Genomic DNA, 57,671 nt, shown 5'->3' on the forward strand with positions numbered 1-57,671 from the left:
TTAAATGATATCTACTACAACACCAACAATTGAAGGAAAGAAAATAGTTGAGTATAAGGAAATAGTATTTGGAGAAGTTATCTCTGGAATGGATTTTATAAAGGACTTTGCAGCAGGACTTACAAATTTCTTTGGTGGACGTTCTAAATCTTATGAAGGTGAAATGATTAAAGCACGAGAAGAAGCAATTTTGGAAATGGAAAAAAGAGCTTTAAGCTTAGGAGCAAATGCAGTAGTAGGAGTAGATATAGACTATGAGGTATTAGGTCAAAATGGAAATATGCTAATGGTTACAGCATCCGGTACAGCTGTTATCATTGAATAATTTGATACATTTTTGATAATTAGGGTATAAGTTTATCAAATGATAAATAGGAGGTTTTTAAATGACATTTAAAGTAAATAATAAAGTAACTTGGGTAGGTAAAAGAGATTGGGAACTTACAAGATTTCATGGAGATGAATATTCAACAAATAGAGGGACTTCATATAATTCTTATCTAATAAGAGATGAAAAAACTGTTTTAATAGATACAGTATGGAGACCATTTGCTAAAGAATATGTGGAAAACTTAAAGAAAGAAATTGATTTAAATGAGATAGATTATATAATAGCAAATCATGGAGAAGTAGACCATAGTGGTTCTCTACCTGAACTTATGAGAGAAATTCCTGATACTCCAATATACTGCACTGCTGCAGCTATAAAATCTTTAAAGGGACACTACCATGAAGATTGGAATTTCATTGAAGTAAAAACTGGCGATGAGCTTGAAATTGGAGAAAATAAATTAATATTTGTAGAAGCAAAAATGCTTCATTGGCCTGATAGTATGTTTACTTATATGACTAATGATAATATATTATTTAGTAATGATGCATTTGGTCAACATTATGTAGCTGATCCTATGTTTAATGATCTAGTAGATAATGATGAATTATATCAAGAAGCAACAAAATATTATGCGAATATATTAACACCATTTTCTCCTATGGTGAAAAGAAAAATAAAAGAAGTATTAGATTTTAATCTTCCAGTAGATATAATAGCTCCAGCACATGGTATAATATGGAGAGATAATCCTACTCAAATAATTGAAAAATATATGGAGTGGGCTGATAATTATCAGGAAAATCAAATAACTATAATATATGATAGTATGTGGCATTGTACTAGAAGGATGGCTGAATCTATAGCTGAAGGAATAAAAGAAAATGATGATGCTAAAATAAAAATATTTAATGCAGCTAGAGCAGATAAAAATGATTTAATAACAGAAATTTTTAAATCTAAAGCTGTTTTAATAGGTTCATCTACTATTAATAATGGAATACTACATTCTATATCAGGGCTTCTTGAAATGATGAAAGGCATGAAATTTAAGAATAAGAAATATGCTGCATTTGGTTCATATGGATGGAGTGGAGAATCTGTTAAGATTATAAATGAAGAATTAAAGAGTGCTAAATATGAAGTAGTTAATGATGGAATAAAAGAACTTTGGAATCCAGATGATGAACAATTACAAAGATGTAGAGAATTTGGAGCTAAATTTGGTAAAGAAATTAAATAAATGATAAAAAAAGTTAGGGTTTAGATAAAACCCTAACTTTTTTTTTGTGTAACTTTAATAAGAACTAGTCATAATATATATTAGAATTTATATTGTATATCTTGGGTATATAAGGTTAAGAAGGGAGAATTAGAATGGATAATAATTATAAAGAAGTAAGTAAAACTTTATGGATAATATTATTTGCAAATTTTTTAGTTGCAATTGTTAAAATACTTGTAGGAAATATAGTAATGAGTGCAAGCCTTATTGCAGATGGATTTCATTCTTTTGCAGATGGTTCATCAAATATAGCAGGTTTAATTGGAATTAAATTTGCATCAAAACCTACAGATAAGGAGCATCCTTATGGCTATGAAAAATTTGAACTTCTTTCATCATTATTTATATCAGGAATGTTATTTTTCATATCAGGAAATATTGTCATGGATGCATTTAAAAAGTTGTTTAATCCAACAGAATTAAATATAAGTTCATATAGTATTATAGCAATAATTCTAACACTTATAATAAATATCATAGTAGCATCATTAGAATATAAAAAGGGCAAGAAATTAAATAGTAATATATTGATATCAGATTCTATGCATACTAAAAGTGATATATTTGTATCTTTAGGTGTTCTTTTTACATTGATATCTATAAGCCTAGGTCTGCCAAATATAATAGATCCAATAGCATCTTTTATTGTAGCAGGCTTTATAATCAAAGCAGCAATAGAAATATTTATATCAAGTAGTAGGGTTTTGGTAGATAAAAAAGCCCTAGATACAAGAAAGGTAAGAAAAGTATTAGATGAATATTTAGAAATAAAAGGAGTCCATAATATACGTAGCAGGAGTACAGGCAAAAAAATATTCTTAGATCTTCATATGCTTTTAGCACCTGATATGACCATAAAAACCTCTCATGATTTAATTCATAAAATAGAAGAGGATATGAAAGAAAATATTGATGATAAAATACAAATAATAGCACATTTTGAACCTTATTATAAAGACAAGAAATAATGGAGGAAGAGGATGAGGAAATTAAATCTAAAGAAAATAGGAAAGGCTCCAGGAACTTTAACTTATACTGGAGAAGAAAAAGAAACTAAATCAATATTGGAACTTATAACATATGATGAAAATCATTTTGAGAAAAATATAATCAACAGTTTAGATGTAATAACTAATATGTCTGAAAGTGTAAAGTGGCTTAACATATATGGTATAAATGATATAGAAACAATAGATGAAATTGGAGAGAAATTTAATATAAGTGATCTTTTACTTGAAGACATATTAAGTGTAGGCCAAAGACCTAAAATTGAATATGAAGATGATTATATATTTATAGTAATGAAAATGTTATATTTTAACGAAGATAGAACAAGAATAGAAGAGGAACAGATATCTTTTATCTTAAAAGAAAACTTTTTATTAACATTTCAAGAAAAAGAAGGAGATGTATTTGATTTAATCAGAAAAAGCTTATCTAATTCAAACTCTGATGATATAAAATATGGAGAAGATTATTTGTTGTATTTATTACTTGATACCATTGTAGATAAAAACTACCTACTTTTAAAAGAATTAGAATATAGTATAGATAAGGTTGAAGTTTCTGTTATGGAAGAGGAATACAATGATTTAGTAAAAGATATACATGTACTTAGAAGAGAATTAGTTGTAATAAAAACTGCAATATCACCTATGAATCAAATTGTTTATGAACTTATGAATAAAGCTCCCATAATAAGTAAAGAGGTTAGAAATTATTTGAAAGATGTAAATGATCATATAGTTCAAATCATGGATTTTATATCTATTTATAGAGAAACAGTAAACAGTTTATTTGATACGAAAATGTCTGATATGAGCAATAGGATGAATAAAATAATGACTACACTCACCCTTTATTCTACTATATTTATACCACTATCATTTTTAACTGGTGTATATGGAATGAATTTTAAATATATGCCTGAATTAGATGATAGGATAAGCTATCCTTTATTTTGGGTAATAGCTATATCACTTGCCATAGGTATGATATTATTTTTTAAGAAAAAGAAATGGCTGTAGATTTTAAGAAAAGAGATGAGAAAGATGATATATTTTGTAACTATTATTATATTGATTTTTATAATAATTATATTTTTATATATAGAAAACAATTTATTAACTACTACAAATATAAGTTTAAATATAAAAAAGGATTTAGGATCCTTTAATAATTATAAAATAGTTCATTTATCTGATTTACATAATAAATCTTTTGGTAAAAATCAAATTAATATTACTAAAAAAATCAAAGAAATGAATCCGGATCTAATATTTTTTACGGGGGACTTAATTGATAGCAGACGCAATGGAATAAAAAATGGAATAAAATTACTAGAAGAATGTTCTAATATAGCCCCTACTTATTATATAACAGGTAACCATGAAGAAAGAGCAGAGAAGTTTATCCCCTTATATAGCGAATTAAATAAGTTAAATATAGTATTATTAGAAGACAATAAAACTATTATTAGTAAAGATAAGTATAATTTAAACATATTAGGCTTAAGAGATAGAACAATTCAAAAAGGGAAAAAAGAAATAATGAATACTTTGGAAAATATGAATATAGATGATAAAAATATAAATATTTTATTAGCCCATAGACCAAATATGATTGATTCATATAATAAATATCCTATTGATATAGTTTTTTCAGGCCATGCCCATGGTGGACAGATAAGAATCCCTATCATAGGAGGACTATATGGACCAGATCAAGGTAAGTTTCCTAAATATGATTCAGGCTTTTTTAGTGTAGCAAATACTAAACTAGTAGTTAGTAGAGGACTTGGAAATAGCATATTTCCTCAAAGATTATTTAATCATCCAGAAATAATCTTAGTTAAATTGATTAATATTAAATAATTTACTTTAGATGCTTTAAAATGGGTATAATAATTTTAAATACGATTATAAGGGGAGTCTATGTTGATTGATCTAGAAAGTATTATAGATGAAGAAAAGATAAGTTATAGTTTATATGTGGAGGATTTAAAAACAAACAATGTCATCTTTGACATCAATTCAGATAAAGAAGTTTCGTCTGCAAGTATGATAAAAATATTTATAATGGCAGAGGCATATAATCAAATTAATAAAGATAAGTTTATGGAACAAAAGATAGTTAATATATGTGATGAAAATATTGTAGGTGGTAGTCTTATAAAAAACTTATCTGTTTATGGATATTCTATAAAAGATTTACTTTTTTTAATGATGAATCTAAGTGATAATACAGCTACAAATCAAATTATTGATATTTTAAAAATGGAAAATATAAATAATTTCATAACTATGCAAGGATTAAAAAATACAGTTATAAATAGAAAAATGATGGATTTTGAAAAAAAGAAACAAGGTTTTGATAATATAACTTCAGTAAGGGATATTGCTAATATATTAAAGAAGATCTATTATAAGGATTTAATAAGTAAAAAGGCATCTAATGAAATGTTAAATATAATGAAAAAACAAATGGATAATAGAATGATTACAAGAAATATTGATGAATCTAAAGCTAAAATATATCATAAAACAGGAAATCTTCCATTTATAAACCATGATGGAGCAATAGTATCTTTAAAAAATGCTGATTATATATTTGTTATGTTTACATGGGATGGATTTGATAATATATATGGAAGGAAAATCATAGGAGAAGTATCAGAAAAAATATATAATGATTTTTCAAAAAACTATCCACAATAGTGTTGTTTTGGATAGTTTTTATTAATTCATATTTTATTTTAGTAATTTAAAATATGTTATACTATATGTATATATACTATATTAATTAGAGGTGAATAAATTGAAGAATTTAAACATACATGAGTTAATGGAAGATATGCACTATTTAAAATTATTAGGTGAAGAGTATCCATCTATTCCTTCAGTTTCATCAGAGATAATTAATTTAAATGCCATATTAAATCTTCCTAAAGGAACAGAACATTTTCTAACAGATATTCATGGTGAATATGAGGCATTTTCTTATGTGCTCAGGAATGCATCTGGAGTTTTAAAATTTAAAATTGATGATTTATTTGATAATGAACTTACTAGTGATGAAAAAAAGAAACTGGCAACACTTTTATATTATCCAGAAGAAAAATTAGATTTAATAAAAAAAGAAATAAAAGATATGAATTGTTGGTATAAAGATACCCTTATACATTTAATAAAAATATGTAGGGTAGTTTCTTCAAAATATACAAGGTCTAGAGTAAGAAAAATGTTGCCTAAAGATTTTGCATATATTATAGAGGAATTATTACATGAAGAGGAAGGTATGCTAAATAAGCATGATTATTTTCACAATATAATTCATACAATAATTGATATTGATAGAGCAGATGAATTTATAATAGCTATAGCTAATTTAATACAAAGGCTTGCAATAGATAGACTTCATATAATAGGAGATGTTTATGACAGGGGACCATCCTCTCATAAAATATTAGATGATTTAATACTTAGAAGAACATTTACAGATGTACAATGGGGGAATCATGATATTTTATGGATGGGAGCTGCAGGAGGTTCTTTAGCATGTATTACAAATGTTATAAGAATAGCTCTTAGATATGCTAACTTAGCGACCTTAGAGGAAGGTTATGGTATAAACTTACTTCCACTTGCTACATTTGCGCTAGATAAATACAAAGATGATGATTGTAAGCAATTTATTCCAAAAAAGCTTATAGAAAATTATTATCAAGAAAAAGATTTAGAATTAATTTCAAAGATGCACAAGGCAATAACTATTATTCAATTTAAAATAGAAGGACAAATAATAAAAGAAAGTCCTAATTATAATATGGAAGATAGATTATTGTTAGATAAAATAAATTATGATGATTATACTATAAATATAAATGGAAAAACATACAATTTAAATAATCAATTTTTCCCAACAATAGATATAAACAACCCTTATAAGTTAACAGAAGAAGAAACTAGAGTATTAAATAGGATGAAAGAATGCTTTTTAGAAAGTGATAAATTAGAACAACATATCAAGTTTTTATATTCTAATGGCAGTATGTATTTAAACTATAATTCTAATCTTTTATATCATAGTTGTATACCTTTAAATGAAAAAGGTGAGTTTAGAAAAGTTAATTTAGGTAAAGAATCTTTACATGGAAAAGAATTATTTGATAAATTTGATTTTTTAGCAAGGATGTATTATTTTAATAATGATGAAATAGATGAAAAATTATACGGAAAAGATTTAATGTGGTATTTATGGTGTAATGGAAATTCCCCTGTTTTTGGCAAAAATAAGATGACAACTTTTGAGAGATATTTTATAGATGATAAATCTACACATCTAGAGAAAAAGGACCCATATTATAAGTTTAGAGAAGATGAAGATGTAATTAATAACATTCTAATAGAATTTGGACTTGATCCAGCTAATTCTCATATTATAAATGGACATGTACCAGTAAAAGCATCCCGTGGGGAAAGCCCAATAAAGGCAAATGGGAAATTACTTGTTATTGATGGAGGATTTTCCAAGTCATATCAACCAAAAACTGGTCTTGCAGGGTATACTTTAATATATAACTCATATGGTATTAGACTTGCATCACATGAGCCATTTGAATCTAAAATGAAAGCAATAAAAGAAGAAAAAGATATATTATCTACCTTGGAGCTACTTGAAGAGATGGATAATAGAAAACATATATATGATACAGATAAGGGAAAAGAATTAAAAGATAGAGTAGAGTATCTCAAAAAGTTACTCTCAGCTTATAGACTAGGCCTAATAAATGAGAATATAAAATAAACTTATGTTTAATGAAATTTATTAGGGGTAATATCAGTATTGGAAAGACATAATAAAAGTAGGAGGGATTGTTGTATGAAAGATTATCATGAGCCAATGGAATTATTAGATGATCACACAAGAAATTGTGTAAGAGCATTAAACAGTTTAAGAGAAGAGGTAGAGGCGGTAGATTGGTACCATCAAAGAGTTGCTGCTACTAATGATAAGGAATTAAAAGCAGTTATGGCACATAATAGAGATGAAGAAATTGAACATGTTGCTATGACACTTGAGTGGTTAAGAAGAAATATGGATGGTTGGGATGAAGAATTACGTACTTATTTATTTACAGATGCACCAATTGTAGAAGTTGAAGAAATAGCTGAAGCTGGAGAAGACAGTGGTAGCTCTTCTAAAGGTAATGATTTAGGAATAGGAAAATTAAAATAATATTTAATTTTCATATAAATTATTGAAAGGAGTTTTTATATGTTAAAAAGAAATTTAGCACCTATATCTGAAGCAATGTGGGAAGAAATTGATGATAGAGCAAAAGAAGTACTTTCAAATTATTTATCTGCAAGAAAAGTAGTTAATGTAAGTGGACCTAAAGGACTAGAATATAACGCAATATCTGAAGGCCGTTTAGAAACAATAGAAGGTGAAGAAGATGTATGCGCAGGTATATATAAAGTAAAGCCTCTTATAGAATCCAGAGTAGAATTTGAGTTAAATAGATGGGAAATGGATAATTTAGAAAGAGGAGCAAAAGATATTGAGTTAGATAATCTTGAAGAAGCAGCTAAAAAAATAGCATTATTTGAAGATAAGGCTATATATAATGGTTTTAGAAATGGCATGATTGAAGGTCTTACAGAGGCTTCAGGACAAGAAAAAATGAGTTTTGGAAATAGTGGAGATGATATAATTAAGTCGGTATCTAAGGCTATAATAAAACTTAATAGATCTTTTACAAGCAAGCCTTATGCACTTGTAGTAGGTGAAGAAGCTTATGAGAGAATAAATGCAAATTGCATGGGATATCCATTAATTAAGAGATTAGAAGATTTATTAGGAATGGAAGTTATATATTCTCACGTAGTAAAGGGAGCATTTTTAGTTCCATTTGATCATGAAGATTTAGAAATGACTATAGGAAAAGATTTATCTATAGGTTATCAAAGTAGTGATAATGAAAAGGTTAGATTCTTTATGACTGAATCATTTACTTTTAGAGTATTAGATCCAGACATAATTATAGAATTTACAGTATAATATATCTAGATTAAATATAAAAAGACTCCCTAGGGAGTCTTTTTAATATGCAGGAACTACACCACCATCATAATTTTCTTTTATAAATTCCTTTATTTCTTCAGATTGAAGAGCACTGGCTAAAGCTTTTAAGTTTTCATTATCTTTATCTTCACTTCTTATAGCTATTACATTTGCATAAGGAGAATCTTTTCCTTCTATTAATATAGCATCTTCTGTAGGGGTTAAATCAGCTTCTAGGGCATAATTACCGTTTATAATAGCCAAATCAACATCATCAAGTGATCTTGGTATTTGAGCTGCTTCAAGAGCTTTAAAGTCTAATTCCATAGGATTATCCACTATATCCTTTTCTGTTGCAAGTAGTCCAGCATCTTTGTCTATTTTTATTATGCCTTCATTTTCTAAAAGTAAAAGAGCACGACCCCCATTGGTAGGATCATTTGGGATAGCTATACTACTACCTTTTTCTATTGTTTTAACATCTTTATATTTATTTGAATATAGGCCTAATGGTTCTACATGAATTTTTGCAAGTGATATTAGATCTGCATCATTTTATATCATTGAAGTCTTCTAAATAAGGACTATGTTGAAAAAAGTTTGCATCTAATTCTTCATCATTAAGGGCTAAATTAGGCTTAACATAATCAGTAAATTCAACTATTTCTAAAGTTATTCCATCATCAGCAAGTTTTTCTTTTACTTGCTTTAATAATTCTGAATGTGGTATGGGAGTTGCTCCTACCTTTAAAATGTTCTTATCAGAACTTTCTTCTGAATCATTACCACAACCTACAAATATTAGTGCTACTAGAGATAATACGATTAACAATTTTTTCATTTTAACACACTCCTAACGATTTTCTAATAATTTAAATGCTATTTTGTTACCTAAAGATTGAACTACTTGAACCAATATTATAATGGCTATAACAGCAATAAACATCACTTGTAGGTCAAAACCATAATAACCATATCTTATTGCTAAATATCCAAGACCTCCAGCTCCTATTGCTCCTGCTATAGCTGAGTATCCTATTAAATTTATAATAGTTAAAGTCATACCAAGAACTAATGATGGCAGCGCTTCTGGTATTAAAACCTTAAATATTATTTGCATGGTAGTTGCCCCCATTGATAGAGATGCTTCAATCACGCCATAATTTACTTCTTTCAAAGCAGATTCTACAATCCTAGCTACAAAGGGTGCTGCTGCAATTGATAATGGAACAATTGTTGCAGTGTTACCTATAGACGTACCTACAATAAGTTTGGATAATGGAGATAATATCAACATCAATATTATAAAGGGAAATGATCTACCAATATTGACTAGAAAATCTAATATATTATTTATTTTCAAACTTTCTAAAAGTCCATTCTTGCCGGTAATAAATAATATTATTCCAATTGGAAATCCAAGTATAAAACCAAATATAGTAGATAAAGACACCATAAATAAAGTTTCTAAAATTGGATCATAAATAAGATCAATTATTTCTTTCATTTCTTATCACCTCTGCTTTCACATTATTATTATTTAAAAAATCTATACTTTTATTAATTTCATCTAAATCACCAGTAATTTGAATGCTTAGATTACCAACATTTGTACTTATTAATTTATCTATATTACCTGATAAAATATTAATATCTATATTATAGTTTTTAATAAGTGTTGATATAATAGGTTTTTTAGAAGAATCTCCTATAAATGTAAGTTTTAATAATTTGCTATTTTCTGTATTTATAATATCTAATTCAGAAATATCATCATTATGCATAGATTCTATAAAACTTTTTGTAGTATTGGATTTGGGATTTAAAAAAACTTCATCAACATTACCTTTTTCTACAATTTCTCCATTTTCCATAACAGCCACTTTATCACAAGTTCTTTTTACTACTTCCATTTCATGAGTTATCATTATAATTGTAAGATTTAATGTTTTTTGTAATTTTTTTAAAAGTTCCAGGATTGATTTAGTAGTTTCTGGATCTAGTGCTGATGTAGCTTCATCTGATAATAAAAGATTTGGTTTATTTGCAAGAGCACGTGCTATAGCTACTCTTTGTTTTTGTCCACCACTTAATTGAGATGGATAAGCAAGCTTTTTATCACTAAGACCTACAAGTTCTAATAAATCATCTACTCTTTTAGAGATCTGATCTTTATTCATTTTGGAAATTTGGAGAGGAAAGGCTATATTATTAAAGACATTTTTTGAGTTCAATAAATCGAAATGTTGAAAAATCATTCCAATATTCTTTCTTGTATTTAATAAATTCTTTTTATCTAATGTAGTTATGTCTACATTATCAATATAAATATTTCCACTATCAACATTTTCTAGCCTGTTTATAGTTCTTATAAGTGTTGATTTTCCTGCACCACTTAAGCCAATAACTCCATAGATCTCTCCACTTTCTATATTTAAACTCACATTTTTAAGTGCTAATACATTTTTATTTTTAGATTTATATTCTTTATATAAATTTCTTATTTTTATCATTTTTAGACCCCATTTCAATTCTAACAATTATTTTTTTGTAATAAAAAAAATCCTCTTAGAAAGAGGATTTTTTTCCTCCCTCATCTTTCAGCATATATATGCTGCTGGAATTAGCACCTTATGCATCATGCATTGGTTGCTGGGTTTCATCGGGCCAGTCCCTCCACCTCTCTTGATAAGAGTTTCGATATTCATATTGTTTTAAATTATATATCTATATTTATCATATGTCAATAGTGAATTTTCTTTTTTTTCTAATAACCTTGTGTCATAATAGAATTAAGATAGAAGAGGAGTTGATTACATGCCTAAAATAACAGATATTAAAGATGCTATAAAAAATAATGAGAGAGTTCATATTTATATAGATGGAGAATACTTTAAAACCACATTAAAAGAAATTAGTTTTGGACTTAATTTATATCCTGGAAAGACAATAGAAAAATCTATATTAGATGAAATGATAGTAAAAGAAGATATTATAAAATGTAAAAACAAAGCATTTCAAATAATAAATGGAGCACCACAAAGCGAAAAAAATTTAAGATATAAATTAAGCAAATATGATTTTGATGATAATATTATTGAAAAGGTATTGGTTGATTTAAGTGAATATAATTTGATAAATGATGAAAAATTAGCTGAAAGTATAATAAAGGATAAAAGAAATTTAAAACATTTTGGAAGCAAGAAAATATATTATGATTTATTAAAAAAGGGGATAGATAAAGAAGTTGCTAAAGAAGAATTAAACAAATTAGAAGATAGGGATTTAGAATTAGAAAATGCAATAAAATTAGCACAAAAAAAGATAAGGCTCATAAAAGATGAAGACAAAAGAAAAGTATATGGAAAACTTGCAAATCATTTATCATATAAAGGTTTTGAATATGATATTGTAAAAAAAGCTATAGATAAAGTAATGAAATAAATCATAATGAGGTGAAATAAATTTGAAAGAATTAAAATTATTATGGAAATTTATGAAGGGGAGTAAATTATTATACTTAGCTGCGATTGTTAGTATAGGGCTTGCTACATTTGCATCTATTATAAATCCATTAGTATTAAAGTTTTCTATTGACTCTGTAATTGGAGATAAAGATATAGAGGCACCTGATATTATAAAGAATATTATAGAAAACATTGGTGGTATAGAAGTATTTGAGAATAACTTATGGATATTAGCATTAATACTTATAATTCTTACAATAATTCAAGGTATATTTTTATATACAAAAGGAAAGTGGTCAAATACTGCCGCTGAATCTATTTCCAAAAATATAAGAGAAAAGTTATATGACCATATTCAAAACTTACCATATACTTATCATGTAAGGGCTGAAACTGGAGACCTTATTCAAAGATCTACATCTGATATAGATACAATTAGAAAATTTCTAGCCATACAATTTGTAGAAATTGGAAGAGCTGTATTTATGATTTTGTTTATTTCTATAATAATGTTCTCATTAAATATTAAGATGGCTCTTGTATCTATGGCTGTTGTACCAATTATATTTGCATTTTCAGTAGTGTTCTTTTTAAAGGTTAAAAAAATATTTAGATTATCTGATGAATCTGAAGCAGAATTATCTACAGTTTTACAGGAAAATTTAAATGGTGTTAGGGTTGTAAGAGCTTTTTCTAAAGAAAAGTTTGAGATTGATAAATTTGAAGAAAAAAATGAAAGATATAGATATTTAACTTATAAACTTATAAAACTTTTAGCAGGATATTGGGCCTTATCTGATTTATTAAGTTTAATTCAAATTGGATTAGTCTTAGTTTTAGGAGTTTATTGGACTGTTTTAGGAGATATAAGTCTTGGTACCTTAGTTGTATTTACTACATATGAAGGTATGCTTTTATGGCCAGTTAGACAATTAGGTAGGATATTAACTGATTTAGGTAAATCATTAGTTTCCTTAGAGAGAATAGGTGAAGTACTAGATAATCCAATCGAAAAAGAAGAAGAAGGAGAATTAACACCTGAAATAGAAGGGAATATCGAATTTAAAAATGTATCATTTAGCTATGAAGATGGAGAAAAAATATTAAAAAATATATCTTTTGAAGTTAAAAGAGGAGAAACTGTAGCTATAATGGGTAAAACTGGCTCTGGTAAATCTTCTTTAGTTCATTTGCTTGCCAGATTATATGATTATGATTCAGGTTCTATAAAGATAGACGGTATTGAACTTAAAAACATAAAAAAAAGATGGATGAGAAAAAATGTAGGATTAGTACTACAAGAACCTTTTTTATTTTCAAGAAGTATAAAGGAAAATATAGGTATATCAAATTTAAAGGCTAAAGATAATGATATAAGAGAATCTGCTAGAATTGCAGCTATTCACAATGTTATATTAGGATTTAACAAAGGCTATGACACAACAGTAGGTGAAAAGGGTGTTACTTTATCAGGTGGACAAAAGCAAAGAATCGCTATAGCAAGAACTATTATAAACAATAGTCCAATACTAGTATTTGATGATTCCTTAAGTGCAGTAGATACAGAAACTGATCTAGCAATAAGAAGAGCTTTAATTTCAAGGAAAAAAAACATTACTACATTTATAATATCACATAGAATTACTACAGTATCTGAAGCTGATAAGATTATAATATTAGAAGATGGAAAAATAGTGGAATCAGGTACACATTTGGAATTATTAGAAAGAGAAGGTTTATATAAAAGAGTATTTAATATTCAAAGTGGAATAAATACAAAACAAAAATAATAAAAGAATTGGGGTGCTAATATGACAGGATTTACAGAGAAAGAATATAGCAAAAACTTAAATTTAGGAATTTGGAAAAGAATTTTTAAATATATGAAAAATTATAAAAAAAACTTATATATATTGATTTTAATAATGTTAAGTGTAGCAGCAATTGATATAATATTCCCTCTCATGACAAGAATTGCTATAGATGATTATGTGGTACCAGGAAATACTGATGGCCTAATTAGATTTTCATTTATATACTTAATATTGATAGTAATACAAGTCTTAAATGTATGGGCATTTATTGCTATAGCTGGGAAAGTTGAAATGGGCATACAATATGATATAAGGAAATTAGGATTTAAAAAACTTCAAGAGCTATCTTTTACATATTATGATAAAACACCAATAGGATGGATAATGGCTAGAATGACATCTGATGTTAGAAGACTTGGAGAAACTATAAGTTGGGGAATTGTAGATTCAGCTTGGGGTCTTACATTTATGATAGGTGTAGCTATAGTTTTGTTTTTTTTGAATTTCAAATTAGCACTTATTACTTTATCAGTGGTTCCAATACTTGCTCTTTTAAGTATATATTTTCAAAAAAAGATATTAAATTCTTATAGAGATGTAAGAAAAATAAATTCTCAGATTACTGGAGCATTTAGTGAAGGAATATCTGGTGCTAAAACCACAAAATCATTAGTTAGAGAAAATGAAAATTTAAAAGAATTTACAAATCTAACTATAAACATGAGATTTGTTTCTATAAGAGCAGCTATATTTTCATCTTTATTCTTACCTATAGTTTTAACTCTTGGGAGTATTGGAACTGGTCTTGCGCTTTGGTTTGGTGGAAAGGGAGTAATGATAGGAAATATAAGCTATGGAACCTTTGTAGCCTTTTTATCATATACAACTTTATTTTTTGAGCCAGTAAGAGAACTTGCAAGAGTTTTTTCTGAATTACAATCAGCTCAAGCTTCAGCTGAAAGAATATTATCTTTAGTAGAAATGGAGCCTGATATAAGAGATAGTGAAGAAGTGATTTTAAAATATGGGGATATATTAAATCCTCGATATGAAAATTGGGAAGAGATTAAAGGTGATATTGAATTTCAAAATGTTTCATTTCAATATCAAAGTGGAGAAAAGGTATTAGAAAAGTTTAATTTAAAGATAGATTCTGGAGAAACTATAGCATTAGTAGGAGAAACAGGATCAGGTAAGAGCACAATTGTTAATTTAGTTTGTAGGTTTTATGAACCAACTGAAGGTAGTATATTAATAGATGGTATAGATTATAAAGAAAGATCATTATCATGGCTACATTCAAATATAGGATACGTCCTTCAAAGTCCACATTTATTTAGTGGTACTATATTAGAAAATATAAAATATGGATCTAAAAATGCTAGTGATGATGAGGCAATAAGTGCATCTAAAAAAGTAAATGCACATGAATTTATAAAGGGATTAGAGAATGGATATAATACACAAGTAGGCGAAGGTGGAGGAAAGTTATCAACTGGTCAAAAACAACTTATATCATTTGCAAGAGCTATAGTTTCAAACCCCTCATTATTTGTTTTAGATGAAGCTACTTCTTCTATTGACACTGAAACTGAAAAGAAAATACAAGATGCTATAGAAAAAGTGCTTAAAAATAGAACAAGTTTTATAATAGCCCACAGATTATCTACAATAATAAATGCAGATAAAATACTTGTAATTAAAAAGGGTGAGATTTCAGAATATGGCAATCACTTTGAATTATTAGATAAAAAGGGTTACTACTATAGACTTTATAATAATCAATTTAAAAAACAAAGTTCTACTAATTCATGGGATTAAAGTTTATATATTATAAAATAAGGTAAATATAAAATATTAAGTGAGGTGATAATTTTGAAATTAGATATATTTGATTATATTTTTATAATTATAAGTATATTATGGTTGCTTGAATTTGTCATATATCCTTCCAGATATAAAAAAGATGAAATAAAGAAGGATACCTTTTATATGATATTGGTAACAATTATTTTAGTGGCTGTAATGAATGGTATAATGACTTATTTTGATATAGGTTTATTTAATATTAAATGGATAAGAATAATAGCTTTGTTCGTTTATTCCTTTGGTTTACTATTAAGATATTGGTCTCTTTTTGTATTAGGTAGAAATTTTTCGAGATTTGTTCATGCTGAGGAAGATCAAGATTTAATTAGCAAGGGGCCTTATAGATATTTAAGACATCCGCTATATTTAGGACTTTTTTTATTAACCATATCAATACCCTTATATACAGAAAATTTTTTGGTCTTTATATTTTCTGCTTTTATAATGTTTAAAATACTCAAAATGAGAATGGATGAAGAAGAAAAGATGATGGAAAAAATCATAGGTCCAAGATACATAAAATGGAAAGAAAAAAGGTATAAATTCATACCCTTTATTTATTAGGAGGTAAGTATATGAGAAATAAAAAAGTCGTAATAGTAGGTTCTGGTCTTGGAGGTATTTCTTCTGCTATATCCTTAGCTACACAAGGCTATGATGTAGAAGTTTTTGAAAAGAATGATAAGATAGGTGGCAAATTAAATGTATTAGAAAGAGATGGCTTTAAATTTGATTTAGGTCCTTCTATTTTCACCATGCCTCATATATTTAATGAGTTATTTGAAAATGCCGGAAAGAATATGGAGGATTATTTTACTTTAGTAGCAGTAAAACCTCATTGGAGAAATTTCTTTGAAGATGGTAAAATAATAGATCTTATTCCTGTAGATATTAAGAATAAGTTTAGAGCTACAAATGTATCTGAAAGGGATAATAGAGATTTAGAAGAATTTCTTACATATTCAAAGAAATTATATGACTTAGTGGATGAAGGTTATTTTGCTAAAGGTCTAGATACCTTTAAGGATAATATAAAAGAATATGGCTTTATAAAATTATTAAAAGATTTAGATGGATTATCTACAATGGATTCACAGGTGAGAAAATATATAGATAATGAATATTTAATAGATATAATAAATTTTTTCATAAAATATGTAGGCTCATCCCCTTATAATGCCCCAGCACTTTTTAATTTGCTCCCATATATACAATATCAATTTGGACTTTGGTATGTGGAAGGTGGCATGTATAATTTAGCAGAAGGTTTTTTAAAGCTCATGGAAGAATTAGAAGTTAAAATAAATTTAAACAGTGAAGTTGTAGAGATATTAAAAGAAAATGAAAAAGTATCTGCTATAAGGCTTAAAAATGGAAAAGTAATAAAAGCTGACATAATAGTTTCAAATATGGAGGTAATTCCAGCATATGAAAATCTTTTAAAAGAAGATAGAGAATTTTTAAAGAAATATGATAAATTTGAGCCAACTTGTTCAGGTCTTGTTATTCATTTAGGTCTAAAGAAGGAATATAAAAATTTAGCACATCATAATTTCTTTTTTTCTAAAGACCCAAAAGAACATTTTGCTACAGTATTTAATAAAAAGAAATTACCATCTGATCCTACAATTTATCTCGTAGCACCTACTAGGACTGATAAATCTCAGGCACCTGAAGGATACGACAATATAAAAATACTACCACATATTCCATATATTCAAGATGATATAAAACTTTCAGATTATATGGAATTAAAAGAGAGAATATATGACAAACTAGAAAGCATGGGTCTTGATGATTTAAGGGAAAATATATTATTTGAAGAAATTTTAACTCCATTTGATATAAAGAAAATGTATAATTCAAATAAGGGTTCTATCTATGGAGTTGTTTCAGATGTGAAAAAGAATCTAGGATTAAAGGCGTCTAAAAGAAGTGAAAAATATGACAATCTTTATTTTGTAGGAGGAAGTGTAAATCCAGGAGGCGGGATGCCTATGGTTACATTATCAGGTTTAAATTTAAAAGATTTAATTTTAGAAACCAAAAAAAATTAAAAAGTAGTATAATGATAATGGGGGTGATATTTTGCCATTTAAAGATATAAATTTAGATTATAATATTATGGCTGAAAACAATATACCATTATTAGTAAATAATGCTGAATGGAAAAAAATATTTGGAAATTCAGATGACAAGTATATTCAAATTGCAAAAAAAGAACTATTAGAAAAATTAAAGCATGAAAGAGAAACTAAAAACAAACTAAAAAACTTACAAAGTAAAAAGAGAAAAGAAATGGTTAATATAGTTAATTTATCTCATATGGTAAATAATGATGATAAAAAAGCTATAAAAAGGCTAGAAAATTCAAGAGCTGAAATAATAAAGATGAATGAAGAAACAGAAGATTTAAAGTTTGAATTAGACATGATACCTAGTCAAATAAGAAAAGCTAATTTTGAACTTTTAAATATAACTGTAACTATAGCTTATGAAGATTTAAAGCTAAAAGAAAAAAAGTTATTTCCTATAAATGATGAAATTTCAGACTTAAGAATAAAACTAAAAAAACTTATAGAAGATAAAAATGATTATGAAGAATCAATAAATGATACCTACACATTTCTTCATAATATTATAGGAAAAAAGGAAATTGAAAAACTAGATAAGAATTTTTTTGAATAAGAAAAGGGGAGAAAATTTGACTTTTGATTTAATATTACTTTTCATATTGATTATAAGTGGAATAGAAATTTTCACTGGCACTTTTACTAGTAAAATATATAAAAAAGAAGATAAAAACAATAAAAAGGAACCTAGAATCTATACTATTTTAAAATTGATTTTTATAATATTGTTTTTATTAACTACTATATATTTTTTATATAAGGCAGTATATGTTTTAGGTATGTTATTAGGTATACCTTTAGATAAAAATATACTAGACATAATTAGAGATCTTACAAAATAAGATTTATTAACTTAGCAGTGGTATATTAGCTTTAATATAGGGTATAAATATATTGAATTTATAATATAAATTATTTAGGAGGTTATTTTATGAAAGCAAAAGATATAATGACTACAGAAGTTATGAAAGTAAAAGTAGATGATAAAGTAGAAGATGTTACAAGGTTACTTATAACAAATAAAATTAGTGGTGTACCTGTAGTAAATGATGAAAATGAAGTAGTTGGTATTGTAACAGAAACAGATCTTATATTTAGAGATAAGGATGTTAATATGCCATCTTATGTACCATTATTAGGAGGATTTATATTACTTGATTCAGTTAAAAAGTTTGAAAAAGAATTAAGAAAGGCTGCAGCATATAAGGTTGAAGATTTAATGAGTACACCAGTTATAAAAGTATATGAAGATGATGACTTAAGACAAGTAGTAAATATTATGCTAGAAAAAAGAATAAACAGAGTACCAGTAATAGATAAAGAAGATAAGTTAAAAGGTATAATAGCTAGATCTGATATATTATCACATATTTAATAATGGGGTGTAAATAATTGAAAAAAATATTTGTTGTGATTGTTTTAATATCTTTACTAACAATAGCTTGTAAAGATAAAAATCCAACAGATGAAGAATTATTTAATGAACTTCAGAAAACCATAAATAACATAGAAAATTACTCTTGTGATGTATCAATGATCATACATGGTAATAAAAAGCCTGAAAAGTACTTGGCTAAGTATTTCTTTTTAAAGCCTAACAAATATAAAGTTCAGTATATGGATGGAAAACAAGATATATATTTTGATGGCAAAAAAACCTTTTTCATATATCCTGATATAGATAAGGTAAAGATTATTCAAAATAAAAAAGAAACAAAGGAAAATACTAGTTTCTTTTTAGGATATTTTCTAGAAAGAATTCAGACCTCTGAAGAAATGCAAATAACAAGTGAAGATGATTATTTAATTATTAAAATAAATTTACCAGGAAATAATACATCACGAAAAGAACAAAAAATATGGTTTTCAAAAGAAAATTTTAAACCTTTAAAAATGATAATAATTGATAGTGAGGGCAAAGAAACCATAGAAATAAAATATACTAATTTAAATTATGACATAAAACTCACAGAAAAAAATCTATTTGAATCATTATAAAAAGGAGGCAAAATGTTGGAATCAAAAAACATAAGGCCGGCATGGGCAGAGATAAACTTAGATAATCTAGCACATAATATAAAAGAAACTAAAAAACTAATTAAAAAACATACCTTGTTTACAGCAGTAGTAAAAGCAAATGCGTATGGTCATGATTCTGTTGAAGTTTCAAAACTTTTTTTGGATAATGGAGCTGATAGACTTGCTGTTGCTACATTATCTGAAGCTATAGAACTAAGAAATAGTGGCATAAAAGATACTCCTATCATGATACTTGGTTATACTCCTGATGCACAAAGAAAACAACTACTTAAGTACAATATAATAAGTACCATATATTCTTTTTCACAGGCAAAATTACTTTCTGATACTGCTTTAGAGCAAAACAAAACTTTTAAAATACATATAAAGATAGATACAGGAATGAGAAGACTAGGATTTCAAGATGATCAGGAAGCTATAGATGAAATATTAAAGATATCACAGCTTCCTAAAGTAGAAATTGAAGGGATTTTCAGTCATTTTGCTAAATCTGATGAAAAGGATAAAAGATTTACAAGATTACAATTTGAAAGATTTTCTAAAATGATTAGTATTTTAGAAAGTAAAGGCATTCATATACCTATAAAACATATATCTAATAGTGCTGCAATAATAGATTTACCTGAATATAACCTTGACATGGTTAGAGCAGGTATAATGTTATATGGGTTATATCCTTCAGAAGATGTAAATAAAAAAAGAATAAAGTTAAAAGCAGTGATGAGTCTTAAAACCAAAATATCATATATTAAAACTATAGATAAAGACCAAGGTATTAGTTATGGTCATACCTATACGACAAGTAAAGAAACTAAAATAGGGACTATACCTATTGGTTATGCCGATGGTTTTAGACGAAATTTAAGTAATAATATAAGTTTAACTATAAAAAATAAAAAAGTTGATCTAGTAGGTACAATCTGTATGGATCAAGCAATGATTGATTTATCAGCAATAAGTGATGTAAATATAGGAGATCTAGTAACTATTTTTGATGGGAATAAAAAAAATACTAATACTGTAGATGATATTGCTCAAAAATTGGGTACAATTAATTATGAGGTAGTTTCAATGGTAGGTAGTAGGGTTCCAAGGTTATTTATAAAAGAGGATAAGATTGTTAAGGTAAAAGATTATAATTTACATAATAGTTAGTATATAAGTTTAGGTCTAATGGCTTATTTGAAAATTTTAGTATACTAATATATAATCAAGTATATACTTAGCTATAAGAGAATATAATAATAGTAGGTATATATATGGAATTATAATATCTTAATAAATTTATCCGGGGGTGCACCAATGGCCGAATCCAAAAAAATAGTTGTGAGTATGCCAAAAACTTTACTAAACGAAATTGATGGAATAGTATCCATTGAAAAGAAAAACAGAACTGAATTTATAAGAGAAGCTATGAAGCTTTATATTAGAGAAAGGAAAAAAATTCAAATCAAAGAGCATATGAAAATTGGATACAGAGAAATGGCTAGTATTAATTTGGCTATTTCAGAAATGGGGATAGAACAATATGATTATGAGCTCTGTGATTATGAAGCTAAGCTGACAGGATGTGATTAATATTGATTAAAAGAGGAGATATATTTTATGCTGATTTAAGTCCTGTTATAGGTTCTGAACAGGGCGGTGTTAGACCGGTTTTAGTCATACAAAATGATGTTGGAAACAAATATAGCCCTACCATTATAATAGCTGCTATTACCTCTCAGATTAATAAAGCAAAACTACCTACACATATCGAAATAAATGCTAGTGAACACGGACTTACTAAAGATTCTGTAGTATTATTAGAACAAATCAGAACAATAGATAAAAAAAGATTAAGAGAAAAAATTGGTCATTTTGATGAAGAAAAGATGAAAAATGTAGATGAATGTATAAGAATAAGCACAGGTCTTTCAGAAATTTAAATTAAAATATTACATAAAAATTAGAAATTATATAATTTCTAATTTTTTTATGTGATATTTTAATTGATTCATAATTTTCATGTAATTATAATACTATTTAATGAGTATTTTTTTAAATGGGGGGATTATGTGAAAAAAAAATGGTATATTTTTATTGCTTTAGCTGTACTTATTTTTAGTGTTTTTTTAATTTATAAAATCGTGAGTAATAAAGGAGATGAAAAGGTGGCTTTTGATATTGTTAAAGAAGATAAGATACCTAAAAAAATAGAAGAAATATTACCTAAGTATCAAAAAGAAGAAAGAGCTCTAGCTTGTAAAATAGACGATAAAATATATATTATAGTAACAAGGGGAGAAAAGAATACAGATGGATATGATGTCAACATACAGACAATAGAAAAAAAGAAAAACAATGATAAACTCAACCTGACAGTTTATGCTGAATATAAGGATCCAAAGGTGGACGAAATAGTACCTCAAGTTATCACTTATCCTACTGCAGTAGTTTTGACAAAATTAGAAGATTTGCCAGAAAAAATTGATTTAAAGACAAATTATATAGAATAATCATCAGAAATTCATTTCTGTTGATTATTCTTCTTAATAGCGTAAATATGTATTAAACACTTTAATCAGGAAGTATATAATTGGGAAGGTATAATAGGTCAAAAAAGAGCAATAGAATCTCCTGAATTTGGACCTTCTATAGAAACTGTAGAAGAAGGAATTGAAATATTAACAGGAATAAAAGGTGGAAGCCCAAATAATCAACTTTTGTATATATGACTAAAAAACAAAAGAAAGACTGTATGAATTGTCAATAGAAAAAAACCTTAGCTTGATATAATATTAAACTATAGAAAAAAACAAAGTAACTTAGGAGGTAATTATGGCTGGTTTAACTTTTAAAAATTTAGAAAAAATTTATCCGGGTGATGTAAAAGCTGTAGAGAATTTTAATTTAGAGATAAAAGATAAAGAATTTGTAGTACTTGTAGGACCATCAGGGTGTGGTAAATCTACAACACTTAGAATGGTTGCAGGACTTGAAGAAATATCTGGTGGAGAATTATATATAGGAGATAAATTAGTTAATGATATACCACCTAAAAATAGAGATATAGCTATGGTATTTCAAAATTATGCATTATATCCTCATATGACCGTATATGATAATATGGCATTTGGTTTAAAATTAAGAAAAACACCAAAAAATGAAATAGATGAAAAAGTGAAAGAAGCAGCAAAGATATTAGGAATTGAAGTTCTTTTAGATAGAAAGCCTAAGGCACTATCTGGAGGACAAAGACAAAGAGTTGCTCTTGGAAGAGCCATAGTAAGAAATCCAAAGGTGTTTTTAATGGATGAACCTTTATCAAATCTAGATGCAAAATTAAGGGTTCAAACTAGAACCGAAATTTCTAAACTTCATAAGAAATTACAAACTACTTTTATATATGTAACTCATGATCAAACTGAAGCAATGACTATGGGTGATAGAATTGTTATTATGAAAGATGGCTTTATTCAACAAGCAGATACACCACAACAGGTATATGAAAACCCTGCAAATGCATTTGTAGCAGGATTTATAGGAAGTCCACAGATGAATTTCTTTGATGGAAGTATTGAGGGAGTGGATGTAAATAGCTGTTACCTATTATTAGATAATAGTGATGTAAAAGTGAAAATACCAGAAGGTAGAGCAAAAATACTAAAAGAAGCAAATTACTTTGGTAAAAAAGTGTCTATGGGTATAAGACCTGAAGATATTCATGATGAAAAAGCATTTATTGATGCATCAGAAGATAGCGCATTTAAAGCCAAAGTAGAAGTAACTGAAATGATGGGATCTGAAACTTATTTATATCTAAACATATTTGGAAACAATGCAATAGCTAGAGTGGATGCAAGAAATAAAGCTAAAGCAGGAGATGAGGTAAATTTAGCATTTGATACAAATAGAATTCACTTATTTGATAAAGAAACAGAAAAAACAATTTTTTAATTTCCATATAATTTAAAATGAAAAAGAAAACAAGATTTTAAAAATCCTGTTTTCTTTTTTTTATTTGTGTTATAGTAGAGCTTGTGATATTATTTTAGAGGTAATTTCAAAATAATTATTACATTTACATTACTTTTAACAAGAAATATGATAGAATATTACTATAAGATTACAAATTGTTTTTAGATTACTCTTTAAAAAAACTTAGAAGTTTATTATAATATTAATCAGGTGATTTTATGTCAATTAAAGATAATATAAAAAAACAGTTAAGAGATATTAATTTATCAACTTCATACAATCTCCATTTAGATAGTAATCAATATAAAGAAGATTTTTTAATCTATAATTATATAGATAATGGAGAAGAATATTATATATATAGTAAAAATGAAATATCTCAAGATGAAATAAAATTATTAAAAATTTTATTTTCACAAATTCTTTACGATAATGAATATAATACCCACTATAATAAATTAATAAACAATATATTAAAAAAAGATTTAAATAATTTTGAAATAGAAAAAAACTTAAATAGCTTAAATATAGATAAAGAAGATAATATGATTATTATTTCATTAAAAATCAAAGGGGAATATAGGCTAATAGAAGCTTTTGAAATACTTATAAATATAGAAGATGTTAATTTAGTTACAATATTTAATGGAAAACTAATAATATTATTAATAAATAAAAAGCAAAATGAAGCTTTGGAATTATCTAAACTTATTGTAGAATTGATAGAAATAGAAATATTAGAAAATATAAAAATAGGAATTAGTAGTTTAGAACCAGCTATAAATATTAAAAAACTTTATGATGAAAGTATTGACTCTATAAAACTTTCAGATGAATTTAAGTTAGAAGGTAATATTTATAGATACAATGAATTGTTTATTTATAAAACAATATCTTTAATAGATGATGATAATATAACTTATATTTCTAGATACATCGATAAATATAATATGAAAAATTTAAATAAGGATGAAATTAAAACTGCAAGAAAATTTTTAGATTATAGTTTGAATATATCAGAAGCTGCAAAAAACCTATATATTCATAGAAATACATTAATATATAGATTAGATAAAATAAAGAAAATTACTGGAATGGATTTAAGAAATTTTGATGATAGTCTTAAATTTAAAATTTTACTAATAATCCATAATCATATAAACTATACTTTGAGAAAATAGAACATTAGACAGGAGTGATATTGTGATACGTCTAGAAAATGTTACAAAACAATATAAAAACGGCGTTAAGGCATTAGAAAATGTTAATATAGATATAGAAAAAGGCGACTTTGTATTTTTAGTAGGTTCAAGTGGTGCTGGGAAATCTACACTTGTAAAATTAATAACTAAAGAAGTTGATCCTGAAGAAGGTAAAATATTTTTAAATAACAAAGATATAACAAAGGTAAGTAATAGGAAAATACCAGATATAAGAAGAAATATAGGTATGATTTTTCAAGATTTTAAATTACTAGAGAATAAAACAGTATATGAAAATGTAGCTTTTGCTATGGAAATATTAGGTTATTCATCTAAAGAAATTAAAAAGAGAGTTCCTATTGTATTAGATATGGTAGGTCTTGCTAAAAAGACTAGTAGCTATCCAAATCAACTCTCTGGAGGAGAACAACAAAGGGTATCCATAGCACGTGCAATCATAAACAAACCTACTGTAGTGATAGCAGACGAGCCTACAGGGAACTTAGATCCAGACACTGCATGGGATATAATGAATGTATTAAAAGATATAAACAAGCGTGGAACTACAATACTTATGGCAACACATGCAAAAGATATTGTGGATATAATGAAAAAAAGAGTAATAGCTTTATCAGATGGTAAAGTAACTAAAGATGATAAAAGAGGTGTGTATGATTATGAATCTTAGATCTATTGGATACACTCTAAAACAAGGATTTCAAGGAATATGGCGTAATAGGATGATGAGTCTTGCATCAATTGGATCAGTAACATCCACTTTAATTATATTAGGTATTATTTTAATTTTAGTCTTGAATGTAAACAATCTTTCTGTTATGCTAAAACAAGAATTTGATGAAATAGAAGTTTTTATATCTCAAGAAGCAACAGATGAAGAAAAAACTCAATTAGAAAATGATTTGAAAAATACAGATGGTATTTCTAATGTAAAATATAAATCCAAAGAAGAAGCTTTAAATTCTATGCAAAAACAATGGAAAGATAACTCTTATCTTTTAGACGATTTAGAGGAAAATCCATTTCCAGATTCATTCATATTAAGGATAGACAACCTTGAAAATTCAGAGAAAATAGTAAATAGCATAAAAAACAAAGAAGGTATAGAAGATATAAAGTATTATAGAGATATTATAGAAAGAACTGTTACTATAGCAAATATAGTAAGAACTGGTGGCTTAATTGTAATAGCCATACTTATATTAATATCAATATTTATAATTTCAAATACTATTAAGATAACCGTAGCAGCAAGACAAAAAGAAATAAACATAATGAAATATGTAGGAGCTACAAATGGTTTTATTAGAGGACCATTTATAGTAGAAGGTATACTACTTGGAATTTTTGGTTCTATCGTTTCAATAGCCCTTATAGGTTATGGATATAAATATTTATTTGACATGGCTAGTCAAAAATTGTATGTTTTTGCAACTGTATATATGATACCTTATTATCAAATATTAAATGATATAATAATAATGTTTGTATCTATTGGGGTTGGAATCGGCGTTATTGGCAGTGTTATATCACTTAGAAGATTTTTAAAGGTTTAAGGAGGAAATTATTTTGAAAAAAGGGAAGTTGTTATCTTTTTTGCTTGCAAGTATAATTTTTCTGAATGTAGGATTTGCTTATGCAGGGGATGTAGATGAACTAAAAGAAAAACAAAAAGAAGTAGAAACTAAATTAAAAGATACAAAAGAAAAAATGAAAGAAAAAGAAAGTGAAATGTCTGAGGTTGAAAAAGAAATTAAGAAGCTTGATAATGAAATAAATAAAGCAGCTGAAGAAATCAAAAAAGTAGAAGATAGAATTTTAGGTGTAGAGGAAGATATAGTTACAACTGAAAGTGAATTAGAAGAAGCACAAGGTAAGATTGATGAAAAAAATGAAGTATTAAGTGCAAGACTTAGAACTATGTACAAAAATGGAAATGTAAGCTACTTAGAAGTGATTTTGGGAGCTGAAGACTTTACAGATTTTATCAGTAGATTAGATTTAGTTCAAAAGATTGCAGATCAAGATGTTTCTTTACTTAAATTTATGCAAGATCAAAGGGAAATAATAGAAGATAAGAAAAAAGAATTAGAAACTAAGAAAAGATTATTAGCTCATCAAAAGCAACAAGTCAACAAACAAAGAGAAAAACTTTCCTTAGCTAATAGATCAAAAACAGAAGAAATGAAAAAGTTAGAAAAAGATCATAAAAGCTTAGAAAAATTAGAAGATGATATAAATAAGGAAGCAGATAAGACAACAAATGAAATACAAAAGTTACAAAGTCCTAATGCTGTTTATGTAGGAGGAGAGTATACTTGGCCAGTGCCTGGAAAGTATAAAGTAACTTCACCTTTTGGATACAGAACACATCCTATAAGTGGGTCTAAAAAGTTACATACTGGTATAGATATTGGTTATGGTGGACAATATGGTACTACAGTAGTAGCAGCTAATAGTGGAAAGGTAATATTTGCAGGTGGAAAAGGTGGATATGGTAATTCAATTATGATTGACCATGGTGGTAAGATTGTAACTTTATATGCTCACAACCAATCTTTACTTGTAAGTGTAGGACAAAATGTAAAAAAAGGTCAACCGATTGCACGTGGCGGTAGCTCAGGAAACTCTACAGGACCACATCTTCATTTTGAGGTAAGAGTTAATGGGCAGTATGTAAATCCTTTATCATATTTAAAATAAGAATAAGACAGAGTCAATCATTATTATATTATATGATACTCTGTCTTTTATTTATGAAAACGAATAGTTAAATTGAAATGGTAAAAGCTAAATGGTATAATATGATAGTGATTTTAATAAACTTTATAGTATGATGATTAAGTGGAGGTGAGTCGAATGATTTCAAAGAAAAAAGCTATGATTATTGGTGTGATATTAATTTTATTAACAGCTACAGGTACTCTTATATTAGATAATGTAGTTCAACTTACTATAGGTTCGAAAATAATAATGCCTAAAAGTCAATTGGATAGTTCTAGTAAAATAGCATATATGAAAAATTATATAGATGAGAATTATTTAAATGAAGTAACAAGTGAAGAGCTTACTGATGGTCAGTTAAAAGGTTTGTTTGAGGGGCTAGAAGATCCATATTCTGTCTATATGAATAAAGAAGAATTTTCTGATTTCATGGATCAAACAGAAGGTAGTTATGGAGGAGTAGGAATAATAGTTACACCAGGAGAAGATGGTTTTATAACTGTTGTATCACCTATAGAAGATACACCAGGAGAAAAAGCTGGTATAAAACCAGGAGATAAAATAATTAAAGTAGATAACAAGGAATTCACAGCAGACACAATGGATAAAGCAGTGGATATTATGAAAGGTGAACCTGGAACAGATGTCACTCTTACAATTTTAAGAACAAAGGAAGATGAAAGTTCAGAGGAAATTGAAGTTAAATTAACTAGAAAAGAAATAAGACTTAAAAGTGTGAAATCAGAAATGTTAGAAGATAAGATTGGTTATATTAGAATAATACAATTTGATGAATTAGTATATGATGATTTTAAAAAGCATTTAGATAGTTTAAAAGAAAAAGGGATGGAATCTTTAATTATAGATTTGAGAAATAATCCTGGTGGACTGCTTAAACAAACAGCTGATATAGCAGATTTACTTATAGGAAAATCAAATATAGTTTATACTGAAACTAAAAATGGAGAAAAAGAATATTTTAAATCTGATGAAGAAAAATTAGACCTTCCATTAACTGTTTTAGTAAATGAAGGAAGTGCTTCGGCTTCTGAGATATTATCTGGAGCTATAAAAGATACTAAAACAGGTACTCTTATAGGAACTAAAACATTTGGAAAAGGTATAGTACAAAGAATTGAGCAATTAAGTGATGGATCAGGATTTAAACTCACTGTTTCTGAATACTTTACTCCAAATGGAACAAATATACACGGAAAAGGTATAGAGCCTAATATTGAAATAAAATTACCAGAAGATGTTCAAGGTGGTATAGAAAATTTAGAAAAAGACATACAATTAAAAAAAGCAATAGAAGTATTAAAAGAAAAGATGTAGGCTATTAGCCTATATCTTTTTTAAAGTTTTATATTCTTTATAATGGGGCATAAATAGTAATAGATGTATTGACTTAATTTGAAAAAAGCAATATAATAACAACGAACAATTGTTCCTTAAAATACTTGAGGTGATAAATAAAATGAATAAATTTAAAATAAGTTCTGAATTTGAGCCTAGAGGCGATCAACCTAAGGCTATAGATAAATTAACAAAAGGATTAAAGGATGGCAAAAAATTTCAAACCTTACTCGGAGTTACAGGTTCAGGTAAAACATTTACTATGGCAAACATTATAGAAAATGTTCAAAAACCTACACTTGTAATAGCACACAATAAAACACTTGCAGCTCAACTTGCATCTGAATTTGGAGAGTTTTTTCCTGATAGTGCAGTAGAATATTTTGTAAGTTTTTATGATTATTATCAACCAGAAGCCTATGTGCCAGGCAGTGATACTTATATTCAAAAAGATGCTTCTATAAATGATGAAATAAATAAACTTAGACATTCTGCTACAGCTAGTTTATTTGAGAGAAAAGATGTAATAATAGTTGCATCAGTATCTTGTATATATGGATTAGGAGATCCTATTGATTATGAAAAATTATCACTTTCATTGCGTCCTGGAATGATGAAGGATAGGGAAGAAGTTATAAAAAAATTAGTTGATATACAATATGAAAGAAATGATATAAATTTTGTTAGGGGTACATTTAGAGTACGTGGAGATATTATTGAGATATTTCCAGCTTCTTCTACGGAAAATGCTATAAGGGTAGAGTTTTTTGGAGATGAAATAGATAGGATAACAGAAGTAAATTCATTAACTGGAGAAATAATAGGAAGAAGAAATCATATTTCAATATTTCCTGCATCTCACTTTGCCACTTCACAAGATAAAATTGATAAAGCTATCGTTGGGATAGAAAAGGAATTAGAAGAAAGATTAAAGGAACTTAGAAATGAAGATAAATTGTTAGAAGCACAAAGATTAGAGCAAAGAACTATGTATGATATAGAAATGCTCAGAGAAATGGGATATTGTAATGGAATAGAAAACTATTCTAGACATCTAAGTGATAGAGCACCTGGAAGTAAACCTTATACTTTGATAGATTATTTTCCAGATGATTTTTTAATGGTAGTAGATGAATCCCATGTTAGTATACCTCAAATTAGAGGAATGTATGCAGGTGATAGATCAAGGAAGCAAACTTTGGTAGATCATGGTTTTAGATTACCTTCTGCACTTGATAATAGACCCCTAAATTTTGAAGAATTTGAAAGTCATATAAATCAAATGGTCTTTGTAAGTGCTACACCAAGTCAATATGAAGCAGAGCATTCGGAGCAAATAGTAGAACAAATCATAAGACCTACAGGACTTCTTGACCCATTAATAGAAATAAGGCCTACAGAAAATCAAATAGATAATTTAATAAAAGAAATAAATATAAGAATAGAAAGAAATGAAAGAGTACTAATAACAACGCTCACCAAAAAAATGAGTGAAGATTTAACAGATTATTTAAAAGAAATAGGAATAAAGGTCACATACCTTCATTCTGATATCAAAACCATAGAAAGAATGGGTATAATACGTGATTTAAGACTTGGAAAATTTGATGTATTGATAGGTATAAACTTACTTAGGGAAGGCTTGGACCTACCAGAAGTTTCACTTATAGCTATTTTAGATGCAGATAAGGAAGGTTTTTTAAGATCAGAAACAGCTATGATACAAACAGTAGGAAGAGCTGCAAGAAATTCAGATGGAAGAGTTATAATGTATGCTGATAAAATAACTAATTCTATGAATAGAACAATATCTGAAACTAATAGAAGAAGAAGCATACAAACTAAATACAATGAAGAACATGATATTACACCTACAACAATTAAGAAATCTATAAGGGATGTAATAGAAGCTACAAAAGTTTCAGAAGATGAAGATGGATATAATGCAAATAAAATGAGCAAAGAAGAAATAGAAAATATGATTATATCTATAGAAGCAGAAATGATGGAAGCAGCAGAAAACTTACAGTTTGAAAGAGCAGCAGAGCTAAGAGATAAAATAACAGAACTTAATAAAAAATTAGATGAATAATTAAGTTTTGTCCTTAATAGAAAGAGGGATAATAGATGCAAAAAGATAAATTGATAGTAAAAGGAGCAAAAGAACATAATTTAAAAAATATAGATATAGAATTACCTCGTGATAAGTTTATAGTATTAACAGGATTATCTGGTTCAGGTAAGTCATCACTTGCATTTGATACAATTTATGCAGAAGGTCAGAGAAGATATGTAGAGAGTTTGTCTGCATATGCTAGACAGTTTTTAGGACAAATGGAAAAACCAAATGTGGAATATATTGAAGGTCTATCGCCTGCTATAAGTATAGATCAAAAAACTACAAATAGAAATCCACGTTCAACAGTTGGGACTGTGACTGAAATATATGATTATTTCAGATTGTTATTTGCAAGAATAGGAACACCACATTGTCCTAAATGTGGTAAAGAGATTTCTTCACAAACTATAGATCAAATGGTAGATAAAGTTATGGAACTAGAAGATAGAACTAAGATACAATTACTTGCTCCAGTAATCAGAGGCAAGAAAGGACAACATAAAAAGATTATAGAAAATATAAGAAAAGAAGGATTCGTAAGAGTTAGAGTTGACAATGAAATATCTGATATTAATGAATTAGAAGAACTTGAAAAAAATAAAAAACATACTATTGAAATAGTTGTAGATAGAATAATAGTAAAAGAAGATATAGAAAAAAGACTAACCGATTCTATAGAAACTGCTCTAGAAATAGGAGAAGGCCTTATAATAGTCAATATTATTGATGGAGAAGACATGCTATTTAGTCAGAACTTTGCATGTGCTGATTGTGGCATAGCTCTTGAAGAAATCTCCCCAAGAATGTTTTCATTTAATAGCCCATTTGGAATGTGTCCTACTTGTAATGGACTTGGAAATCATAAAAAAATAGATAAGGAATTGGTAATTCCAAATAGAAGTTTATCTTTAAATGAAGGTGCTATAGCTCCCTATAGTGGAGCAGGTGAAGATACTTATTATTATAGGGTATTTAAAGCAATTAGTAAGCATCATAACTTTTCCATGGATAAAGCTATTAGTCAAGCACCTGAAGATATGATAGATGAAATATTGTATGGTACAAAAGGTAGAAGTATCAAATTTAGTTTTAACAGTAGATACAGTGGAAACAAAACTTATAAAGGAAGTTTTGAAGGCGTATTAAATAATTTAGAAAGAAGGCATAGGGAAACAAATTCAGATTTTACTAGAGAGAAAATAGAAAACTATATGAGTGTCATACCTTGTAGCGATTGCCATGGTGCTAGACTTCGTGAAGAATCACTTGCAGTTACAATAGATGATAGGAATATATCTAATATAACTGAAATGTCTATATCTGATAGTCTTAACTTTTTTGATAATTTAAAACTTAATAAAAGGCAAGAATTTATCGCCCATCAAATACTAAAAGAAATAAATTCAAGATTGGAGTTTCTATCAGATGTAGGACTTAATTATCTTACCCTATCAAGAAGTGCAGGTACATTATCAGGAGGAGAATCTCAAAGAATAAGACTTGCAACTCAAATTGGATCTTCCCTTGTAGGTGTTTTATATGTATTAGATGAACCTAGTATTGGATTACATCAAAGAGATAATGACAGATTATTAAAGACTCTTAGAAATTTAACAGAGCTTGGTAATACTCTTTTGGTAGTTGAGCATGATGAAGACACTATGAACTGCGCAGATCATATTGTAGATGTTGGACCTGGAGCAGGAATACATGGTGGTGAGATTGTTGCACAAGGAACTGTAGAAGATATAATAAATACAAAAGAATCTATTACAGGACAATATTTAAGTGGAAAAAAAGAAATATGGATACCTGACAAAAGAAGAGAAGCTAATGGAAAAAAACTAAAGATTATTGGAGCAAAAGAACATAATCTTAAAGATATAGATGTAGAGATACCGCTTGGAATATTTAATTGTGTTACTGGAGTTTCAGGTTCTGGTAAATCTACTTTGATAAATGAAATATTATATAAAAGTCTAGGTCAATCCATTAATAGAGCAAAGAAAAAACCAGGCGAGCATAAGGAAATTAAAGGGATAGAAAATATTGATAAAGTGATAGATATAGATCAATCTCCTATAGGAAGGACTCCGAGATCAAATCCTGCAACATATACTGGATTATTTGATCACATAAGAGATTTATTTGCAATGACACCTGAAGCTAAGACTCGTGGATATAAAAAAGGTAGATTCAGTTTCAATGTAAAAGGTGGAAGGTGTGAAGCTTGTAGTGGAGATGGGATTATAAAAATAGAAATGCATTTTTTACCTGATGTATATGTTCCATGTGAAGTATGTAAGGGTGAAAGATATAATAGAGAAACATTAGAAGTTAAGTACAAGGGTAGGACAATAGCTGATGTTTTAAATATGACAGTAGAAGAATCATTAGAATTTTTTGATTCTATCCCTAAAATAAAAAGAAAGTTAAAGACATTAAATGATGTAGGTTTAGGCTATATACATTTAGGTCAACCTTCTACTCAACTTTCAGGGGGAGAAGCTCAAAGGATAAAATTAGCTACAGAATTAAGCAAAAGAAGTACTGGAAAAACATTATATATCTTAGATGAACCTACCACAGGCCTTCATTTTGCAGATATTCATAAATTAATAAAAGTATTAAACAAACTAGTGAATGGTGGAAATACTGTAGTTGTCATAGAGCATAATTTAGATGTAATAAAAGTGGCAGATCATATAATAGATCTAGGACCTGAAGGTGGAGATGGAGGAGGAAGCATTGTAGCAAGTGGAACTCCAGAAGAGATAGCTAAGGTAAAAGATTCATACACTGGTAAGTTTTTAGATAAAGTATTAAAGAAAACAACTAGAAAGAGTGTTTAAACACTCTTCTAGTTGTTTATTTCTTTAACAAAATAATCTATTTCATCTTCTGTTATTTTAGTAAAACCCATTGCATTTAAATAATTATCATGTTTTTTATTCTGAGAAATACTTATAAATCTATTATATCCTTTATCTAAAAAGTATTGCTTTTTTTCCTCAAAAAGATAATTGCCAATCTTAAAATCTCTGTATTCTGGGATTGCATAATCTAATTCTATTTTTAGAGTGTTTTCATCATACTTTGAAGCTACAAAAACACTTGCAGGAATCATATTTCTTAAAATATAGATATTTACTACTGCATTATCTAAATCAAATTTTGTAGTAGGAAAATAATTTAAGATGTCTTCCTTATAAAAGTCTAAAAAATAATTAAAGTAATCAGATTTTAAAGTGATGGGTAAAAATTTAAAATAATCCTTAGATGTATACATTTTATGCAGATAGTATATATCTATTAGTACAATACCCAGATTCATAATTGCAACAGGATATGCCTTTATAAGAACACCATATATTACAAAAATAGATGATCCTACTAGATTTATCCATCTGAGTTTTACAAGTGATGACATCAAAAGTGAAATCAGAACTGTAAATGAAGCTAAATAACCAATCCATTCTAACCAGTTTATTTCCATTTTATAAAACCTCCATTTAAATTAAATTATTTAAATTTTTTCATGGGTATATTTTTTTGCATTAAAACACCTTTGAATTTTCGTGAACTTTCACTATCTAGATCAAAAACTAACTTTCCACTATCACTTATCAAATATAACTCTATATAAGTTGGAAAAATAAAATATTCCTTTATATCATTATAACTATATACATCAGAATCATTGTGTACGTGTGTACCATATATAATTGGTAAACTAAGTCTTAAATCCCATCCTGAAATAATTATGTAATCACGAGTAAAATATCCATAAATTGTTTTATTAGATAATTTAAGTAGCAATTCTATAATTAGAAATGAAATAATAAATAAAATTATCCTTGGTATAGAAATAGATTCTATAGTAAAATCTTTAAATAATGATAAGAAGTATATCAATACAAGGGCAAGATATATGATAAGCCTTGTAGATAGGTTGAAACCATTGGTTTCTGCCTTAAATAAAATTTCACTTTGATTTAAAAATTTTCTGGTATATAATCTTCTTATAGCAGATTCAATAAGCAAAAAGACAATTAAATAAATTGTGTATAATATGGGAGAAACTATATTATAAAATGTATAATCACTTATATTTTCTAATAAAGGTCTTAAAATAAAACCTATAATAGACATGAAAAAAATAGTAATAAAAAATGATATGAAAAACAAAAAGCTTTTTCTAGTGCCTGACAAATTTCTACCTCCTTATAGTTGGTCATCTTACTTAATATTATAACCAAATTTAATAATTCTTTCAATTATGATATTATTATTATATAAGTTTTTTAAAAGGAATGATATAGATGAATTTTAATATAGAAGAAGAATTAAAGAAATTACCAGATTCTCCTGGGGTTTATTTGATGAAAGATAAAAGTGGAGAAATTATATATGTTGGTAAAGCAATAAATCTTAAAAATAGAGTAAGACAATATTTCAGATCATATTCTACTAAACAAGCTAAGGTAAAGGCTATGGTAAGTAATATAGATGAATTTGAATATATAATGACTGATTCTGAAATAGAAGCTCTAATACTCGAATCAAATTTAATAAAAAAGTATGAACCAAGGTACAATGTACTATTGCGAGATGATAAGCAATATCCATATATAAAAGTAACACTAAATGAACAGTATCCAAGAGTAATAAAGACTAGGAATGTCTTAAAAGATAAAGCAAAATATTTTGGACCATATACAAGTGCAGGTGCTGTAAATGATACATTAGATATAATAAGAAATTTATATCCAATAAGAACATGTAAATTAAAATTAGAAGAAGGAAAAAAGGTAAGACAAAGGCCTTGCTTGAATTATTATATAGGAAAATGCAATGGACCATGTATGGGAAATGTTCCACATGAAAAGTATATGGAGATGATAGAAGAGATTATAATGTTTTTAAATGGTAGGGAAGACAAACTAATAGATATAATAAAGGAAAAGATGAGTATTACTTCTAAAAATATGGACTTTGAAAGTGCAGCAAGATATAGGGACCAATTATTATCTTTAGAACATATATTAGAAAAACAAAAAATTGTATCAACTACCTCTACAATTGATCAAGATATTATAGGTATAGCTCGCGGTGTTCTAGATGCTATAGTTCAAATTTTCTTTATAAGAAATGGAAAATTAATGGGACGTGAGCATTTTATAATTACAGACATTGAAGATCAGAGCAGAGAAGAGATAATATCTTCCTTTATAAAACAATTCTATATGGGAACTGCTTTTATACCTAAAGAAATATTGGTAGAAGAAAAATTTGAAGATATAGACTTAGTATCGAGATGGCTTAGTGAAAAAAGAGCTTCTAATGTCTATATAAAAATACCTATGAGAGGAGAAAAAAACCATCTGATGGAAATGGTTAGAAAAAATGCTCTTGAAACTTTAAATCAATATAGTGATAGGATAAAAAGAAATGTAAAAAAAGAAAAAGGTGCTGTAGCTGATTTAAAGAAGTTATTAAACTTAGATAGAACACCTAATAGAATCGAAGCATTTGATATTTCCAACATAGCAGGTGTAGAATCAGTGGGTTCAATGGTAGTATTTGAAAATGGTAGCAAAAAGACTAGTGACTATAGAAGATTTAAAATAAAATCCATAGAAGGACCAAATGATTATGGAAGTATGCAGGAAATATTGTGGAGAAGGTTTAATAGAGCATTAGAAGAAGCAAAATCAATAAAGGAAAATAAAATAGGAATCAAAAGCTTTTCAGTCTTACCTGATCTTATAATGATGGATGGAGGAAAAGGACAGGTTAATATAGCTATTAAAATATTAGAAGAATTTAATTTGGATATTCCAGTATGTGGAATGATAAAAGATGATTTTCATAGAACACGAGGTATTATATATGAAAACAAAGAAATAAATGTATCTAAACATAGTGAAGTATTTAAATTAGTTACTAGAATTCAAGATGAAGCTCATAGATTTGCAATTAATTACCACAGATCTTTAAGAGATAAAAAGATGTTTAAATCAGTTTTAGATGATATAAAGGGAATTGGAGATAAAAGAAAGAAATCTCTATTAAAAGAATTAGGCTCTGTTGATAATATAAGAAAAGCAAGTATAGAAGAATTACAAAATGTAGATGGCATGAACATAAGGTCTGCAAAATCAGTATATAACTTTTTCAACAAATAAAAGGAGTGATTAAATGCATTCGGTTAATATAAAAAGGCTTATAAAGGATATGGATGTAGAAGTGATTTATCAAAGTAAAGATAATAATATAAACATTACACAAAGTGATATTAATAGGCCAGGGCTTCAATTAGCAGGCTATATAGATTTTTTTGCAGAGGATAGAATACAAATCATAGGAAATGTAGAATGGCATTATCTTCAAACCTTGGATGAAGAATTAAAATTTAAAAGATTAGAATATTTGTTTTCCAAACCTATACCTGCACTTGTAGTAACTAGAAGTTTAGAGATTACAGAGGAAGCATTAGATCTAGCAAAAAAATATGACAGGACAATTCTAAGGTCATCTATGTCCACCTCTAAATTTATAAATAATTTGATAATTTATTTAGATGATATGCTAGCACCATCTACTACCATGCATGGGGTTCTAGTAGATGTATATGGAGTAGGTGTTTTAATAGTAGGTAAATCTGGAGTAGGTAAATCTGAAACTGCCCTTGAACTTATAAAAAGAGGACATAGATTGATATCTGATGATGCTGTAGATATAAAAAGAAAAGAAGAAGGTAATTTAAAAGGTACAGCACCTGAACTTATAAGACACTTTTTAGAAATAAGAGGTATTGGTATATTAGATATAAAGAGACTTTTTGGAGTAGGCTCTGTAAGAAATTCTAAGACCATAGATCTAGTAATTGAGCTTGAGTATTGGGATGAGAAAAAAGAATATGACAGAACTGGATTAGATGAGGAGTATACGGATATATTAGGAACTAAAATGTCCAAAATAATAGTACCAGTAAAGCCAGGAAGGAATATATCTATGATAGTAGAAGTAGCTGCAAGAAATTATAGGCAAAAAAAGATGGGTTATAATGCAGCTCTTGAATTAAATAATAAATTAATGAATCAGATCAATAAATAAAAAGGGAGGCTTTTTTTAATGTATATTGGAATTGATATAGGAGGTAGAAGCATAAAAATTGGTATAGTAAATAAAGATGGAGAAATTTTATATCAAAATAATACTGATACAAAAGTAGAATTAGGATATGAAAAAATAAGAGATAATTTATTTAAGTTAATAGATGATACTTTTGATATTGCAGATCAAAAAAAGTATGATATAAGAGCTATGGGAATAGGAGTTCCAGGAATAGCAGACCCTGAAAATAACTATATAATATATGCTACAAATCTGAAATGGAAGAATGTACCCTTAGGTAGGGACTTAAAAGCTAACTATAATTTACCAATATATATTGACAATGACGCAACTGTAGCAGGTATTGCAGAATCAGTAAGGGGAGTAACTAAAGGCTATAAAAACTCCATATTTGTGACCCTTGGGACTGGAGTAGGGGGAGGACTTATAATAAATGACAGGGTATATAGTGGAAGCCACAACAAAGGTTCAGAAATTGGACATATGATTATAGGGGAAAATTTTTATGATTGTAATTGTGGAAATAATGGCTGCCTTGAAACATTTGCATCAGCAACAGCTATAGATAAATATACTCAAAAACTAATAGATGAAGGATTTAAAGATGAAGAATTTATGAAAGCTTTAAGCCGTAATGAAAATATAATAGATACTAAATTAGTTTTTGATTTAGCTAAGGCAAATAATAAATTAGCACTAAAATCTATAAATAGAATGACTGATTATTTATCAATAGGTCTTAGTAACCTTATAAATTTATTAAATCCGGATATAATAGCAATAGGTGGAGGAGTATCCAAAGCTGGAGATTATTTGTTAGAACAAATAAATGATAAAATTATCAATTATGTAACATTTAAAGAAGGTAAGACTAGTGAAATTAAGACTTCTCAACTAGGAAATGATGCTGGTATTATAGGTGCGGCCTTAATTTCAGAATATAAATAAAATATATTGTATACAGTATTAAGTATATCGAAATTAGGATACAGTTTTTTTTAAGCATTCAAAAATATTTTATCTTATTGACATTGATTAATTTGTTTAATATACTTAACTTGAGCTAATTTTGATAAAGAATTTAAAAGTAATAGGGGGTAATAAAATGTCAAAATCAATGAAGACTATGGATGGTAATACAGCTGCTGCTTATGTGTCATACGCATTTACAGATGTTGCTGCAATCTATCCTATAACACCTTCTTCCGCAATGGCAGAATATGCTGATGATTGGTCAGCAAATGGGAAGAAGAATATTTTCGGTCAACCCGTAAAAGTAACTCAATTACAATCTGAAGGAGGAGCAGCAGGAGCAGTACATGGTTCTCTTCAAGCGGGTGCATTAACTACAACATTCACAGCTTCTCAAGGACTGTTACTAATGGTACCTAATATGTATAAAATGGCAGGAGAACTTTTACCAGGAGTATTCCACGTAACTGCTCGTGCTGTAGCAACCCATGCATTATCAATATTTGGAGATCACTCTGATGTTATGGCAGCAAGACAAACAGGATTTGCATTACTTGCATCTGGCAGTGTTCAAGAAGTAATGGATTTAGCTGGTGTTGCACATTTAGCAGCTATAAAATCTAGAATACCATTTTTACATTTCTTTGATGGTTTTAGAACCTCACATGAAATACAAAAGATTGAAGTAGTAGATTATGATGAATTTAATAATTTAGTTGATCATGATGCTATAAAAGCTTTTAAAACAAGATCTTTAAATCCTGAAAGACCTGTAACAAGAGGTACTGCACAAAATCCTGATATTTTCTTCCAAGCACGTGAATCTTCAAACAAATTTTATGATGAATTACCAAAAATTGTTGAAGATTATATGAAAGAAATATCAAAAGTAGTAGGACGTGAGTACAAACCATTTAACTATTACGGAGCAGAAGATGCACAGAAAATAATTGTTGCAATGGGTTCTGTTACTGAAACTATTGAAGAGACAATAGATTATATGATGTCAAAAGGTGAAAAAGTTGGTGTTATAAAAGTACATCTTTATAGACCATTTTCTAAAGAGTTCTTCTTAAATGTATTCCCTAAAACTGCTACAAAAATAGCAGTATTAGATAGAACAAAAGAACCAGGATCATTAGGAGAGCCTTTATATCAAGATATAAAAACACTTTTCTATGATAAGAAAGAAAGACCACTTATAATAGGTGGAAGATATGGACTTGGTTCAAAAGATACTACTCCTTCACAAATAAAGAGAGTATTTGATGAATTAGATAAGGAAGAACCTAAGAATGGATTTACTATTGGAATTAATGATGATGTAACTCATTTATCTTTAAATATAGAAGAAGAAATAAATACTACTCCACAAGGAACTATAAGATGTAAGTTCTGGGGACTTGGTTCTGATGGAACTGTAGGTGCAAATAAAAATGCAATAAAAATTATTGGTGATAATACAGATATGTATGCTCAAGGTTATTTCTCATATGATTCTAAAAAATCAGGTGGAATAACAGTATCTCATTTAAGATTTGGTAAAGATCCAATAAAATCAACTTATTTAATTGATGAGTCTGATTTTACTTCTTGTTCAACTCAATCTTATGTAAATAAATATGATTTACTTAAAGGTATTAAAAAAGGTGGTACATTCCTTTTAAATACTATATGGAGTCAAGATAAATTAAATGAAAAATTACCAGCAAATATGAAGAAATACATTGCAGATAATGACATTAATTTCTATACTATAGATGCAACACATATAGCGCAAGAAATAGGTCTTGGACATAGAACAAATATGATAATGCAATCAGCATTCTTTAAGCTTGCAAAAGTTATTGACCTAGATAAGGCTGAAGAATATTTAAATGAAGCTATTGTGAAATCTTATGGTAAAAAAGGTGAAAAAATAGTTGAAATGAATAAAGAAGCAGTTAGAAAAGGTATGGATAATCTGGTTAAAGTTGATGTTCCAGAATCTTGGAAAGACGAAACTATAGAAAAGCAAGTAGCAGAAGGTGAAGAAATGCCAGAATTTATCAAGAAAATATTAGAACCAGCTAATAGACAAGAAGGAGATTTAATACCAGTAAGTTCATTTGTTGGTGCTGAAGATGGAACATTCCAAAATGGATCAGCTGCATTTGAAAAACGTGGTATAGCTGTAAATATACCAGAATGGCAAGCAGACAATTGTATACAATGTAACCAATGTTCATTCGTGTGTCCTCATGCTGTTATTAGACCATTCTTATTAGATGAAGAAGAAGTTGAAAAAGCTCCAGAATCATTTGATACTATCAAGACAATGGGTAAACAATTTGAAGGACTTAAATATAAGATTCAAGTTTCACCTCTAGATTGTACAGGTTGTGGAAATTGTGCAGATATATGTCCTGCTCCAAATAAAGCATTAATAATGAAGCCTATTGAAACTCAAACAGAAGAACAAATTCCAAATTGGGAGTTTGCAATGACTGTAAGTGAGAAGAAAGATAGAATGAAATTAACAACTGTAAAGGGTAGTCAATTTGCTCAACCACTATTAGAATTCTCAGGAGCTTGTGCAGGCTGTGGAGAAACTCCATATGCTAAGGCTGTAACTCAACTTTATGGAGATAGAATGCTAATAGCTAATGCTACAGGTTGTTCTTCAATCTGGGGAGGTTCAGCACCATCAACACCATATTGCATGAATTCAGAAGGAAAAGGACCTGCTTGGGCTAATTCATTGTTTGAAGACAATGCAGAATATGGCTATGGTATGGCTATGGCTACAAACCAATTAAGAGATAAATTAGAAGTATTAATGAAAGAATTAATAGAATTAAATATTTCTGATCAAGTAAATAGTGTAATGAATGAGTGGATTGAATCTAAAGAAGATGCTGAAAAATCTAAAGTTGCTTCTTCAAAAGTATTAGATATAGTAAACTCAAATGATATTACAGATGAGAAGGCAAAAGCATTATTAAATCAAATTAAAGATAATAAAGATAATTTAGTTAAAAAATCTGTTTGGATATTTGGTGGAGATGGATGGGCATATGATATTGGATTTGGTGGACTAGACCATGTTCTAGCTTCTGGCGAAGATATCAATGTATTAGTATTTGATACAGAAGTATATTCAAATACTGGAGGACAATCTTCAAAAGCTACTCCTACATCAGCTGTAGCGAAATTCGCAGCTTCAGGTAAGAAAACTAAGAAAAAAGATTTAGGAATGATTGCAACAACTTATGGTTATATTTATGTAGCACAAGTTTCTATGGGTGCAAATAAAAATCAATTCATGAAAGCCTTAGTTGAAGCAGAAAGTTTTGATGGACCATCACTTATCATAGCTTATGCACCATGTATAAATCATGGAATAAAAGCTGGAATGGGTAAGGCACAAGAACAAGAGAAAAATGCAGTAGATGCTGGTTACTGGCATTTATACAGATACAACCCAACTTTAAAAGAAGAAGGAAAGAATCCATTTGTATTAGATTCTAAAGAACCAACAGCATCATTTAAAGACTTCTTATTAAGTGAGGTTAGATATACATCCCTTGTTTCTACATTCCCAGAAATTGCAGATGAGTTATTTGAAAGTGCAGAGCAAGATTCAAAAGAAAGATATAAAACTTATAAAAGAATGGCTGAAATGAAATACTAAGCAAATAAAAAAACGTAGATTTTAAAATCTACGTTTTTTTTATTTGCTTTTTTATAAAACTTTGATATCAGATTTAGCTAATATTTTTTGCTCTCTTTCATTTACATCTGATAATTTTTCCATTTCTTTTTCATACTTCTTTACAAATTCTTCATCTTTTATAGATATAAGATTTATTTTTACATTATACAGAGCAGCTATAACAGCATTTCTTGCCATCATTGTTGCTATTAAACCATCCGTAACTGCAGATTGATTTCCTTTTTCTACTACCTTCTCAGCATAATCAAATATTTTATATGCATCTTTTGCAACCTCTAATGGAACTTTAGCTGCTGTTTTAAGGCCAGCTTGTATAGATTCTTTTCTTTTTTTCTTTTCTTCATCGCTAGCTTTAGGCAGGCCAAAGGCATCATCAACTTCTTTATAAGAATCTGAATCACGAGTTATATCATTTAAAAATTTCTTTCTCATATCTTCTGATATCTTTTTAATCTCTTTCATTTCTTCTTCAGCTTCAGCATATTTCTTTTTACCTATTGTAAGATTTGTTACCATTTCAAGTAAACTTACAGATAATGCAGCAGACAGTGCTGCCACACTACCTCCTCCTGGCATAGGCTCATTTGAAGCTAAGATATCTGTGAAATTTTTTACTGATAAATCTTGAAACATAAAATTATCTCCCCTTATATCTAATATTTAGAATAAGCCGCTAATTTCTCCTTCATCTGAAAGGTACATATTATTTGCTGCAGGTTTTTTTGGAAGTCCTGGCATAGTCATTACATTTCCTGTAAGTGCAACTAAGAATCCTGCTCCATTTGATACTTTTATTTGTCTAACTGTAATATGGAAATTTTCTGGTCTACCTTTAAGTGTTGGATCATCAGATAATGATAAAGGAGTTTTAGCCATACATATTGGTAGTTTGTCATATCCTAAAGCTTCTATTTCTTTTATTTGCTTTTCACATGCTTTAGTATATTCTACTCCTTTTGCTCCATAAATTTCTTTTGCTATTCTTTCTATTTTAACCTTTATTGTTTCATTTTCACTATATAATGGACTGAAATTAGCTTCTCCTTTTTCTACTACTTCAACTACTTTTTTAGCTAAATCAATTCCACCTTCTCCACCTTTTGCCCATACATCTGAAAGTACAACATCAATTCCATCTAATTTACATTTTTCAAATAATAATTCTATTTCTTTTTCTGTATCTGTAGGGAATTTATTTATAGCAACTACAGCTGGCACATTAAATTTAGCTACATTTTCTACATGTTTCTTTAGATTTGCATATCCATCTTCTAATGCTTTTAAATTTTCTTCATTTAAATCAGCTTTTTTAACACCACCATGATTTTTAAGTGCTCTTATAGTAGCAACAACTACTGCACAATCAGGAGTTAAATTAGCATATCTAGATTTGATATTAAAGAATTTCTCAGCACCTAAATCTGCTCCAAAGCCTGCTTCTGTAACTGTATACTCTCCAAGTTTAAGTGCTAATTTAGTAGCCATTACACTATTACAACCATGTGCGATATTTGCAAAAGGACCGCCATGAATTAATGCTGGTGTATTTTCTAAAGTTTGTACTAGGTTAGGCTTTATAGCATCTTTAAGTAATATTGAAAGAGCTCCTGTAGCCTCTAGATCATCACATGTAACAGGATGCTTGTCATAATTATATCCAACTATCATTCTTCCAAGTCTTGCTTTTAAATCCTTTAAACTTGTAGCAAGACATAATATAGCCATTATTTCAGATGCTACTGTAATATCAAAACCATCTTCTCTAGGAACACCTTGAGTTCTTCCACCTAGACCTACAACTATATTTCTAAGTGCTCTATCATTCATATCTAATACTCTTTTCCAAGTTATATTTCTAGTATCTATATTTAAACTATTTCCTTGATGAACATGATTATCTAATAATGCTGATAATAAATTATGAGCTGATGTAATTGCATGAAGATCTCCAGTGAAATGAAGATTTATATCTTCCATAGGTATAACTTGAGAATATCCTCCACCAGCTGCACCACCTTTTATTCCAAAAGAAGGTCCTAAAGAAGGCTCTCTTAATGCAGTTATAGCTTTTTTACCTATCTTATTAAGACCCATTGAAAGGCCTATATTAGTGGTAGTTTTACCTTCTCCTGCAGGTGTTGGATTAATAGCTGTAACTAATATTAATTTACCATCTGGCTTGTCTTCATATCTTTCTAAAACATCTAGGGAAACCTTTGCCTTATATTTTCCATAAAGCTCTAATTCATCCTCAGCTAGTCCAGCCTCATGTGCTATTTCAAATATTGGCTTGATATTAGATGCTTTTGCAATATCGATATCACTTGGTATTTTACTCATTATACATACACAACCTTTCTTTTTTAATTCTACGCTTTCTATTATATAAAATAAAGAGGCAAATGTACAGAATCTTTAATAAATATTAAATAAAATATTTAATATAGTTTTAAAATTAAAAACATAAAATATATGATACAATAATAGTGTATGAATATAAATATATTTAGGAGCTGATCTTATTGAACAATGATAAATTTTATAAAATGTTAATAAATGAATTTAAAAATATAAATCTTGAAAAAAGAGTAAGTATGAAAGAACATACATACTTTAAAATAGGAGGATTTGCTGATATAGTTGCTTATCCAAACAATATAGAAGAAATACAATCACTTATTAAATTTTGCAATGAAAATAATACTGATTTTTTTGTACTTGGAAATGGAACTAATCTTTTAATAAGAGATAAAGGGATAAGAGGACTTGTAATTAAAATAGATGATAATTTAAGTAATATAAGGGTAGACGCAAATAAAATGTTTATACAAGCAGGCGCTAAAGTATCTAGGGTTGCTAAAGAAGCTTTAAAACATTCACTTACGGGCCTTGAAGGAGCAAGTGGAATACCAGGTTCCATTGGCGGAGGGGTAACAATGAATGCAGGAGCATATGGCACAGAGCTTAAAGATGTGATAAGCAATGTAAAATGTGTAGATGAACATGGAGAAATTAAGAATTATTCCAAGGAAGAAATGCACTTTAGATATAGGCATTCTAGAGTACATGAACAGAGACTTATAGTAGTTGAAGTTGAAATGGATTTTCAAAAGGGTGACTATGATAAAATAAAATCTGACATGGATGATTATACGCAAAAAAGAAATGATAAACAACCACTAGAATTACCTAGTGCAGGTAGTACATTTAAAAGACCAGAGGGAGATTATGCTGGCCGCCTTATCGATGTATCTGGACTTCGTGGTATAAGATATAAGGATGCTCAAGTTTCTGAAAAACATTGTGGATTTGTTGTAAATAGAGGCAATGCTACATGTGAAGATATATTAAATTTAATAAAGATAGTACAAAAGACAGTAAAAGATAAACATGGAATATTACTTGAAAGAGAAGTATTAATTGTAGGAGAAGAATAGGAGTGAAGTAAAATGGAATTTGTTATAGTAACAGGACTTTCTGGAGCAGGTAAAAGTCAAGCCATAAAAGTAATGGAGGATTTAGGATTTTATTGTATGGATAATTTACCACCGTCATTACTTCCTAAATTTGCAGAACTATGCTATCAAACTATGAATGATGTAAAAAAGGTTGCTCTTGTAGTAGATATAAGAGGTGGGGAATTTTTTGATGATTTATTTGAAAATCTATCAAAACTTAAGAATTATGGATATAATTATAAAATAATGTTTTTAGATGCTGAAGATAAAGTTTTGATTAATAGATATAAAGAACATAGAAGGCCTCATCCACTTTCTCCAAATGGTCAAATAACTGTTGGAATTGAAGAAGAAAGAAAAAGATTAGAAGATATAAGAAAAAGATCTGATTATTTGATAGATACTACAGATTTATCAATAAAAATGCTAAAGGAAAAAATAAAGAAAATATTCATGGAAGGTGAAAAAAAAGATAATTTTACTATATCAGTAATCTCATTTGGATTTAAACATGGTATACCTCTAGATGCTGATTTAGTATTTGATGTAAGATTTTTACCTAATCCTCATTATATAGATGAACTAAGAGACTTTACAGGCAACAACAAAGAGGTACGTGATTATGTTATGAATTATAAACAATCACAAGATTTTCTTCAAAAGTTAATTGATATGATTACTTTTTTAATCCCTTATTACTCACAAGAAGGAAAATCTCAACTTGTTATAGCAATAGGTTGTACAGGTGGTAAACATAGGTCTGTAACAATTGCAAATGAATTATATAGATATTTAAAAAATGGTAATTATAATGCTGTAATAAATCATAGAGATAGCGAATTAAAAGTATAAAGTGATATTATGAATAAAAATAAAATAAAAGCTGGAATTAAAAGATGGATTTTGTTATCTGTAATAGGCATAATATTATTAGCTATAGGGGTATCTCCAATATATAAATATATAAATTCTATATTTAATAAATCATATATATTTGTAATATTAATTATATTAGGGATTATAATAAGCTTTTTTGCCTTTAAAAATGTACTGATAATACTTCTAAATATTGTAAATAAATATAAATATGAAGTGGATTTAAGTAGAAACTCAGTTGCAGGAATGATAAATAAAAAGAGGATATTAGAAAAGGGACCAAAGGTTTTAATATTAGGAGGGGGTACAGGGCTTTCAGTGCTCTTAAGAGGCCTAAAAACCCACACATCTAATATCACAGCAGTAGTTACAGTAGCAGATGATGGAGGCGGTTCTGGAGTCTTAAGAGAAGATTTGGGAATGCTTCCCCCTGGAGATATTAGAAACTGCATACTAGCACTTGCTGATACTGAACCTTCTATGGAAAAACTTATGCAATATAGATTTACTGAAGGAAATTTAAAAGGACAAAGTTTTGGTAATTTGTTTATAGCAGCAATGAATGGAGTATATGACAATTTTGAATTTGCAATAAAAGAAATTTCAAATGTATTAGCAGTATCTGGGAAAGTTCTTCCTATGACACTTGAAGATGTAACATTATTTGCAAAACTTGAAAATGGCAAAATAATAAAAGGTGAATCAAATATACCAATAAAAAACAAAGAAATGAATAGCTGTATAGAAAATGTATATTTGGAACCTGAAAATGTTTTTCCTCTTAAAGAAACAATTGAAGAAATAAAGGAAGCAGATATAATATTACTTGGGCCAGGTAGTTTATATACTAGTGTGATACCTAATCTCATGATAAAGGGAATAGTAGAGGAAATTGAAAAATCATATGCCCAAAAGGTTTATATAAGCAATGTCATGACTCAACCTGGAGAGACTGATAATTATTCCCTAAAGGATCATGTGGATGCAATTATATCTCATGGTAGTGAAAAAATTATTGATTATGTAGTAGTTAATAATGAAAAATTACCTAAAGATATATTTGACAAATATTCTTTAGATGGTTCAAAGCCTGTTTTATTAAAAGAAAAAGATAAAAAATATTTAAAAGAAAAGGGTATTGATATTATTGAAGGCAATCTAATAGATATAAAAAAAGAATATATAAGGCATGACACATATGAATTAAGTCGCTTGATATCAGACCTTGTTCCTAAGTATAAATCAAAAATATTAAAATTATTTTTATCAAAAAAAGATATTAGCAAGAGTTAATATCTTTTTTTGATAAAATCTTTTGTTAAAATTTATGTAAAAAAGAAGGGTTTTCTATTTTCTTGTAGAATTATACATATAACAGTTAATCAGGGGTGATGAAGATGAGTAGTATAGCTTATGAAAGTAGAGATAGGTATGAAAAAGAAAAATATAAGGAAGTTTTAAATGAATATAAATATATTATAAAGGTTATAGACTCCTATGCTCAAATTCTACTTATTAACAGTGATGATGAAGATATAAGTATAAATTTATTTGATAACAATACCTACTTAATAGAACAATGGGGTAATGATAATTATTTAAAAGAATTAGAAGATATTGGATTTAAAAAAGGTCTATGCTTAAAAGAAAAATGTATGAATGAAAATATAAGAAGATATAAATCATATACTTCCATATCATTACCTATAAAGAATAGTGAAGACAAGCTATTAGCCATATTAAATATTACTCTATCAAAGGATACAAAGATATCTAAATACAACAAATCATTGTTATTCATAAAAACCAGTTTAGAGGAGCATATAAAAGAGAAAAAGAAAAAGGAAGATAAAAATTATTTAAAAGAAGAGATAGAAGAAAGGGAAAAAGTATTTATATCAGTTATGGAAAATTTCAATATGACAGTAATGGTATTGGCTTACCCTAGTCTAACTATTGAGTATATAAATAGGCCCTCTAAAGAATTGATTAATGGGATTACAGGATTGGATTTAAGTATGGAAGAAGTATATGGAATTTCATTTTATGAAATACGAAAAATGTTTAATCATAGTCTAGTTGAAGAGACAATAGATAGATTATCAAAAAGGAATAAAAGTAATATTTGATACTGAATTTGAAGAAAAGATAATTGCCCTAGATATAGATAAATATGAAAAAATAATTCTTAATCTATTGTCAAATGCTACGAAATTTACTCCACAAGGTGGCGAGATATTTATAAATATATATGAAGAAAATAATCATGTAATAATTTCTATAAAGGATACAGGGGTAGGAATCAATAAGTCAGAGTTTAAAAATATATTTGAAAAATTTAATAATTTAAAAAATAATTTACCTACAGTCGAAAGTGGTACTGGCCTAGGGCTGAATTTAGTAAAAACACTTGTTGAAAAGATGAATGGAGAAATAAAAGTAAAGAGCACATTAGGAAAGGGTACTGAATTTTTGCTATATCTTCCTAGTAAGCAAATAGAAGATAGGGAATTAAGTAGTATTAGACGTACTAAAAAAGAATTGGAGCATATAACCAACATAGAATTCTCTGATATTTAATAAAAGTGGCTTAAGCCACTTTTATTAGTTTTCTAAATAAAGAATTCCAAGTTTTATTGTATTTTCTATAGAATCTATATGACATCTCTCATGAGCATGTGAGCTATCAACACCAGGACCTATAAGTCCTGCTCTAATATCATGTCCTGACCTAAGTGCAGCTGAAGCATCGGAACCATAGTGAGGATATAAATCTATTGCATAATTAAGATGATTTTCTTTAGCTAAATGAATCAATTCTTTTCTTAATTCATAATCATATGGGCCAGATGAATCTTTTGCACAAATTGTAACTTTATATTCAGTAGAAGTTTGACCTTCGCCAACAGCTGCCATATCTATAGCAATGAATTCAGAAGTTTTTTCTGGAATTGATGCAGATGAACCATGACCTACTTCTTCATAATTACTAATAAAAAGATTTGTTGTATTATTTGGCTTAATATTATTATCTTTTAAGTATTTTGCAATAGAAAGAAGAATTGCTACACCTGCCTTATCATCTAAATGTCTAGATTTGATAAAACCACTATCTGTAAAAGTAGTTCTAGGATCAAATGTAATAAAGTCACCTACGTTTATTCCTAATTTTTCTACATCTTCCTTTGTTCTAACGTTTTCATCTATTCTAATTTCAATAGAGTTTTCATCTCTTTCTTGTTTATTAGTTTTACTTCCATGAACATGAACTGAAGCTTTATTAAGTACGATTGTACCAGTATATTCTTTTTCATCTGAAGTTACTATCTTTACAAATTCTCCTTCTATTGAATGCCAATCATATCCTCCTAATTGAGATAATTTAAGCCTTCCATTTGATTTTACCTCTCTAATCATAGCACCTAAAGTATCTACATGAGCAGAAAGAGTTTTATGGGAGTCATCATTTTCACCTTTAATTGTAGCAATTAAAGCACCTTTTTCAGTGAATTTTGTTTCAAGACCTAAGGAAGTAAATTCATTTAACATAAATTTCATTATATTATCTGTAAAACCTGTAGGACTTGGAGTTGTGAGTAATTTATTTAATACATCTTTTGTATAATTTAAATCAATATTCATACCAATATACACCTCATTTTCAAAATTTTTTGATTACATGTCTATTGTATAATATAATTATCATTTAATTCAACTATTTTTGAAAATTATGATATAATAGATTAAAGTTTAATTAAAAATATTAACATTAACATACTTCTCTTTAATACAGGGTAGAGGAGAGTGATTATATGAAGGATGAAATAAGTTCAGGAGGCGTGGTAGTTTTTAATAATGCAATATTACTCTTAAAAAAATATAATGGAGATTGGGTGCTACCTAAGGGAAGAGTTGAGAAAAATGAAAGCTTAGAACAAGCAGCACTTAGAGAAGTATATGAAGAGGGTAGTGTACACGCTGAGATAATTCAATATATTGGTGAAATAAATTATAGTTTTAGAAATAATAGAAACTTAAAAAATGAATTAGTAAAAAAAACTGTTCATTGGTATTTGATGAAAACAAATAGTATGGATTGTTATCCTCAAAAAAAAGAAGGTTTTATTGAAGCTAGATTTGTTCATTTAGATAGAGTAGCTTCTCTTGTTAAATATGATGATGAACAATATATAATTGAAAAAGCAATAAAAGAAATAAGGAATTAGGGGGAGGAAAGATGTCATTTTCATCTCAAGCTAAAAGTAGATTATCAAGACTCGAAATAAAAAATGATTGTTGTCCTAAAGCAGAACTTTCAGCACTTATAAGAATGAGTGGAACAATTCAACTTGTTGGACGTGGCAATATAAATATTAAATTTCAGACGGAAAACGCTGCCATAGCAAGAAGAGTTTTTTCACTTATAAAAAGGTTATATGATTCTCAGATTGAAGTTATGGTTAGAAAAAACAAACAATTAAAGAAAAACAATAGTTATTTAATGATAATTCATGATAAAAAAAGTGTAGATAGTATTATAAAAGATACTGGGCTTTTTAATGAAGAAGAAAAATCTTTATTAAATATAAATTATAAGGTTCCTAGGAATTTAATCAAAAAAAAATGTTGCAGACGAGCATATATTAGAGGTTCTTTTTTAGGTGGAGGCTCTTTGAGTGATCCTGAAAAAACATATCATTTGGAATTTGTAACTCAAAATAAGGACCATGCAAAAGATTTATCTCAAATAATAAATTCTTTTAAATTAAATTCAAAGATTGTAATTAGGAAGGATTATTATGTAGTATATTTAAAAGAAGGAGAGCAAATTGTTGATTTGTTAAATATAATAGAAGCACATACATCTCTTTTAGAGCTAGAAAATATAAGGGTAGTAAAAGGTATAAGAAACAATATAAATAGAATAGTAAATTGTGAAACAGCAAACTTGTCTAAAACTATAAATGCTTCTGTAAGACAAGTAGAAAATATAAAATATATAGAAAATACTATAGGAATAGAAAAGCTCCCTAAGAATTTACAGGAACTTGCAAATATCCGTTTGTATAATAAAGAAGCTAGTTTAAAAGAATTAGGCAATATGCTAAGCATTCCTTTGGGAAAATCAGGAGTTAATCATAGATTGAGAAAAATAGAAAGTATAGCAGAAAATTTAAAGGAAAAGGAGAGGAGTTAATATGGAATCAAAAACTATTGTAGTAAAAAATAAAATAGGTCTTCATGCAAGGCCTGCTGCCTTATTTGTTCAAACAGCAAGTAAATTTTTAAGTAGTATATACGTAGAAAAAAATGATAGAAAAGTTAATGCTAAAAGCATAATGGGTATAATGGCACTTGGAGTAAGCCAGGGTGATGAAATAACCATATATGCAAAAGGAGAAGATGAAATAAAGGCAATTGAAGAATTAGAAGATTTATTATTAAATAAATTAGAAGAAGAATATGCCTAGCAATAGAAGTTATAAATATAATAAAGTAGATAGTAAATATACTATCTATTTTTTGATTTAAAGAGGTGAAAAATCATATGAAAAAATTTACACATTTACATCTCCACACAGAATACAGTCTTTTAGATGGTGCATCTAGAATGGATAAGCTGATGGATAAGGTAGAAGAATTAGGTATGGAAAGTGTTGCTATAACAGATCATGGTGTAATGTATGGGGTTGTAGATTTTTATAAACAAGCAAAGAAAAGAGGTATAAAACCAATATTAGGTTGTGAAGTATATATCTCTCATGGAGATTACAAGAGGAAAGATAAGGATAAGGATAAAAGTCAATATCATCTAGTACTGCTTGCAGAAAATAATACAGGTTATAAAAATTTAATAAAAATAGTATCAGAAGGTTTCGTAAGTGGATTTTACTATAAACCAAGAGTAGACTTTAATGTTTTAGAAAAATATAAGGAAGGAATTATAATATTAAGTGGATGTCTTGGTGGAGAAATACAAAAGGCACTAGCTAATTCTGAGTATGATAAGGCATATAATGTAGCTAAAAAATATCGTGATACATTTGGAGCTGAAAATTACTTCCTTGAATTGCAAGATCATGGAATAAAAATGCAAAAAAAAGTAAATCAAGAGATTATAAAATTAAGTGATGAATTAAAGATAGCTTTAGTTGCAACAAATGATGTGCATTATGTAGAAAAAGAAGATGCAAAATTTCATGATGTATTACTATGTATTCAAACTGGCAAAACTATAGATGAAGAAAAAAGAATGAAATTTCCATCAGACGATTTTTATCTTAAATCATATGATGAAATGGCAGAAATTTTTCCAAACAGATTAGATGCATTAGATAATACTTTTAAAATAGCGCAAAGATGCAATGTAGAATTAGACTTTGATACCCTTCATTTGCCAGAATTTGATGTACCAGATACCTATACAAATGAAGAGTATTTTGAAAAACTTTGCTATGATGGTTTGGAAAAAAGATATGAAAATATAACAAGTGAAATAAGAGAAAGACTAGAATATGAAATAAAGGTTATAGAAGATATGGGATATGTAGATTACTTTCTTATAGTATGGGATTTTATAAGATATGCAAAAGAAAATGATATCATGGTAGGTCCTGGAAGAGGATCAGCAGCCGGTAGTTTAGTAAGTTATACTCTTGAAATAATAGATATTGATCCTATAAAATACAATCTTATATTTGAAAGATTCCTAAACCCTGAAAGAGTTACCATGCCTGATGTGGATATTGATTTTTGCTATGAAAGACGTGAAGAGGTTATAGACTATGTAGTAGAAAAATACGGTTCTGATAGAGTTGCTCAAATAGTTACATTTGGTACAATGGCAGCTCGTGGAGCTATAAGAGATGTAGGTCGTGCACTTGATATATCCTATTCCCAAGTGGATTATATTGCAAAGCAAATTCCTACAGAACTTGGAATAACCATAGATAAAGCTTTAACTATGAATAAAAAATTAAAAGAAACTTATGATAATGATATAACTATAAAAAGACTTATTGATACAGCAAGACAAGTAGAAGGTATGCCAAGGCACACTTCAACTCATGCAGCAGGTGTTGTAATATCAAAAAATCCTGTAACAGAATATGTGCCACTTTCAAGAAACAATGATTCTATAATAACTCAATTTACAATGACGGAACTTGAAGAACTTGGAATGCTCAAGATGGATTTTTTAGGACTTAGAAATCTAACTGTAATAAGAGATGCTAAAAGCTTGATAGAAAAAATACATGATAAAAAAATTGACTTTAGTAATTCTAATTTTGATGATAAAAAGGTATATAAAATGTTTCAGGAAGCCAATACATTAGGAGTATTTCAATTTGAAAGTCCTGGTATGAGACAATTTTTAAAAGAACTAAAACCTACAGAATTTGAAAATATTGTAGCGGCAAATTCTCTTTTTAGACCAGGGCCTATGAGACAAATTCCAAGATATATAGAAAATAAAACTCATCCAGAAAAGATTGACTATACTCATCCTATCCTAGAATCAACACTTCAAGTAACATACGGGTGTATGGTCTATCAGGAGCAGGTTATGCAGATTGTACGTGATGTAGGTGGATATTCTATGGGTCGATCTGACCTTGTTCGTCGTGCTATGAGTAAAAAGAAGATGGATGTAATGGAAGAGGAAAGAAAAAACTTTATATATGGGAAAACTGATGAAAATGGAAATATTGAGATACAAGGTGCTATTAGGAATGGAGTAGATGAAAAATCAGCAAATAAAATCTATGATGAAATGATAGATTTTGCCAATTATGCCTTCAATAAATCACATTCTGCTGCCTATGCTGTACTTGCATATCAAACAGCATGGCTTAAATACTATTATCCTATAGAATTTATGGCAGCATTACTAACAAGCGTAATGGGGAGCACTAGTAGTATATCTTTATATATACAAGAATGTAGACGACTTAAAATAGAAGTTTTATCGCCTGATGTAAATGAAAGTTATTCTAAATTTACAGTAGCCAAAGGTAAAATTAGATTTGGCTTAGCTGCAATTAAAAATGTAGGGCGTCCACTTATAGAAGCAATAGTTAAAACTAGAAAAGAAAACGGAGAATTTTTATCACTTACAGATTTTTGCATACGAATAGAAAATCAATCTTTAAATAAAAGAGCATTAGAAAGCCTTATAAAAGCAGGAGCATTTGATTCTATAAAGGGCAATAGAGCACAACTCTTAGCTATTTATGAAAGAGTATTAGAAGGAGTTGTACAAGATAAAAAGAAAAACATAAAGGGTCAATACAATATGTTTATAGATTCAAATAAAAGTGATAAAGATGATAAAAATGATATTAAAACAGACATATTACCAGATATAAAGGAATTTCCAGAAAAAACTTTACTATCAATGGAAAAAGAAATTATGGGTATATATGTAAGCGGACATCCACTTTCTTCATACGGAGAAACATTAAATAATGTATCTTCATTAAATACTGTTGAATTAAAGCAAATAACTAAAGATGAAACAAATATAAGGATTGGTGGAATAATAATATCAAAGAAGAATAAAATAACTAAAAACAATAATATGATGGCCTTTGCGACACTTGAAGATTTATTAGGAACAGTAGAACTTATAATATTTCCCAAGATTTATGATAGATTTATGAAGTTTATAGAAGAAGATATGATAGTTACAGTAGAGGGTAAGTTGTCTGTAGATGATGATGATACAAAAATCATTTGTAATTCTATAACCCCTCTTGTAAAAAATAAAAATAAAAAATTATATCTCAAAATATCCAAAGATAAGGATGTAAGTATATTAAACAATATAAAAAAAACATTGAGTAAATACAAGGGAGATATACCTGTGTATGTATATTTTGAAAAAGATAAAAAAACTGTGATGGCTGAAAGGGATTTTTGGGTAGAAATAAATACTAATCAAATAATAAAAGATTTAGAAGATATTTTAGGTGAAGATTCAGTGAAATTAAAATAAATCTTACTTTAATAAATATATAAATATGGTATAATAACAATTGATAAATATGAAATAATTTTCTTGGAGGTAAGTCATGTGGACAGCAGTTCATATAATTGAAGGAGAAAAAAGAACTTTAGAATTAAAAGAAAAATTAATTAAAGAAGGCTTTTTAATAAAAATCAAACCCTTTGCAAAAGAAGGAGATATAATGAATTATAAAATTATGACACCAGAATTTGAAGCTAATGAAGTCTATAAAGTTATAATTGATTTAGGATATTAGAAAAATAAATTAAATTAATTTTTAAATATTGTGGGTCATATTTAGTCCCTGGCGGCTAAAGTTGAGGAGGTAAAGATGAAAACTATAGGAGTCTTAACAAGTGGAGGAGATGCTCCAGGTATGAATGCAGCTATAAGAGCTGTTGTAAGAACAGCTATTTATAACGGTGTTAGAGTATTAGGTATAAAACAAGGATATAATGGACTAATAAATGGTGATATCAGAGAAATGGAATTATCATCTGTTGCAGATATAATCCATAGAGGTGGTACTAAACTTAGGACTGCTAGAAGTGAAGAGTTTAAAACTGAAGAAGGAAGAAAAAAAGCATTAAATATTTTAGAGGTATTTGGTATAGATGGATTAGTAGTAATAGGAGGAGATGGTTCATTTAAAGGTGCTCAAAAATTAAATGAAATGGGTCTACCTACTATTGGAATACCTGGAACAATTGATAATGATTTAGGTTACACTGATTATACAATTGGATTTGATACTGCAGTAAATACAGTTTTAGATGCAGTGAGTAAATTAAGAGATACTTCAACTTCTCATGGAAGAGCAAATATTATCGAAGTAATGGGAAGGCATTGTGGAGACATAGCACTATATTCAGGACTTGCAGGTGGGGCTGAATCTGTTATAATTCCGGAAGTCGGATATGAAGTAGATAGTGTGTGTAAAAAACTTCTACAAGGTAAAAATAGAGGTAAATTACACAGTATAATAATGATTGCTGAAGGCGTAGGTAATGCAGTGCAATTAGGAAAAGAAATTGAAGAAAAAACAGGTATAGAAACTAGAGTTACAGTACTAGGTCATATTCAAAGAGGTGGAAGCCCTACAGCAAATGATAGAATAC

At 28.1% G+C, this 57,671-nt stretch carries 52 protein-coding genes, 1 pseudogene and 1 riboswitch (1 of these 54 running past the window's edge); of the genes and pseudogenes, 45 read left to right on the forward strand and 8 right to left on the reverse strand.

The features are described from left to right. Nucleotides 1-4: 4 nt before the first annotated feature. The 9 genes from ACTHUW_RS04280 (at nucleotide 5) to ACTHUW_RS04320 (ending at nucleotide 8,678) form a co-directional block, all read left to right on the forward strand. On the forward strand, nucleotides 5-325 hold the full coding sequence (locus ACTHUW_RS04280) for a putative heavy metal-binding protein (protein ID WP_442196768.1): 321 nt from the start codon (nucleotides 5-7) through the stop codon (nucleotides 323-325). A 61-nt stretch (nucleotides 326-386) separates the two neighbouring features. Beyond that, the gene (locus tag ACTHUW_RS04285) at nucleotides 387-1,574 is read left to right on the forward strand and encodes an anaerobic nitric oxide reductase flavorubredoxin (RefSeq protein WP_442196769.1); all 1,188 of its coding nucleotides are present in this window, start codon (nucleotides 387-389) and stop codon (nucleotides 1,572-1,574) included. A gap of 134 nt (nucleotides 1,575-1,708) precedes the next feature. After that, entirely contained in the window at nucleotides 1,709-2,584 is an 876-nt protein-coding gene (locus ACTHUW_RS04290; RefSeq protein ID WP_442198799.1) for a cation diffusion facilitator family transporter, read from the forward strand. Nucleotides 2,585-2,596: 12 nt separating this feature from the next. Continuing rightward, the gene (gene corA, locus ACTHUW_RS04295; RefSeq protein ID WP_442196770.1) at nucleotides 2,597-3,643 is read left to right on the forward strand and encodes a magnesium/cobalt transporter CorA; all 1,047 of its coding nucleotides are present in this window, start codon (nucleotides 2,597-2,599) and stop codon (nucleotides 3,641-3,643) included. Between the two features lie 24 nt (nucleotides 3,644-3,667). Next, nucleotides 3,668-4,489, forward strand: coding sequence for a metallophosphoesterase (locus tag ACTHUW_RS04300; RefSeq protein WP_442198801.1), 822 nt, complete (start codon nucleotides 3,668-3,670; stop codon nucleotides 4,487-4,489). A 63-nt stretch (nucleotides 4,490-4,552) separates the two neighbouring features. Further along, nucleotides 4,553-5,332 carry a serine hydrolase gene (locus ACTHUW_RS04305; RefSeq protein ID WP_442196772.1) on the forward strand — a complete coding sequence of 260 codons (780 nt, stop codon included), beginning with the start codon at nucleotides 4,553-4,555 and terminating at the stop codon, nucleotides 5,330-5,332. Between the two features lie 127 nt (nucleotides 5,333-5,459). Beyond that, nucleotides 5,460-7,421, forward strand: coding sequence for a fructose-1,6-bisphosphatase (locus ACTHUW_RS04310; protein WP_442196805.1), 1,962 nt, complete (start codon nucleotides 5,460-5,462; stop codon nucleotides 7,419-7,421). Nucleotides 7,422-7,496: 75 nt separating this feature from the next. Beyond that, nucleotides 7,497-7,853 carry an encapsulin-associated ferritin-like protein gene (locus tag ACTHUW_RS04315; protein WP_442196773.1) on the forward strand — a complete coding sequence of 119 codons (357 nt, stop codon included), beginning with the start codon at nucleotides 7,497-7,499 and terminating at the stop codon, nucleotides 7,851-7,853. A gap of 39 nt (nucleotides 7,854-7,892) precedes the next feature. Next, nucleotides 7,893-8,678, forward strand: a complete 786-nt coding sequence (locus ACTHUW_RS04320; protein WP_442196774.1) for a family 1 encapsulin nanocompartment shell protein — start codon at nucleotides 7,893-7,895, stop codon at nucleotides 8,676-8,678. 42 nt (nucleotides 8,679-8,720) lie between these two features. On the opposite strand, the pseudogene ACTHUW_RS04325 reads toward ACTHUW_RS04320, so the two are convergent. The 3 genes and pseudogenes from ACTHUW_RS04325 to ACTHUW_RS04335 all read right to left on the reverse strand — a co-directional run bounded on the left by ACTHUW_RS04325 (nucleotide 8,721) and on the right by ACTHUW_RS04335 (nucleotide 11,194). Continuing rightward, nucleotides 8,721-9,522: pseudogene (locus tag ACTHUW_RS04325) on the reverse strand (MetQ/NlpA family ABC transporter substrate-binding protein). 12 nt (nucleotides 9,523-9,534) lie between these two features. After that, on the reverse strand, nucleotides 9,535-10,188 hold the full coding sequence (locus tag ACTHUW_RS04330) for a methionine ABC transporter permease (protein WP_442196776.1): 654 nt from the start codon (nucleotides 10,186-10,188) through the stop codon (nucleotides 9,535-9,537). Next, nucleotides 10,172-11,194, reverse strand: a complete 1,023-nt coding sequence (locus tag ACTHUW_RS04335) for a methionine ABC transporter ATP-binding protein (protein WP_442196777.1) — start codon at nucleotides 11,192-11,194, stop codon at nucleotides 10,172-10,174. Before ACTHUW_RS04335 ends, ACTHUW_RS04330 begins: the two co-directional genes overlap by 17 nt. Before the next feature lie 77 nt (nucleotides 11,195-11,271). Next, a riboswitch (SAM riboswitch) is annotated at nucleotides 11,272-11,376 on the reverse strand. Nucleotides 11,377-11,498: 122 nt separating this feature from the next. On the opposite strand from ACTHUW_RS04335, the gene ACTHUW_RS04340 reads away from it, so the two are divergent. The 21 genes from ACTHUW_RS04340 to uvrA all read left to right on the forward strand — a co-directional run bounded on the left by ACTHUW_RS04340 (nucleotide 11,499) and on the right by uvrA (nucleotide 34,234). After that, the gene (locus ACTHUW_RS04340; protein ID WP_442196778.1) at nucleotides 11,499-12,125 is read left to right on the forward strand and encodes a regulatory protein RecX; all 627 of its coding nucleotides are present in this window, start codon (nucleotides 11,499-11,501) and stop codon (nucleotides 12,123-12,125) included. A 22-nt stretch (nucleotides 12,126-12,147) separates the two neighbouring features. After that, nucleotides 12,148-13,938: an ABC transporter ATP-binding protein gene (locus ACTHUW_RS04345; protein WP_442212688.1), complete on the forward strand. Its 1,791-nt coding sequence runs from the start codon at nucleotides 12,148-12,150 to the stop codon at nucleotides 13,936-13,938. 21 nt (nucleotides 13,939-13,959) lie between these two features. After that, nucleotides 13,960-15,783 (forward strand): ABC transporter ATP-binding protein, encoded by a 1,824-nt coding sequence (locus tag ACTHUW_RS04350; protein ID WP_442196780.1) that lies wholly within the window; start codon nucleotides 13,960-13,962, stop codon nucleotides 15,781-15,783. Between the two features lie 54 nt (nucleotides 15,784-15,837). Beyond that, the gene (locus ACTHUW_RS04355; protein ID WP_442196781.1) at nucleotides 15,838-16,395 is read left to right on the forward strand and encodes a methyltransferase family protein; all 558 of its coding nucleotides are present in this window, start codon (nucleotides 15,838-15,840) and stop codon (nucleotides 16,393-16,395) included. Between the two features lie 11 nt (nucleotides 16,396-16,406). After that, a complete protein-coding gene (locus tag ACTHUW_RS04360) occupies nucleotides 16,407-17,888 on the forward strand; it encodes a phytoene desaturase family protein (protein WP_442196782.1) in 1,482 nt (493 codons plus the stop codon). Between the two features lie 31 nt (nucleotides 17,889-17,919). Continuing rightward, complete coding sequence (locus tag ACTHUW_RS04365; RefSeq protein WP_442196783.1) at nucleotides 17,920-18,519, forward strand: hypothetical protein; 600 nt, start codon at nucleotides 17,920-17,922, stop codon at nucleotides 18,517-18,519. A gap of 16 nt (nucleotides 18,520-18,535) precedes the next feature. After that, nucleotides 18,536-18,805 carry a hypothetical protein gene (locus ACTHUW_RS04370; protein WP_442196784.1) on the forward strand — a complete coding sequence of 90 codons (270 nt, stop codon included), beginning with the start codon at nucleotides 18,536-18,538 and terminating at the stop codon, nucleotides 18,803-18,805. Nucleotides 18,806-18,894: 89 nt separating this feature from the next. Next, a complete protein-coding gene (locus ACTHUW_RS04375) occupies nucleotides 18,895-19,338 on the forward strand; it encodes a CBS domain-containing protein (protein ID WP_442196785.1) in 444 nt (147 codons plus the stop codon). 17 nt (nucleotides 19,339-19,355) lie between these two features. Then, nucleotides 19,356-19,961, forward strand: coding sequence for a LolA family protein (locus ACTHUW_RS04380; RefSeq protein WP_442210138.1), 606 nt, complete (start codon nucleotides 19,356-19,358; stop codon nucleotides 19,959-19,961). A gap of 15 nt (nucleotides 19,962-19,976) precedes the next feature. Further along, complete coding sequence (gene alr / locus ACTHUW_RS04385; protein WP_442196787.1) at nucleotides 19,977-21,158, forward strand: alanine racemase; 1,182 nt, start codon at nucleotides 19,977-19,979, stop codon at nucleotides 21,156-21,158. Between the two features lie 147 nt (nucleotides 21,159-21,305). Beyond that, on the forward strand, nucleotides 21,306-21,581 hold the full coding sequence (locus ACTHUW_RS04390; protein ID WP_442196788.1) for a CopG family ribbon-helix-helix protein: 276 nt from the start codon (nucleotides 21,306-21,308) through the stop codon (nucleotides 21,579-21,581). Beyond that, complete coding sequence (locus tag ACTHUW_RS04395; RefSeq protein ID WP_442196806.1) at nucleotides 21,581-21,931, forward strand: type II toxin-antitoxin system PemK/MazF family toxin; 351 nt, start codon at nucleotides 21,581-21,583, stop codon at nucleotides 21,929-21,931. The genes ACTHUW_RS04390 and ACTHUW_RS04395 overlap by 1 nt, the downstream gene beginning before the upstream one ends. Before the next feature lie 129 nt (nucleotides 21,932-22,060). Then, nucleotides 22,061-22,501 (forward strand): protease complex subunit PrcB family protein, encoded by a 441-nt coding sequence (locus ACTHUW_RS04400; protein ID WP_442196789.1) that lies wholly within the window; start codon nucleotides 22,061-22,063, stop codon nucleotides 22,499-22,501. 322 nt (nucleotides 22,502-22,823) lie between these two features. Next, entirely contained in the window at nucleotides 22,824-23,942 is a 1,119-nt protein-coding gene (locus ACTHUW_RS04405; RefSeq protein ID WP_442210141.1) for an ABC transporter ATP-binding protein, read from the forward strand. A gap of 239 nt (nucleotides 23,943-24,181) precedes the next feature. After that, nucleotides 24,182-25,144 (forward strand): PucR family transcriptional regulator, encoded by a 963-nt coding sequence (locus tag ACTHUW_RS04410; protein WP_442196791.1) that lies wholly within the window; start codon nucleotides 24,182-24,184, stop codon nucleotides 25,142-25,144. A 22-nt stretch (nucleotides 25,145-25,166) separates the two neighbouring features. Then, nucleotides 25,167-25,853, forward strand: coding sequence for a cell division ATP-binding protein FtsE (gene ftsE, locus ACTHUW_RS04415; protein WP_442196792.1), 687 nt, complete (start codon nucleotides 25,167-25,169; stop codon nucleotides 25,851-25,853). After that, nucleotides 25,843-26,739 (forward strand): permease-like cell division protein FtsX, encoded by an 897-nt coding sequence (gene ftsX / locus ACTHUW_RS04420; RefSeq protein ID WP_442198814.1) that lies wholly within the window; start codon nucleotides 25,843-25,845, stop codon nucleotides 26,737-26,739. Before ftsE ends, ftsX begins: the two co-directional genes overlap by 11 nt. A 13-nt stretch (nucleotides 26,740-26,752) precedes the next feature. Further along, on the forward strand, nucleotides 26,753-27,886 hold the full coding sequence (locus ACTHUW_RS04425) for a murein hydrolase activator EnvC family protein (protein ID WP_442196794.1): 1,134 nt from the start codon (nucleotides 26,753-26,755) through the stop codon (nucleotides 27,884-27,886). Between the two features lie 156 nt (nucleotides 27,887-28,042). Further along, a complete protein-coding gene (locus tag ACTHUW_RS04430) occupies nucleotides 28,043-29,242 on the forward strand; it encodes a S41 family peptidase (RefSeq protein ID WP_442196795.1) in 1,200 nt (399 codons plus the stop codon). A gap of 142 nt (nucleotides 29,243-29,384) precedes the next feature. Further along, the gene (uvrB, locus tag ACTHUW_RS04435) at nucleotides 29,385-31,355 is read left to right on the forward strand and encodes an excinuclease ABC subunit UvrB (RefSeq protein ID WP_442196796.1); all 1,971 of its coding nucleotides are present in this window, start codon (nucleotides 29,385-29,387) and stop codon (nucleotides 31,353-31,355) included. Between the two features lie 35 nt (nucleotides 31,356-31,390). Then, a complete protein-coding gene (uvrA, locus tag ACTHUW_RS04440; RefSeq protein WP_442196797.1) occupies nucleotides 31,391-34,234 on the forward strand; it encodes an excinuclease ABC subunit UvrA in 2,844 nt (947 codons plus the stop codon). Between the two features lie 8 nt (nucleotides 34,235-34,242). Here uvrA and ACTHUW_RS04445 read toward each other — a convergent pair whose 3' ends face one another. Beyond that, nucleotides 34,243-34,878, reverse strand: a complete 636-nt coding sequence (locus tag ACTHUW_RS04445; RefSeq protein WP_442196798.1) for a hypothetical protein — start codon at nucleotides 34,876-34,878, stop codon at nucleotides 34,243-34,245. A gap of 26 nt (nucleotides 34,879-34,904) precedes the next feature. Next, a complete protein-coding gene (locus ACTHUW_RS04450; RefSeq protein WP_442196799.1) occupies nucleotides 34,905-35,594 on the reverse strand; it encodes a hypothetical protein in 690 nt (229 codons plus the stop codon). A 110-nt stretch (nucleotides 35,595-35,704) separates the two neighbouring features. Between ACTHUW_RS04450 and uvrC the strand changes: the two genes are divergently transcribed. From uvrC to nifJ, 4 genes are all read left to right on the forward strand, one after another. After that, nucleotides 35,705-37,570 (forward strand): excinuclease ABC subunit UvrC, encoded by a 1,866-nt coding sequence (gene uvrC / locus ACTHUW_RS04455; protein ID WP_442196800.1) that lies wholly within the window; start codon nucleotides 35,705-35,707, stop codon nucleotides 37,568-37,570. 13 nt (nucleotides 37,571-37,583) lie between these two features. After that, nucleotides 37,584-38,501 carry an HPr(Ser) kinase/phosphatase gene (hprK, locus tag ACTHUW_RS04460; protein WP_442196801.1) on the forward strand — a complete coding sequence of 306 codons (918 nt, stop codon included), beginning with the start codon at nucleotides 37,584-37,586 and terminating at the stop codon, nucleotides 38,499-38,501. A gap of 18 nt (nucleotides 38,502-38,519) precedes the next feature. Beyond that, nucleotides 38,520-39,470 (forward strand): ROK family protein, encoded by a 951-nt coding sequence (locus ACTHUW_RS04465; protein WP_442196802.1) that lies wholly within the window; start codon nucleotides 38,520-38,522, stop codon nucleotides 39,468-39,470. Nucleotides 39,471-39,627: 157 nt separating this feature from the next. Continuing rightward, nucleotides 39,628-43,167 carry a pyruvate:ferredoxin (flavodoxin) oxidoreductase gene (nifJ, locus tag ACTHUW_RS04470; protein ID WP_442210144.1) on the forward strand — a complete coding sequence of 1,180 codons (3,540 nt, stop codon included), beginning with the start codon at nucleotides 39,628-39,630 and terminating at the stop codon, nucleotides 43,165-43,167. A gap of 51 nt (nucleotides 43,168-43,218) precedes the next feature. Here nifJ and ACTHUW_RS04475 read toward each other — a convergent pair whose 3' ends face one another. Next, nucleotides 43,219-43,842 carry a cyclodeaminase/cyclohydrolase family protein gene (locus tag ACTHUW_RS04475; RefSeq protein ID WP_442198086.1) on the reverse strand — a complete coding sequence of 208 codons (624 nt, stop codon included), beginning with the start codon at nucleotides 43,840-43,842 and terminating at the stop codon, nucleotides 43,219-43,221. A 27-nt stretch (nucleotides 43,843-43,869) separates the two neighbouring features. Further along, nucleotides 43,870-45,540 carry a formate--tetrahydrofolate ligase gene (locus ACTHUW_RS04480; protein WP_442198829.1) on the reverse strand — a complete coding sequence of 557 codons (1,671 nt, stop codon included), beginning with the start codon at nucleotides 45,538-45,540 and terminating at the stop codon, nucleotides 43,870-43,872. Nucleotides 45,541-45,731: 191 nt separating this feature from the next. On the opposite strand from ACTHUW_RS04480, the gene murB reads away from it, so the two are divergent. From murB to ACTHUW_RS04505, 5 genes are all read left to right on the forward strand, one after another. Continuing rightward, nucleotides 45,732-46,646: a UDP-N-acetylmuramate dehydrogenase gene (murB, locus tag ACTHUW_RS04485; protein WP_442210145.1), complete on the forward strand. Its 915-nt coding sequence runs from the start codon at nucleotides 45,732-45,734 to the stop codon at nucleotides 46,644-46,646. A gap of 12 nt (nucleotides 46,647-46,658) precedes the next feature. Further along, a complete protein-coding gene (rapZ, locus tag ACTHUW_RS04490; protein ID WP_442198084.1) occupies nucleotides 46,659-47,519 on the forward strand; it encodes an RNase adapter RapZ in 861 nt (286 codons plus the stop codon). Nucleotides 47,520-47,528: 9 nt separating this feature from the next. Further along, on the forward strand, nucleotides 47,529-48,836 hold the full coding sequence (locus tag ACTHUW_RS04495; protein ID WP_442210146.1) for a gluconeogenesis factor YvcK family protein: 1,308 nt from the start codon (nucleotides 47,529-47,531) through the stop codon (nucleotides 48,834-48,836). Nucleotides 48,837-48,940: 104 nt separating this feature from the next. Further along, nucleotides 48,941-49,672, forward strand: a complete 732-nt coding sequence (locus ACTHUW_RS04500; protein WP_442198082.1) for a hypothetical protein — start codon at nucleotides 48,941-48,943, stop codon at nucleotides 49,670-49,672. A 34-nt stretch (nucleotides 49,673-49,706) separates the two neighbouring features. After that, nucleotides 49,707-50,123 carry a sensor histidine kinase gene (locus tag ACTHUW_RS04505; protein WP_442198830.1) on the forward strand — a complete coding sequence of 139 codons (417 nt, stop codon included), beginning with the start codon at nucleotides 49,707-49,709 and terminating at the stop codon, nucleotides 50,121-50,123. Nucleotides 50,124-50,147: 24 nt separating this feature from the next. Here ACTHUW_RS04505 and ACTHUW_RS04510 read toward each other — a convergent pair whose 3' ends face one another. Further along, nucleotides 50,148-51,185 (reverse strand): M42 family metallopeptidase, encoded by a 1,038-nt coding sequence (locus ACTHUW_RS04510; RefSeq protein WP_442198081.1) that lies wholly within the window; start codon nucleotides 51,183-51,185, stop codon nucleotides 50,148-50,150. A gap of 170 nt (nucleotides 51,186-51,355) precedes the next feature. Between ACTHUW_RS04510 and ACTHUW_RS04515 the strand changes: the two genes are divergently transcribed. The 6 genes from ACTHUW_RS04515 to pfkA form a co-directional block, all read left to right on the forward strand. Beyond that, entirely contained in the window at nucleotides 51,356-51,769 is a 414-nt protein-coding gene (locus tag ACTHUW_RS04515) for an NUDIX hydrolase (protein WP_442210149.1), read from the forward strand. Between the two features lie 11 nt (nucleotides 51,770-51,780). Further along, nucleotides 51,781-52,740 (forward strand): DNA-binding protein WhiA, encoded by a 960-nt coding sequence (gene whiA / locus ACTHUW_RS04520; RefSeq protein WP_442198079.1) that lies wholly within the window; start codon nucleotides 51,781-51,783, stop codon nucleotides 52,738-52,740. A gap of 1 nt (nucleotide 52,741) precedes the next feature. Continuing rightward, nucleotides 52,742-53,014 (forward strand): HPr family phosphocarrier protein, encoded by a 273-nt coding sequence (locus ACTHUW_RS04525; RefSeq protein WP_442210151.1) that lies wholly within the window; start codon nucleotides 52,742-52,744, stop codon nucleotides 53,012-53,014. Nucleotides 53,015-53,091: 77 nt separating this feature from the next. Next, nucleotides 53,092-56,541 (forward strand): DNA polymerase III subunit alpha, encoded by a 3,450-nt coding sequence (locus ACTHUW_RS04530; RefSeq protein WP_442212691.1) that lies wholly within the window; start codon nucleotides 53,092-53,094, stop codon nucleotides 56,539-56,541. 76 nt (nucleotides 56,542-56,617) lie between these two features. Then, entirely contained in the window at nucleotides 56,618-56,809 is a 192-nt protein-coding gene (locus ACTHUW_RS04535; RefSeq protein WP_442198076.1) for a hypothetical protein, read from the forward strand. A gap of 75 nt (nucleotides 56,810-56,884) precedes the next feature. After that, nucleotides 56,885-57,671, forward strand: partial view of a 6-phosphofructokinase gene (gene pfkA, locus ACTHUW_RS04540; RefSeq protein WP_442198075.1) — the 5' portion only. The gene runs 173 nt beyond the window's last position; 787 of the gene's 960 nt are visible here — the first part of the coding sequence; it begins with the start codon at nucleotides 56,885-56,887; its stop codon lies beyond the right edge, outside the window.

Source organism: Senegalia sp. (in: firmicutes), from assembly GCF_052088025.1.
Classification (GTDB): Bacteria; Bacillota; Clostridia; order Tissierellales; family SIT17; genus Anaeromonas.

What these genes read in the sequence shown, in the direction of transcription:
- hprK (WP_442196801.1), top strand. Translation starts at nt 37,584, where the DNA reads ATGCATTCGGTTAATATAAAAAGGCTTATAAAGGATATGGATGTAGAA.
- ACTHUW_RS04335 (WP_442196777.1), bottom strand. Translation starts at nt 11,194, where the DNA reads ATGATAAAAATAAGAAATTTATATAAAGAATATAAATCTAAAAATAAA.
- ACTHUW_RS04310 (WP_442196805.1), top strand. Translation starts at nt 5,460, where the DNA reads ATGGAAGATATGCACTATTTAAAATTATTAGGTGAAGAGTATCCATCT.
- ACTHUW_RS04405 (WP_442210141.1), top strand. Translation starts at nt 22,824, where the DNA reads ATGGCTGGTTTAACTTTTAAAAATTTAGAAAAAATTTATCCGGGTGAT.
- ACTHUW_RS04530 (WP_442212691.1), top strand. Translation starts at nt 53,092, where the DNA reads ATGAAAAAATTTACACATTTACATCTCCACACAGAATACAGTCTTTTA.
- ACTHUW_RS04475 (WP_442198086.1), bottom strand. Translation starts at nt 43,842, where the DNA reads ATGTTTCAAGATTTATCAGTAAAAAATTTCACAGATATCTTAGCTTCA.
- uvrC (WP_442196800.1), top strand. Translation starts at nt 35,705, where the DNA reads ATGAATTTTAATATAGAAGAAGAATTAAAGAAATTACCAGATTCTCCT.
- ACTHUW_RS04330 (WP_442196776.1), bottom strand. Translation starts at nt 10,188, where the DNA reads ATGAAAGAAATAATTGATCTTATTTATGATCCAATTTTAGAAACTTTA.
- ACTHUW_RS04315 (WP_442196773.1), top strand. Translation starts at nt 7,497, where the DNA reads ATGAAAGATTATCATGAGCCAATGGAATTATTAGATGATCACACAAGA.
- ACTHUW_RS04360 (WP_442196782.1), top strand. Translation starts at nt 16,407, where the DNA reads ATGAGAAATAAAAAAGTCGTAATAGTAGGTTCTGGTCTTGGAGGTATT.
- ACTHUW_RS04445 (WP_442196798.1), bottom strand. Translation starts at nt 34,878, where the DNA reads ATGGAAATAAACTGGTTAGAATGGATTGGTTATTTAGCTTCATTTACA.
- uvrB (WP_442196796.1), top strand. Translation starts at nt 29,385, where the DNA reads ATGAATAAATTTAAAATAAGTTCTGAATTTGAGCCTAGAGGCGATCAA.
- ACTHUW_RS04410 (WP_442196791.1), top strand. Translation starts at nt 24,182, where the DNA reads ATGTCAATTAAAGATAATATAAAAAAACAGTTAAGAGATATTAATTTA.
- nifJ (WP_442210144.1), top strand. Translation starts at nt 39,628, where the DNA reads ATGTCAAAATCAATGAAGACTATGGATGGTAATACAGCTGCTGCTTAT.
- whiA (WP_442198079.1), top strand. Translation starts at nt 51,781, where the DNA reads ATGTCATTTTCATCTCAAGCTAAAAGTAGATTATCAAGACTCGAAATA.
- ACTHUW_RS04515 (WP_442210149.1), top strand. Translation starts at nt 51,356, where the DNA reads ATGAAGGATGAAATAAGTTCAGGAGGCGTGGTAGTTTTTAATAATGCA.
- ACTHUW_RS04340 (WP_442196778.1), top strand. Translation starts at nt 11,499, where the DNA reads ATGCCTAAAATAACAGATATTAAAGATGCTATAAAAAATAATGAGAGA.
- ACTHUW_RS04350 (WP_442196780.1), top strand. Translation starts at nt 13,960, where the DNA reads ATGACAGGATTTACAGAGAAAGAATATAGCAAAAACTTAAATTTAGGA.
- ACTHUW_RS04465 (WP_442196802.1), top strand. Translation starts at nt 38,520, where the DNA reads ATGTATATTGGAATTGATATAGGAGGTAGAAGCATAAAAATTGGTATA.
- rapZ (WP_442198084.1), top strand. Translation starts at nt 46,659, where the DNA reads ATGGAATTTGTTATAGTAACAGGACTTTCTGGAGCAGGTAAAAGTCAA.
- ACTHUW_RS04375 (WP_442196785.1), top strand. Translation starts at nt 18,895, where the DNA reads ATGAAAGCAAAAGATATAATGACTACAGAAGTTATGAAAGTAAAAGTA.
- ACTHUW_RS04300 (WP_442198801.1), top strand. Translation starts at nt 3,668, where the DNA reads ATGATATATTTTGTAACTATTATTATATTGATTTTTATAATAATTATA.
- ACTHUW_RS04430 (WP_442196795.1), top strand. Translation starts at nt 28,043, where the DNA reads ATGATTTCAAAGAAAAAAGCTATGATTATTGGTGTGATATTAATTTTA.
- ACTHUW_RS04320 (WP_442196774.1), top strand. Translation starts at nt 7,893, where the DNA reads ATGTTAAAAAGAAATTTAGCACCTATATCTGAAGCAATGTGGGAAGAA.
- ACTHUW_RS04500 (WP_442198082.1), top strand. Translation starts at nt 48,941, where the DNA reads ATGAGTAGTATAGCTTATGAAAGTAGAGATAGGTATGAAAAAGAAAAA.
- ACTHUW_RS04290 (WP_442198799.1), top strand. Translation starts at nt 1,709, where the DNA reads ATGGATAATAATTATAAAGAAGTAAGTAAAACTTTATGGATAATATTA.
- ftsX (WP_442198814.1), top strand. Translation starts at nt 25,843, where the DNA reads ATGAATCTTAGATCTATTGGATACACTCTAAAACAAGGATTTCAAGGA.
- ACTHUW_RS04495 (WP_442210146.1), top strand. Translation starts at nt 47,529, where the DNA reads ATGAATAAAAATAAAATAAAAGCTGGAATTAAAAGATGGATTTTGTTA.
- ACTHUW_RS04535 (WP_442198076.1), top strand. Translation starts at nt 56,618, where the DNA reads ATGTGGACAGCAGTTCATATAATTGAAGGAGAAAAAAGAACTTTAGAA.
- ACTHUW_RS04285 (WP_442196769.1), top strand. Translation starts at nt 387, where the DNA reads ATGACATTTAAAGTAAATAATAAAGTAACTTGGGTAGGTAAAAGAGAT.
- uvrA (WP_442196797.1), top strand. Translation starts at nt 31,391, where the DNA reads ATGCAAAAAGATAAATTGATAGTAAAAGGAGCAAAAGAACATAATTTA.
- ACTHUW_RS04390 (WP_442196788.1), top strand. Translation starts at nt 21,306, where the DNA reads ATGGCCGAATCCAAAAAAATAGTTGTGAGTATGCCAAAAACTTTACTA.
- ACTHUW_RS04510 (WP_442198081.1), bottom strand. Translation starts at nt 51,185, where the DNA reads ATGAATATTGATTTAAATTATACAAAAGATGTATTAAATAAATTACTC.
- corA (WP_442196770.1), top strand. Translation starts at nt 2,597, where the DNA reads ATGAGGAAATTAAATCTAAAGAAAATAGGAAAGGCTCCAGGAACTTTA.
- ACTHUW_RS04280 (WP_442196768.1), top strand. Translation starts at nt 5, where the DNA reads ATGATATCTACTACAACACCAACAATTGAAGGAAAGAAAATAGTTGAG.
- ACTHUW_RS04525 (WP_442210151.1), top strand. Translation starts at nt 52,742, where the DNA reads ATGGAATCAAAAACTATTGTAGTAAAAAATAAAATAGGTCTTCATGCA.